41 protein-coding genes and 2 pseudogenes (2 of these 43 only partly in view) are annotated in these 57,671 nt (G+C 72.7%); 23 read left to right on the top strand and 20 right to left on the bottom strand.

The features are described 5' to 3' along the window. A protein-coding gene (locus E4N62_RS24385) for an amidohydrolase (RefSeq protein WP_230217718.1) crosses the window boundary here: on the bottom strand, positions 1 to 29 show its beginning. The gene continues 1,564 nt to the left of window position 1, outside the view; the window shows 29 of its 1,593 coding nt (coding positions 1–29); its start codon is at positions 27 to 29; its stop codon lies off the left edge, out of view. Positions 30 to 268: 239 nt separating this feature from the next. Here E4N62_RS24385 and E4N62_RS24380 point away from each other — a divergent pair, with 239 nt between their 5' ends. The 3 genes from E4N62_RS24380 to E4N62_RS24370 are packed head-to-tail and all read left to right on the top strand — an operon-like array spanning position 269 to position 5,186. Further along, positions 269 to 2,002, top strand: coding sequence for an ABC transporter ATP-binding protein (locus tag E4N62_RS24380; RefSeq protein ID WP_230217716.1), 1,734 nt, complete (start codon positions 269 to 271; stop codon positions 2,000 to 2,002). After that, complete coding sequence (locus tag E4N62_RS24375) at positions 1,999 to 4,119, top strand: ABC transporter ATP-binding protein (protein ID WP_230217714.1); 2,121 nt, start codon at positions 1,999 to 2,001, stop codon at positions 4,117 to 4,119. Before E4N62_RS24380 ends, E4N62_RS24375 begins: the two co-directional genes overlap by 4 nt. Beyond that, on the top strand, positions 4,119 to 5,186 hold the full coding sequence (locus E4N62_RS24370; RefSeq protein ID WP_230217712.1) for an iron-siderophore ABC transporter substrate-binding protein: 1,068 nt from the start codon (positions 4,119 to 4,121) through the stop codon (positions 5,184 to 5,186). The genes E4N62_RS24375 and E4N62_RS24370 overlap by 1 nt, the downstream gene beginning before the upstream one ends. 69 nt (positions 5,187 to 5,255) lie before the next feature. Here E4N62_RS24370 and E4N62_RS24365 read toward each other — a convergent pair whose 3' ends face one another. Continuing rightward, complete coding sequence (locus E4N62_RS24365) at positions 5,256 to 5,465, bottom strand: MbtH family protein (RefSeq protein WP_033526179.1); 210 nt, start codon at positions 5,463 to 5,465, stop codon at positions 5,256 to 5,258. A gap of 14 nt (positions 5,466 to 5,479) precedes the next feature. Continuing rightward, positions 5,480 to 24,448, bottom strand: a pseudogene (locus tag E4N62_RS24360) (amino acid adenylation domain-containing protein). A gap of 199 nt (positions 24,449 to 24,647) precedes the next feature. Between E4N62_RS24360 and E4N62_RS24355 the strand changes: the two are divergent. The 3 genes from E4N62_RS24355 to E4N62_RS24345 all read left to right on the top strand — a co-directional run bounded on the left by E4N62_RS24355 (position 24,648) and on the right by E4N62_RS24345 (position 27,811). Next, positions 24,648 to 25,688: an iron ABC transporter permease gene (locus tag E4N62_RS24355; RefSeq protein ID WP_230217710.1), complete on the top strand. Its 1,041-nt coding sequence runs from the start codon at positions 24,648 to 24,650 to the stop codon at positions 25,686 to 25,688. Between the two features lie 64 nt (positions 25,689 to 25,752). After that, positions 25,753 to 26,862, top strand: a complete 1,110-nt coding sequence (locus tag E4N62_RS24350; protein WP_230217708.1) for an iron chelate uptake ABC transporter family permease subunit — start codon at positions 25,753 to 25,755, stop codon at positions 26,860 to 26,862. A gap of 142 nt (positions 26,863 to 27,004) precedes the next feature. Next, positions 27,005 to 27,811: an ABC transporter ATP-binding protein gene (locus E4N62_RS24345; protein WP_230217843.1), complete on the top strand. Its 807-nt coding sequence runs from the start codon at positions 27,005 to 27,007 to the stop codon at positions 27,809 to 27,811. A 54-nt stretch (positions 27,812 to 27,865) separates the two neighbouring features. Here E4N62_RS24345 and E4N62_RS24340 read toward each other — a convergent pair whose 3' ends face one another. Further along, complete coding sequence (locus tag E4N62_RS24340) at positions 27,866 to 28,813, bottom strand: methionyl-tRNA formyltransferase (protein ID WP_230217705.1); 948 nt, start codon at positions 28,811 to 28,813, stop codon at positions 27,866 to 27,868. Positions 28,814 to 28,934: 121 nt separating this feature from the next. Between E4N62_RS24340 and E4N62_RS24335 the strand changes: the two genes are divergently transcribed. From E4N62_RS24335 to E4N62_RS24315, 5 genes are all read left to right on the top strand, one after another. After that, positions 28,935 to 30,269, top strand: coding sequence for a lysine N(6)-hydroxylase/L-ornithine N(5)-oxygenase family protein (locus tag E4N62_RS24335; protein WP_230217703.1), 1,335 nt, complete (start codon positions 28,935 to 28,937; stop codon positions 30,267 to 30,269). A 163-nt stretch (positions 30,270 to 30,432) separates the two neighbouring features. Further along, positions 30,433 to 30,900: a hypothetical protein gene (locus tag E4N62_RS24330; protein ID WP_230217701.1), complete on the top strand. Its 468-nt coding sequence runs from the start codon at positions 30,433 to 30,435 to the stop codon at positions 30,898 to 30,900. A 119-nt stretch (positions 30,901 to 31,019) separates the two neighbouring features. Next, the gene (locus E4N62_RS24325; protein ID WP_230217699.1) at positions 31,020 to 31,523 is read left to right on the top strand and encodes a hypothetical protein; all 504 of its coding nucleotides are present in this window, start codon (positions 31,020 to 31,022) and stop codon (positions 31,521 to 31,523) included. A 50-nt stretch (positions 31,524 to 31,573) separates the two neighbouring features. Continuing rightward, entirely contained in the window at positions 31,574 to 32,764 is a 1,191-nt protein-coding gene (locus E4N62_RS24320; RefSeq protein WP_230217697.1) for a PLP-dependent cysteine synthase family protein, read from the top strand. After that, positions 32,761 to 34,062, top strand: a complete 1,302-nt coding sequence (locus E4N62_RS24315; RefSeq protein ID WP_230217695.1) for an MFS transporter — start codon at positions 32,761 to 32,763, stop codon at positions 34,060 to 34,062. Before E4N62_RS24320 ends, E4N62_RS24315 begins: the two co-directional genes overlap by 4 nt. Positions 34,063 to 34,378: 316 nt before the next feature. Here E4N62_RS24315 and E4N62_RS24310 read toward each other — a convergent pair whose 3' ends face one another. Continuing rightward, positions 34,379 to 35,665: a streptophobe family protein gene (locus tag E4N62_RS24310; RefSeq protein ID WP_230217693.1), complete on the bottom strand. Its 1,287-nt coding sequence runs from the start codon at positions 35,663 to 35,665 to the stop codon at positions 34,379 to 34,381. 489 nt (positions 35,666 to 36,154) lie between these two features. On the opposite strand from E4N62_RS24310, the gene E4N62_RS24305 reads away from it, so the two are divergent. The 3 genes from E4N62_RS24305 (at position 36,155) to E4N62_RS24295 (ending at position 38,354) form a co-directional block, all read left to right on the top strand. Continuing rightward, a complete protein-coding gene (locus E4N62_RS24305) occupies positions 36,155 to 37,117 on the top strand; it encodes a DUF6777 domain-containing protein (RefSeq protein WP_230217691.1) in 963 nt (320 codons plus the stop codon). Between the two features lie 218 nt (positions 37,118 to 37,335). Further along, positions 37,336 to 37,926: a DinB family protein gene (locus E4N62_RS24300; protein WP_230217689.1), complete on the top strand. Its 591-nt coding sequence runs from the start codon at positions 37,336 to 37,338 to the stop codon at positions 37,924 to 37,926. Positions 37,927 to 38,006: 80 nt separating this feature from the next. Beyond that, complete coding sequence (locus E4N62_RS24295) at positions 38,007 to 38,354, top strand: helix-turn-helix transcriptional regulator (RefSeq protein ID WP_308185538.1); 348 nt, start codon at positions 38,007 to 38,009, stop codon at positions 38,352 to 38,354. Between the two features lie 43 nt (positions 38,355 to 38,397). Here E4N62_RS24295 and E4N62_RS24290 read toward each other — a convergent pair whose 3' ends face one another. After that, a complete protein-coding gene (locus E4N62_RS24290) occupies positions 38,398 to 39,000 on the bottom strand; it encodes a ClpP family protease (protein WP_230217687.1) in 603 nt (200 codons plus the stop codon). Continuing rightward, positions 39,000 to 39,656 carry an ATP-dependent Clp protease proteolytic subunit gene (locus tag E4N62_RS24285; protein WP_308185536.1) on the bottom strand — a complete coding sequence of 219 codons (657 nt, stop codon included), beginning with the start codon at positions 39,654 to 39,656 and terminating at the stop codon, positions 39,000 to 39,002. Before E4N62_RS24285 ends, E4N62_RS24290 begins: the two co-directional genes overlap by 1 nt. Positions 39,657 to 39,877: 221 nt before the next feature. Here E4N62_RS24285 and E4N62_RS24280 point away from each other — a divergent pair, with 221 nt between their 5' ends. Continuing rightward, positions 39,878 to 40,357: a VOC family protein gene (locus tag E4N62_RS24280; RefSeq protein WP_230217685.1), complete on the top strand. Its 480-nt coding sequence runs from the start codon at positions 39,878 to 39,880 to the stop codon at positions 40,355 to 40,357. Positions 40,358 to 40,413: 56 nt separating this feature from the next. Here E4N62_RS24280 and E4N62_RS24275 read toward each other — a convergent pair whose 3' ends face one another. The 3 genes from E4N62_RS24275 to E4N62_RS24265 all read right to left on the bottom strand — a co-directional run bounded on the left by E4N62_RS24275 (position 40,414) and on the right by E4N62_RS24265 (position 42,651). Next, positions 40,414 to 41,376, bottom strand: coding sequence for an SGNH/GDSL hydrolase family protein (locus E4N62_RS24275; RefSeq protein ID WP_230217683.1), 963 nt, complete (start codon positions 41,374 to 41,376; stop codon positions 40,414 to 40,416). A gap of 121 nt (positions 41,377 to 41,497) precedes the next feature. Continuing rightward, entirely contained in the window at positions 41,498 to 42,175 is a 678-nt protein-coding gene (locus tag E4N62_RS24270; RefSeq protein WP_230217680.1) for a DUF3105 domain-containing protein, read from the bottom strand. Between the two features lie 95 nt (positions 42,176 to 42,270). Further along, positions 42,271 to 42,651, bottom strand: coding sequence for a hypothetical protein (locus E4N62_RS24265; protein WP_230217678.1), 381 nt, complete (start codon positions 42,649 to 42,651; stop codon positions 42,271 to 42,273). 207 nt (positions 42,652 to 42,858) lie between these two features. Here E4N62_RS24265 and E4N62_RS24260 point away from each other — a divergent pair, with 207 nt between their 5' ends. Together E4N62_RS24260 and E4N62_RS24255 are read left to right on the top strand one after the other, a co-directional pair. Continuing rightward, positions 42,859 to 43,668, top strand: coding sequence for a VOC family protein (locus E4N62_RS24260; RefSeq protein WP_230217676.1), 810 nt, complete (start codon positions 42,859 to 42,861; stop codon positions 43,666 to 43,668). Between the two features lie 36 nt (positions 43,669 to 43,704). Continuing rightward, the gene (locus E4N62_RS24255) at positions 43,705 to 44,433 is read left to right on the top strand and encodes a ribonuclease H (RefSeq protein WP_230217674.1); all 729 of its coding nucleotides are present in this window, start codon (positions 43,705 to 43,707) and stop codon (positions 44,431 to 44,433) included. Positions 44,434 to 44,468: 35 nt separating this feature from the next. On the opposite strand, the gene E4N62_RS24250 is transcribed toward E4N62_RS24255, so the two are convergent. The 3 genes from E4N62_RS24250 to E4N62_RS24240 all read right to left on the bottom strand — a co-directional run bounded on the left by E4N62_RS24250 (position 44,469) and on the right by E4N62_RS24240 (position 46,300). After that, on the bottom strand, positions 44,469 to 44,921 hold the full coding sequence (locus E4N62_RS24250; protein ID WP_230217672.1) for an SRPBCC family protein: 453 nt from the start codon (positions 44,919 to 44,921) through the stop codon (positions 44,469 to 44,471). Between the two features lie 99 nt (positions 44,922 to 45,020). Further along, a complete protein-coding gene (locus tag E4N62_RS24245) occupies positions 45,021 to 45,845 on the bottom strand; it encodes a tyrosinase family protein (protein WP_230217669.1) in 825 nt (274 codons plus the stop codon). 53 nt (positions 45,846 to 45,898) lie between these two features. Continuing rightward, the gene (locus E4N62_RS24240) at positions 45,899 to 46,300 is read right to left on the bottom strand and encodes a tyrosinase cofactor (protein ID WP_230217667.1); all 402 of its coding nucleotides are present in this window, start codon (positions 46,298 to 46,300) and stop codon (positions 45,899 to 45,901) included. A 338-nt stretch (positions 46,301 to 46,638) separates the two neighbouring features. Here E4N62_RS24240 and E4N62_RS24235 point away from each other — a divergent pair, with 338 nt between their 5' ends. Then, on the top strand, positions 46,639 to 47,850 hold the full coding sequence (locus E4N62_RS24235) for an FAD-dependent monooxygenase (protein ID WP_230217665.1): 1,212 nt from the start codon (positions 46,639 to 46,641) through the stop codon (positions 47,848 to 47,850). Positions 47,851 to 47,939: 89 nt separating this feature from the next. Here E4N62_RS24235 and E4N62_RS24230 read toward each other — a convergent pair whose 3' ends face one another. Both E4N62_RS24230 and E4N62_RS24225 read right to left on the bottom strand, forming a co-directional pair. Next, the gene (locus E4N62_RS24230; protein ID WP_230217663.1) at positions 47,940 to 48,569 is read right to left on the bottom strand and encodes an alpha-ketoglutarate-dependent dioxygenase AlkB; all 630 of its coding nucleotides are present in this window, start codon (positions 48,567 to 48,569) and stop codon (positions 47,940 to 47,942) included. A gap of 61 nt (positions 48,570 to 48,630) precedes the next feature. Beyond that, the gene (locus tag E4N62_RS24225) at positions 48,631 to 49,305 is read right to left on the bottom strand and encodes an AIM24 family protein (protein WP_230217661.1); all 675 of its coding nucleotides are present in this window, start codon (positions 49,303 to 49,305) and stop codon (positions 48,631 to 48,633) included. A gap of 103 nt (positions 49,306 to 49,408) precedes the next feature. Between E4N62_RS24225 and E4N62_RS24220 the strand changes: the two genes are divergently transcribed. After that, a complete protein-coding gene (locus tag E4N62_RS24220; protein ID WP_230217659.1) occupies positions 49,409 to 50,092 on the top strand; it encodes an NUDIX domain-containing protein in 684 nt (227 codons plus the stop codon). A gap of 19 nt (positions 50,093 to 50,111) precedes the next feature. Here E4N62_RS24220 and E4N62_RS24215 read toward each other — a convergent pair whose 3' ends face one another. Then, positions 50,112 to 51,020 (bottom strand): LysR family transcriptional regulator ArgP, encoded by a 909-nt coding sequence (locus tag E4N62_RS24215; protein ID WP_230217657.1) that lies wholly within the window; start codon positions 51,018 to 51,020, stop codon positions 50,112 to 50,114. A 78-nt stretch (positions 51,021 to 51,098) separates the two neighbouring features. Between E4N62_RS24215 and E4N62_RS24210 the strand changes: the two genes are divergently transcribed. The 3 genes from E4N62_RS24210 to E4N62_RS24200 all read left to right on the top strand — a co-directional run bounded on the left by E4N62_RS24210 (position 51,099) and on the right by E4N62_RS24200 (position 54,180). Next, positions 51,099 to 51,704 carry a LysE/ArgO family amino acid transporter gene (locus E4N62_RS24210; RefSeq protein ID WP_268269784.1) on the top strand — a complete coding sequence of 202 codons (606 nt, stop codon included), beginning with the start codon at positions 51,099 to 51,101 and terminating at the stop codon, positions 51,702 to 51,704. 110 nt (positions 51,705 to 51,814) lie between these two features. Next, entirely contained in the window at positions 51,815 to 53,134 is a 1,320-nt protein-coding gene (locus E4N62_RS24205; RefSeq protein WP_230217653.1) for an MFS transporter, read from the top strand. 77 nt (positions 53,135 to 53,211) lie between these two features. Continuing rightward, positions 53,212 to 54,180, top strand: a complete 969-nt coding sequence (locus tag E4N62_RS24200) for an aldo/keto reductase (RefSeq protein WP_230217651.1) — start codon at positions 53,212 to 53,214, stop codon at positions 54,178 to 54,180. A 13-nt stretch (positions 54,181 to 54,193) separates the two neighbouring features. Here the strand turns inward: E4N62_RS24200 and E4N62_RS24195 are convergent, their stop codons facing one another. Beyond that, a complete protein-coding gene (locus tag E4N62_RS24195) occupies positions 54,194 to 54,694 on the bottom strand; it encodes a hypothetical protein (RefSeq protein WP_215452347.1) in 501 nt (166 codons plus the stop codon). A 403-nt stretch (positions 54,695 to 55,097) separates the two neighbouring features. Here E4N62_RS24195 and mraY point away from each other — a divergent pair, with 403 nt between their 5' ends. After that, the gene (gene mraY / locus E4N62_RS24190) at positions 55,098 to 56,165 is read left to right on the top strand and encodes a phospho-N-acetylmuramoyl-pentapeptide-transferase (protein WP_230217649.1); all 1,068 of its coding nucleotides are present in this window, start codon (positions 55,098 to 55,100) and stop codon (positions 56,163 to 56,165) included. A 31-nt stretch (positions 56,166 to 56,196) separates the two neighbouring features. Here the strand turns inward: mraY and E4N62_RS24185 are convergent. From E4N62_RS24185 to E4N62_RS24175, 3 genes and pseudogenes are all read right to left on the bottom strand, one after another. Next, a pseudogene (locus E4N62_RS24185) lies at positions 56,197 to 56,732 on the bottom strand (GNAT family N-acetyltransferase). Between the two features lie 86 nt (positions 56,733 to 56,818). Next, the gene (locus tag E4N62_RS24180) at positions 56,819 to 57,370 is read right to left on the bottom strand and encodes a DUF6624 domain-containing protein (protein WP_230217647.1); all 552 of its coding nucleotides are present in this window, start codon (positions 57,368 to 57,370) and stop codon (positions 56,819 to 56,821) included. A 14-nt stretch (positions 57,371 to 57,384) separates the two neighbouring features. Then, positions 57,385 to 57,671, bottom strand: the 3' portion of a protein-coding gene (locus E4N62_RS24175) for an ATP-binding protein (RefSeq protein WP_230217645.1). The gene runs 100 nt beyond the window's last position; only the last 287 of its 387 coding nucleotides appear in the window; its start codon lies off the right edge, out of view; it ends in the stop codon at positions 57,385 to 57,387.

The raw sequence follows: 57,671 nt of genomic DNA, 5'->3' as shown, positions 1-57,671 counted from the left end.
CGGGCGTTGGTGATCCTGGTGCTGAGCATGGACGGGTCCTTCCGGTCGGGGCGGTGCGCCCGGTGTGTCTCGTATGAGTGAAGTGGCTGTGAAGTGGCCTGCCGCGTCTGCGAGTTGACGGTCGCTTCGGCTGATGTCCTTGGCCTTCGAGGAGGCCGCTCAGGTCTCGAAGACGTCTCGGGGCTGGCCCAGGAAGGCAAATGTAGTTAGCCTTACCTAAGTTTCCTTGTGCGTCTCCTGTGTTGGCGAAACCGGTCCGGAGTGTTGCGTGAGAAAAGCGGACCCACCGGGACGGAACGTCCTGTGGCGCGCGGTCGGCGGACAGCGTCGGGACGTCCTGCTCGGCTCGGTCCTGGGGATGGGACACCAGACGGGCGAGGCCCTGGTGCCGGTGCTCATCGGACTGGCCATCGAACGCGGGGCCGTGGACGGCGACATCCCCGGACTGCTGCTGTGGCTGCTCGTCCTGGCCGCCGTGTACGTCGGGCTCTCCTTCAGCTTCCGGTTCAGCGCGCGGGCCGGTGAACGTGCCGCCGTCACCGCCGCGCACCACCTCCGGACCGCGCTCGTCGGCCGAGTCCTCGCACCCGAGGGCGGCGCCGAACAGGGAAGACTGCCCGGCGAGTTGACGAACATCGCCACCGAGGACGCCAAGCGGGTCGGGGCCGTGGCCATGGCCCTCATCGTCGCCTGCGCGGCCACCGCCGGGCTCGTGGTCAGCGCGGTCGCCCTGCTGCGCGTCTCGCTCGTCCTCGGCCTGCTCGTCCTCCTGGGCACCCCCCTGCTGCTGTGGCTGGGACACCTGTTGAGCAAGCCCCTGGAACGGCGCAGCGAGACCGAACAGGACCGCGCCGCACAGGCCTCCGGAGTCGCCGCCGACCTGGTGGCCGGACTGCGCGTCCTCAAGGGCATCGGTGCCGAGCAGGCGGCCGTCGCCCGTTACCGGCGCGTCAGCCAGGACTCCCTCGCCGCGACCCTGCGCGCCGCCCGCGCCGAGGCCTGGCAGAACGGTGTCGTCACCATCCTCACCGGTGCCTTCATCGCCCTGGTCGCCCTCGTCGGCGGACGGCTCGCCGCACGCGGTGACATCGGCCTCGGCGAACTCGTCTCCTCCGTGGGGCTCGCCCTGTTCATCGTCGGCCCGCTCTCCGAGTTCGCGTGGATCAACACCGAACTCGCGCAGGGCCGCGCCTCCGCCGCCCGTATCGCCGAGGTGCTGGACGCCCCCGGGGCCGTACCCGCGCAGGGGCCCGCCGAGGCTCTCCCGGCGGTCGGCGTCGAGGGACGGCTGACCCTGCGCGGCCTCACCCACGGCCCCCTGCGCGGGGTCGACCTCGACATCGCCCCCGGCGAGACCGTCGGCGTCGCCACCACCGACCCCGCCGACGCGACGGCGCTGCTGCGCTGCCTCGGCCGCCACACCGACCCCGACGACGGGTCCGTGGAACTGGACGGCACCCCGCTGACCGCTCTCGGACCGGACGACGTCCGCGCCGCGATGCTCGTCGCCGAGCACGACGCCGACCTGTTCGAGGGAACGGTCCTGGACAACGTGACGGCGGCGATCGGCACCACCGTGCCGACACGAGCGACGAACTCCGCGACGGCGGCCGTCACCGCCGCGATGGCCGCCTCCGGTACCGACGAGGTCGCCCGCGCGCTGCCCGACGGCGTGCACACCGCCGTCACCGCGCGCGGCCGTTCACTCTCCGGCGGCCAACGCCAGCGCGTGGCCCTGGCGCGCGCCCTGGCCGCCGACGCGCCGGTCCTCGTCGTGCACGAACCGGCGACCGCCGTCGACGCCGTCACCGAGAGCCGCATCGCCGCCGGCGTCCGGGACGTCCGCGGCGGACGCACCACGCTCCTGGTGACCAACAGCCCCGCCCTGCTCGCCGTCACCGACCGTGTCGTCCTCCTCCACGAAGGCCGGGTCACCGCGACCGGCGACCACGAACGCCTCGCCCACGAGTGCGCCGACTACCGGACGGCGGTCCTCACATGACCGATCACGCCGCATCCGCGGGGACCGACGAGGCCGCGGAGGCCCCTCGACACGCCGAGACCGCGCGAGCCGGGGGAGCCGGGGGCGCCGGGGGAGTCCTCCGAGGCCGGGACGCGGCAGCGCTCGCCGAAGCCGGCCCGCCCGCCGAGGGCGCGGACGCAGGGAAAGACGTCCGGTCGGTCGTGGCCGCGGACGACGCCGGAACCGTCCGGCCCGACGAGGCCGTGGGCGTCGCCGAAGCCGGGGAAGTCGGCCACGGCGTCGGAGCCGTCGAGGCCCACTCCCGGGGCAGTGACCAAGCCGGACCCGTGCTGCTGCCCGTCGCCACGCACGCCCGTACGCGTGCCGCGGTCGCCGAACTTCTGCGGCCGCAGCGGCGGTTGGCGGTGGCCGCGTTCGCCGTCATGGTCGGGTCCACCGCCCTCGGCCTGCTCGTGCAGCCCCTGCTCGGCCGGATCGTCGACCTGGCCGCCGACCGGGGGTCCGCCGACGCCATCACCGCCACCGCGGCGCTCCTCGTGGCCGTCGCCGTCGCGCAGGGCGTCACCGCCGGGTTCGGGCTGTCGCAGATTGCCCGGCTCGGCGAGACCACCCTGGCCCGGCTGCGCGAACGCTTCGTCGAGCGCGCCCTGGCCCTCCCTCTGGACCGCGTGGAGAAGGCCGGCGCCGGCGATCTGACCGCCCGGGTCACTGCCGACGTCTCCCTCATCGCCGACGCCGTCCGCAACGCGCTGCCCGCGCTCGGCCGCTCGGTGCTCACCATCGTCCTCACCTTCGGCGCCCTCGCCCTGCTCGACTGGCGGTTCCTGCTGGCCGCGCTCCTCGCGGTCCCCGTGCAGGCGGCCACAGCCCGCTGGTACGTCGCCCGCGCCATCCCGCTCTACGCCGAGCAGCGGGTGGCCGCCGGCGCCCAGCAGCAGCAGATGCTCGACACCATCGGCGGCAGCTCCACCGTGCGGGCGTTCCGTCTGGGCCGCGAGCACACCGAGCGGGTGACCGAACGGTCGTGGTCCGTGGTGGCGCTGACCATGCGGGGCCTGCGGCTCGTCCTCGGCTTCTACAGCAGGCTGCACATCGCCGAGTACATCGGGCTCGCCGCCGTCCTCGTCACCGGCTACTGGCTGGTCCGCGACGGCTCCGCCAGCATCGGCACGGCGACCGCCGCCGCCCTGTACTTCCACAGCCTGTTCGGCCCCGTCAACGCGGCCCTCGCCCTCCTCGACGACGCCCAGTCGGCCACGGCGGGCCTCGCCCGGCTCGTCGGCGTCACCGACGAACCCGTGGCCCCGCCCCCGACACGCACCGTCGCGGCCGGCGGTGTCGACGTCACCGTCCGGGGGCTCGGCCACGCCTACCGGCCGGGCCACGCCGTCCTGCACGACATCGACCTGACGATCCGCCACGGCGAACGCGTGGCCCTCGTCGGCGCCAGCGGAGCCGGCAAGACCACCCTGGCGCGACTCGTCGCGGGCATTCAGCCACCCACCACCGGCGCCGTCCTGGTGGGCGGGGTCCCGCCCACCGAACTCGGCTCCGCCGTCTCCCGCACGATCGCCCTGATCACCCAGGAGACCCATGTCTTCGCGGGCCCCCTCGCCGACGACCTGCGGCTCGCCAGGCCCGACGCCACCGACGACGAACTGCGCGCCGCGCTCGACCGGGTCGACGCCCTGGCCTGGGCCGAGGCCCTGCCCGACGGCCTCGCCACGGTCGTCGGCGACGGCGGTCACCAGCTCAGCGGCGAACGGACCCAGGCCCTCGCCCTGGCCCGGCTGATCCTCGCCGACCCGCCCCTGGTGATCCTCGACGAGGCCACCGCGGAGGCGGGCAGCGCCGGAGCCCGCACGCTGGAGAAGGCCGTCGCCCGCGCCGTCGACGGCCGGACCGCGCTGATCGTCGCCCACCGCCTCAGCCAGGCGGCGACCGCCGACCGCGTCGTCGTCATGGAGGACGGCCGCGTGGTCGAGAGCGGCACCCACGACGAACTCCACGCCGCGCGAGGCCCCTACGCCGCCCTCTGGGCGGCCTGGTCGGACGCCCGCGACACCGGCCCACGGCCGGCCCCCGAGACCCCCACACGCACCGCTCCGCAGAAACCCGAACCGAAGGACCGCTGATGTTCCGCTCCCGCAGAGCGCCACGGCTCGCCGTCGTGCTCGCCTCCGCCACCCTGCTCCTCGCCACCGCGTGCGCCGGCGGCTCCGACTCCGACGACGCGTCGGGCGCCGGCGCGGAGGCGAGCACCTCCTCCGGTGACTCCGCCTTCCCGGTCTCCCTCGACCACAAGTACGGCAGCACCACGATCAAGGCCGAACCCAAGCGGATCGTCACCGTCGGCCTCACCGACCAGGACGCGGTCCTCGCCCTCGGCAAGGTCCCGGTCGGCACCACCGAATGGCTCGGCGGCTACCAGGGCGCCATCGGCCCCTGGGCCGAGGACAAGCTCGGCTCCGCCGAGGCGCCGACCGTCCTGAAGGACACCGGCACCGGCCCGCAGGTGGAGAAGATCGCCGCCCTCAAGCCCGACCTGATCCTCGCGGTGTACGGCGGACTGACCAAGGAACAGTACGAGTCGCTGTCGAAGTTCGCGCCCGTGGTCGCCCAGCCGAAGGCGTACAACGACTACGGCGTCCCGTGGCAGGAGCAGACCGAGACCATCGGCAAGGCGCTCGGCAAGCCCGAGGAGGCCGCGAAGGCGGTCGCCGACACCGAGGTGAAGATCAAGGCCGCCGCCGACGACAACCCCGGCTTCAAGGGCGCCTCGGCGGTCATGGCGACCCCGTACGAGGGCATGTTCGTCTTCGGCAGCCAGGACGCCCGGTCCCGTCTGCTGACCGGCCTCGGCTTCGCCCTGCCGACGGACCTGGACAAGGCGATCGGCGACAAGTTCGGCGCGAACATCAGCAAGGAGCGCACCGACCTGCTCGACCAGGACGCCGTCGTGTGGATCGTCGGCGACCCCGCGAAGGACGCCGCGAAGCTGCACAAGGACGCCTCTTACAAGGACCTGAAGGTCGTGAAGGAGGGCCGCGAGGTCTTCGTGAACGAGAGCAGCGACTACGGCAACGCCACGTCCTTCGTCTCGGTCCTCAGCCTGCCGTACGTGGTGGAGCGGCTGGCCCCGCAGCTGGCGGCGGCCGTCGACGGCAAGGCGGACACCGAGGTGGAGCAGCCCGCCTCCTGACGCGGCGGCGACAGCGCGGCACGACGAAGGGGGCCGGTCACCGACCGGCCCCCTCTCGTGCACCTGGTGTCAGCCGTCCATCGACTCCGCCAGACTGCGCGGCCGCATGTCCGTCCAGTGGGTCTCGACGTGATCCAGGCAGGACTGCCGCGAGTCGGGTCCGTGGACCACCCGCCAGCCGGCCGGCACGTCCACGAAGTCCGGCCACAGGCTGTGCTGGTTCTCGTCGTTGACCAGCACCAGATAGGTGCCCTCGGGGTCCTCGAACGGGTTGCTCATGCCACTCCTCTTTCTCACTTCGGGTTCCGCTCGGCCCACGCGACGAGCCCCCGTAGGGCCCGGAACCAGGTCTCGGCGAGATCCTGGACCGTGTCGCGCGGCAGCAGTCCTTCCAGATACGACCAGTGCGCGGCCAGCACCGGCCCGTCCGCCCGGTCCTCGGCCACCACGTTGATCTCCAGCGCGTGGCCCTCCCGCATCGCGTCCTCCGACCCGATGTCCGCCGCGTCCTCCTCCGGCGCGTACGACCAGTCCGTCTTCTCCGGGATGCCGAACCGGCCCAGGTAGTTGAACTCGACGCGCGGCGCCTCGTAGGCCGCCAGCACCTCGCGGGTACGGGGGTTGAGGTGCCGCAGCATCCCGTAGCCGACCCCGTTCGCGGGCAGTGCCGCCAGATGCTCCCGCACCCGGCGCACGGCCTCAGCCGCCGCCGGGCCCCCGGCGAAGGCCTCGACGGGGTCGGCCGGTCCCGAGTCCAGCCGGACCGGGTAGACGCTGGTGAACCAGCCGACCGTACGCGACAGATCGATCCCGTCACCGCCCAACCCCTCCTCCCTACCGTGCCCTTCGAGGTCGACGAGGACCGAACCGTCCCCGCTGCCGTCCCGGCGCCGCCGGTCCGCGAAGGCGAGCGCGAGCCCGGCCAGCAGGACGTCGTTGACGGCGGCACCGAACGCGGCCGGCACCGCCGACAGCAGCGGGCCGGTGTGCTCGGCGGGCAGCCGGAGGACCACCTCGCGCCGGGTGGCGCTGGTGTCGCGGTCGGGGTCGCGGTCCCGGGACAGCGGCAGGGAGGCCGCGCCGTCGGCGAGAACCGCCTCCCACACGGGGAGTTCGGCCTCCCGCTCGGGACGCTGGGCCAGCTCCGTGAGCAGCCTCGACCAGCGGGCGAAGGAGGTCTCGACGGGCAGCAGCCCGACGGGCCGTCCGGCCGACACGTCCTGCCAGGCCGCCGCGAGGTCCGGCAGCAGCACCCGCCAGGACACACCGTCCACGACGAGGTGGTGGCCCATCAGCAGCAGCCGCCCCGGGGCGTCGCCGGCGTCGAACCACACGGCCCTGACCATGATTCCGGCATCGGGGTCGAGCAACGCCCGTGCCGCGACGGTGTGTTCGCGTACGGCCTCGCCGAGCGCGGTCGCGTCCAGCCCGCGGACGTCGACCCGTTCGATCCAGTCGGCCGGGTCGACCGTTCCGACGCTCGGCACGTGCAGCGACCACTGTTCGGTGTCCTCGGCGGAGGGCCGGACCAGGGTGGCCCGCAGCAGGTCGTGCCGGTCGGCGAGCGCCCGCAGCACGGCGGTCAGACCCGTCAGGTCCAGGTCCGTCGGAGTGCGGACCAGGGCCGCCTGGTGGTAGGAGGCGAAGGGGCCGCCGAGTTCGCGCAGCCAGTGCATGACCGGGGTGAGCGGCACCGTGCCGGTGCCGTCGTCCGCCGGACGCGGCGCCGACACGTCGGCCGCCTCGGCGACCGTGCCCAGCGCGGCCGGGGTGCGGTGCCGGAAGACCAGCCTCGGGCTGATCCTCAGTCCCGCCGCGCGGGCCCGGCCCACGAGCTGCATGGCGACGATGCTGTCACCGCCGAGGGCGAAGAAGTCGTCGTCCGCACCGACCCGTTCGAGCCCCAGCACCTCCGCGAAGACCGTGCACAGCACCTCCTCCATCGGCGTCGAGGGTGCCCGTCCCGAGGACAGCGCGGAGAAGTCCGGCGCGGGCAGGGCGGACCGGTCCAGCTTGCCGTTGGCCAGCTGCGGGAACCGCGCCAGGGCGACCACGGCCGCCGGGACCATGTGGTCGGGCAGCCGTCCGGCGACATGGGCGCGCAGCGCCGCCGGGGCGGGCTCCCGGCCCGGGGCCGGCACCACATGGGCCACGAGCAGCTTGCGCGCCCCGTCCTGATGGACCGTCACCAGGGCCTGGGCGACCTCCGGATGGGCGGTCAGCGCGGCCTCGATCTCGGCGGGCTCGATCCGGAAACCGCGGATCTTGACCTGGTCGTCGGCGCGGCCGAGGTAGTCGATCCGTCCGTCACCGGTCCAGCGGGCCAGGTCGCCGGTGCGGTACAGCCGTGATCCGGCCGGACCGAACGGGTCGGCCACGAACCGCTCGGCCGTCAGACCCGGGCTGCCCAGATAGCCCCGGGCGAGACCGCCGCCCGCCAGATACAGCTCACCGGGGACGCCGGGCGGCACCGGCCGCAGCCGGTCGTCGAGGACGTACGCCCGGGTGCCGGCCACCGGCCGCCCCACCAGCGGCCGTTCGCTGTCGCGGACGCGTCCCACGAGGGCGTCCACGGTCGACTCGGTCGGCCCGTACAGGTTGAACGCCTCGGTGCCGGGCAGTTCGGACAGCCGCTTCCACAGGGCGACGGGCACCGCCTCGCCGCCCACGCCGACGACCACGAGCGGGCAGTCGCCGCCCTCCAGCAGCCCGCTGTCGGCCATCTGCGCGAAGAACGAGGGCGTGACCTCCAGGAAGTCGAAGCGGTGCCGGAGCACGGTCTCGGTGACCAGTTCCGGGTCGCGCCGGACCTCCTCCGACAGCACCTGCACGCAGTGCCCGTCCAGCAGCCACAGCTGCGGCTGCCAGGACGCGTCGAAGAAGAACGACCAGGCGTGACCGACCCGCAGATGGCGCCGCCCGGCCGCCTCGATCGCGGGCGCGTACAGCGTCTCGCGGTGGCTGTGGAAGAGGTTGCCGAGCGTCTCGTGGGTGATCACGACACCCTTGGGGCGGCCGGTGGAGCCCGAGGTGTAGATGACGTACGCCGGGTGACGGGGCGTCAGCGGGGCTCGGCGGTCGGCGTCGGTGAGGTCGGCCGGGTCCTGTGCCGCGAGCTGTTCCCGGGTGCCGGGATCGTCCAGCCGCAGCGCGGCGATGCCGGGCGGCAGTCCGGCGCCGGACTCGCGGGTCGTCAGGGTGAGGACCGGACCGGCGTCGGCGAGGACGTCGGCCGTACGCTCGGGCGGGGCGTCCGGGTCGAGCGGCAGATACGCCCCTCCCGCCTTGTGCACCGCGAGGACGGCGGTGAGGAAGTGCGCGGTGCGCGGTAGCGCGAGCGCGACGAACCGCTCCGGTCCCGCGCCCGCCTCGACGAGCAGCCGGGCCAACCGGTTGGCGTCCGCGTTCAGTTCGGCGAAGGTCAGCTCCACGCCGTCGGAGGCCGCGGCGGGCAGGCCGCCGTGGAGACGCGCCCGCTCCTCGAAGAGCGCGGGCACCGTGGTGGGCCCACCGGCGACCGGCGTGCTGTGCCAGCCGCCGAGCAGCCGGGCCCGCTCGTCCGGGGCGAGGATGTCGATGCCGCCGAGCGGGGTGTCCGGATCGTCGGTCACGGCGCGCAGGACGTGCCGCAGCCGGTCCGCGAACGACTGGGCGGTGGCCGGGTCGAACAGATCGGCGCTGTACTCCAGGACGCCGTCCACGCCGGTGCCGTCGCCGCGCTCGACGAAGTCGAAGGACAGGTCGAACTTGGCGGTCGTCCGCGCCACGTCGTCCTGGCGGGCGGCCAGACCGGCCAAGCCGGACAGCCCCGTCTCGTCGCGGGACGCGAGATATACGACCATCACCTGGAACAGCGGGTGACGGGCGAGCGAGCGGGCCGGGTCGAGCACCTCCACCAGCCGCTCGAAGGGCAGGTCCTGGTGGTCGAAGGCCGCCAGGTCGGCCTCCCGGACGCGGCCGAGCAGCTCCCGGAACGTCGGGTCACCGGAGGTGTCGGTGCGCAGCACCAGCGTGTTGAGGAAGAACCCGACCAGGTCGTCCAGCCCTGAGTCGGTGCGCCCGGAGATCGGGCTGCCGACGGGGATGTCGTCGCCCGCGCCGAGCCGGGACAGGAGCGTGGCCACGGCCGCCTGGAGCACCATGAACACACTGACCCCGTTCTCCCGGGCCAACCCGTCCAGCGCGGAGGCGAGCGCGGCGTCCAGCGACAGGTCGGCGGAGCCGCCCCGGTAGGTGGACTCCAGCGGACGCGGCCGGTCCACGGGCAGCGCCAGCTCCTCGGGCAGCCCGGCCAGCGCCCGCTTCCAGTACGCGACCTGCCGTGCCGCGAGGCTGCCCTCGTCCTTCTCGTCGCCGAGGACGTCGCGCTGCCACAGCGTGTAGTCGGCGTACTGGACGGGCAGCGGCTCCCACTCGGGCGCGCGTCCGGCCCTGCGGGCGGCGTAGGCGAGCCCGAGGTCCCGGTGCAGCGGGCCCTCGGACCACTCGTCCCCCGCGATATGGTGCAGGAGCAGCAGGACGGTCCACTCCTCCTCGCCGGTGCGGAACACATGGACCCGCAGCGGGAGTTCACGCTCCAGCGCGAAGCCGTACGCGCCGGCCTCCGCCAGCAGCTCGGGCAGCAGCTCGTCGTCCGTGTCGACGACCTCGAACGGCACCCGGACGTCCCCGGGCGCCAGGACCAGCTGGTGGGCCCGGCCCTCGTCGTCGGGGAAGACCGTGCGCAGCGTCTCGTGCCGGACGACCAGATCGTGCACGGCCGCCCGCAGCGCCTCGACGTCCAGCGCGCCCGTCAGTCGCCAGGCCGAGGGGATGTTGTACGTCGCGCTGGGGCCCTCCACCTGGTACAGCACCCACAGCCGTTGCTGGGCGGAGGACAGCGGCAGCCGCTCGGGGCGCTCCCGGACCGTCAGCGCCGGGCGGGCGGTCCCCGCCGTGTCCGCCGTGTCGGCCAGCCGCCGCGCGAGCCGGGCCACCGTCGGCGCGTCGAACACCGTGCGCAGCGACACCTCGGACCCGAACGCGGCCCGGACGCCGGCGACCAGCCGCATGGCCAGCAGCGAATGGCCGCCCAGGGCGAAGAAGTCGTCGTCGACGCCGACCCGGTCCACGCCCAGCACCTGCGCGAACAGACCGCGGAGGATCTCCTCCCGCGGACTCCCCGCCCGGCCGGCGCCGGCGCCGCCCGCCGTGAAGTCGGGCGCGGGCAGCGCGCGCCGGTCCAGCTTGCCGTTGGACGTCAACGGCAGCGCGTCGAGGACGACGACCGCCGCGGGCACCATGTGCTCGGGCAGCGCGGCGGCGGTGTGGGCCCGCAGGACCGCCGGGTCGGCGGCTTCTCCCACGGCGGGGACGACGTACGCGACGAGCCGCTGGTCGTGGGGGACGACGACCGCGTGGGCGACGGACGCGTGCCGCGCGAGCACGGCCTCGACCTCCCCGGGCTCGATGCGCACACCACGGATCTTGACCTGGTGGTCGGTCCGGCCGAGGAAGTCGAGTGTGCCGTCGGGCAGCCAACGGGCCAGGTCGCCCGTCCGGTACATCCGCGCGCCCGGTCCGCCGTACGGGTCCGCGACGAACCGCTCCGCCGTGAGCCCGGGACGGTCGAGGTAGCCCCGGGCGAGCTGGACGCCCGACAGATAGAGCTCTCCCGCCACACCGGGCGGCACCGGCCGCAGCGCCGCGTCGAGGACGTAGGTCCGGGTGTTCCACACGGGACGCCCGATCACCACCCGGTCGGACCCCGGCGGCACCCGGCCGGCCGTGACGTCGACCGAGGCCTCCGTCGGCCCGTACAGGTTGTGCAGCTCCGCCGGGAGCACCTCGTGGAAGCGCTCGGCCACCGTCGGCGGCAGCGCCTCGCCACTGCACATCACCCGGCGCAGACCCGTGCAGCGCGCGGCGGTCGGCTCCTCCAGGAACACCTGGAGCATCGACGGCACGAAGTGCGTGGTGGTCACGCCCTGCTCGCGGATCACGCGGGCCAGATACGCCGGGTCCCGGTGGCCGTCCGGCCGGGCGACCACCAGCGCGGCGCCGGTGATCAGCGGCCAGAAGAACTCCCACACCGACACGTCGAAGCCGGCCGGGGTCTTCTGCAACACCCGGTCGTCGGGGGCGAGTCCGTAGGCGTCCTGCATTCACAGCAGCCGGTTGACGATGCCCTCGTGCGGGACGACCACTCCCTTGGGGCGGCCCGTCGACCCGGAGGTGTAGATGACATAGGCCGGGCTCGCCGGGTCGTACCCGGTGGGGAGTTCACCCTCGGGACCCTGCGGCAGCGCGTCCTCGACGACGCACACCGGCCGGGCCTCCTCCAGCATGAGCGCCCGCCGTTCCCGCGGCTGGTCCGCCTCCAGGGGCAGATAGGCGCCACCGGCCCGGTGCACCGCCAGCAGGGCGACCACCAGGTCCACCGAACGCGGCAGCGCCACCGCCACCGTGCGCTCCGGACCCACGCCCATCCCGGCCAGCACCCGCGCGGTCCGCTCGACCCGTGCGTCCAACTCCGCGTACGTCAGGCGCTGTTCGTCGTGGACGAGGGCGAGCGCGTCCGGGGTCCGCGCCACCTGGGCGCGGAACAGCTCCGGCAGGGTGGTCGCGGGCACCTCCCGTCCGGTGTCGTTCCACCGGACCAGCACCGACTCCCGCTCGGCCTCCGCCAGCACCTCCAGCTCCCGCACGGGCGTGTCCGGTGCGTCGGCGACCTGCTCCAGCAGCCGTGCCAGCCGCCCGGCCGTACGCCGGGCCGTCTCGTCGTCGTAGAGGTCGAGCGCGTACTCCAGCAGCAGGGTGAGACGGTCCTGTCCCACCTCGTCGACGAAGGTGAAGTGCAGGTCGAACCTGGCCATGCCGGTGTCCATGTCGAACCACTCGGTCGGCATGCCCAGCACGTCCGGGTCGCCGTCGGGCCGGTAGTGGTAGCCGAGCATGACCTGGAAGAGCGGGTTGCGGCCGGCCACCCGGGGCGGGTTCACGGCCTCCACCACGTGGTCGAACGGCAGGTCCTGGTGCTCGAACGCCTGGAGCGCCGACTCCCGCACCCGGCCAAGAAGCTGAGTGAACGTCAGGTCGGAGGGGCCGTCCTCGGCGCCCGACAGATCGGTGCGCAGCACCAGCGTGTTGACGAAGAAGCCGACCAGGTCGTCGAGTGCGTCGTCCGTACGTCCGGCGATGGGTGCCCCGAGCGGAATGTCGTCCCCGGCGCCCAGCCGGTGCAGCAGCGCCGCAGTGGCCGCCTGGAACAGCATGAACATACTGGTGTTCGTGGCGGCGGACAGCTCGCGCAGCGCCCGTCCGGTGGCGGGGGACAGCTCCAGACGCACCTTGCCGCCCCGCCCGGTGGGCGCGTCAGGGCGGGGCCGGTCCAGGGGCAGCGACAGCTCCTCGGGCAGCTCCCGCAACGCGTCGGTCCAGTGGGTGAGTTGGGCCGCACCGACCTGCCCGAGCAGTTTGTCCTGCCAGACGGTGTAGTCGGCGTACTGCACCGGCAGCGGCGGCCACCCCGGCGCGTGGCCCTCGGCCCGGGCCCGGTACGCGGTGGTGAGATCGGCGAGGAAGGGCCGGTCCGACCACTCGTCGGTCGCGATGTGGTGCAGGACCAGCGCCACCACGTGCTCGGCGAGGCCTAGCCGCAACACCTCCGCGCGAACCGGCAGTTCGGTGCTCAGGTCGAACGGCCGCCGCTGTGCCGCCTCGATCCGGCTCGCCAGGTCCTCCTCGCTGACCTCGGCGACCTGGAAGGCGGGTTCGGCCGCACCCGGCGCCACGATCCACTGGTAGGGCTCGCCGTCCTCCTCCAGGAAACGGGTCCGCAGAGTCTCATGACGGTCCGTCACATCGACCAGGGCCGCCCGCAGCGCGTCGAGGTCCAGCTCGCCGCGCAGCCGGAAGACGAGGGGGAAGTTGTAGGCCACCCCGCCGCCGGTGAGCCGCTCCACCAGCCACAGCCGCCGCTGTGCCGCCGACAGCGGGATGCGCGCGGGCCGCTCGGCGACCGTCCGCAGGGCGGGCCGCGCGGGACGTCCGGTGCCCGCCCGTAGCGCCAGTGCCTCCGGGGTGGGCGCCTCGAACAGATCACGGATGGCCAGCTCGGCGCCCAGTTCGGTGCGGGCGCGGCTGATCAGCCGGGTCGCGAGCAGCGAGTGGCCGCCCAGGTCGAAGAAGTTGTCCTCGGCACCGGTGCGGGGCAGCCCCAGCACCTCGGCGAAGAGCCGGCACAGCACCTCCTCGACGGGGGTGCGCGGGCCGCGCCCGGCCGACAGGGCGACCGCCGGCTCGGCGTCCGGCAGGGCGCGCACGTCCAGCTTGCCGTTGTCGTTCATGGGCAGGCCGGGCAGTACCACGAACGCGGCGGGCACCATGTAGCCGGGCAGTCGCTGTCCGAGGTCGTCGCGGAGCCGCCGGACGAGCGCGGTGTGGCCGCGTCCGGCCGCCGGCGTGTTGGCGTACGGAGCGGTGGTGTCGCGGTCGGCGCGCGGCCGGTACAGGCCGGCGGTGCGGGCGGTGTCGGTGCCGGGCACGAACACGGCCTCGTAGGCGCCGGGTTCGGCGGACCAGGTGGTGAGCAGCCGGTAGCCGCGTGCCTCGGCGGTCTCCCGCAGGTCCTCCGGTTCCACGCCCGTCGCGGCGACGGGCGACGGGCGGCCGGTGTCCAGGGCCCGCAGCCCGGCGAGGTCGCCGGCCGTGCGGGCGTCCGGGACGCCCCGCACCCGCAGCGGTCCGCCGTCGTCGAGCCGGGCGAGGAGCGCCTCCCGGCCGGTCCAGTCGACGGCCGGGACACCGTCCAGCGAGAGGCCGGCGTCCCCTTCGTAGAGCACCACGTCGTACCGGTAGCGCGTCAGCTCGTTGTGGTGGCGGCCCGCCTTGGTGCGCAGGTCGACGCCGACACCGAGGGTGGTGAACCAGTCCGGGTCGACGAGGAGTTCCTTCTCCAGCGCCAGACCCCGCTCCACGGCCCGGCGCAGGACCTCGGGGTCGGTGTCCGCCTCGGCGCGGGCGGCCTGGATACCGGACTGGAACGCCCGGGCCTGGCGCAGGTCGCGGACGTCTCCGAGGAACAGGGCGCCGCCGGGCGCGAGCAGGCCGAGGGCGCCGCGGATCACCTGGTGGAGGTGGTCCAGGCTCGGGAAGTACTGGACGACGGAGTTGATGACGATCGTGTCGAAGAACCCGGTGGGCAGGCCGTCGGTCACCTCGGCCGCCTGGCAGCGGAGTTCGACCTTGCCGGCCAGCGCAGGGTCGCTGCGCACGCCTTCGGTGAGCTTGCGGATCACGGGCGCGGCGAAGTCGGTCGCCCAGTACGTCTCCGCGTCCGGGGCGAGCTTCGACAGCAGCAGACCCGAGCCGACACCGATCTCCAGGATGCGGCGCGGCCCCAGTTCGCGGATGCGTTCCACGGTGGCCTCGCGCCACTGCCGCATGTGCTCCACGGGGATCGGCGTGCCGTCGTAGGAGCTGTCCCAGCCCGCGAAGTCCTCGGTGAACAGGGCGGTGCCGATCTCGGTGTACTCGGCGGAGTAGATCTCCTGCCACTCACCGATCTGCTCCCGTTCGGCCGAGTCCCGCGCTTCCCTGTCGAGTTCGGCGGGAACGACGTAGCCCACGAGCCGCTTCGTACCCGGTGCCGTGGTGTCGTCGCGGGCGAGCACGGCCGCCTGGGACACCTCGGGGTGCTGGGCGAGGGCGGTCTCGATCTCGCCCAGCTCGACCCGGTAGCCCCGGATCTTGACCTGGTCGTCGGTACGGCCGAGGAAGTCCAGGTTGCCGTCGGCGCGCCGGCGTACCAGGTCGCCGGTGCGGTACATGCGCTCACCCGGCAGCCCGTAAGGGTCGGCCACGAAGCGCTCGGCGGTCAGTCCCGGCCGGTCGAGATAGCCGCGCGCCAGGCCGACCCCCGCGATGTACAGCTCGCCCGCCACCCCGTCCGGCACCGGACGCAGCCAGGTGTCGAGGATGCGCGCGCGGGTGGCGCGGATCGGCCGGCCCACGGTCGGGGTCGCGCTGTCCTCCGTGCCGCCGCCGAGGGTGTTGATCGTGTACTCGGTCGGGCCGTACAGGTTGTAGCCGTACGTGCCCTCGGTGTCCCGCAGGGTGTTCCACACCGTCTCGGTGACGGCCTCGCCGCCGAGCAGCACCAACGGCGGCCGGTGCCCCTCCAACAGGCCCTCCTCGATGAGGAGATGGGCGTAGGTGGGGGTCACGTTGACGACGTCGACCCGGTGTTCCTCGCAGTACGCCACCAGCGCGGTCGCGTCCCGCCGCAGCTCCTCGTCGCAGATGTGCACCTCATGCCCCTCGACGAGCCACAGCAGCTCCTCCCAGGACATGTCGAACGCGAACGACACGGTGTGCGCGATCCGCAGCCGCCGCCCGCCCGCCGACGCGATCGCCGGCGCGAAGATCTCCTTCTGGTGGTTGAGCTGCATGTTCGTCAGGCCGATGTACGGCGTGACGACACCCTTGGGGCGGCCCGTGGAGCCCGAGGTGTAGATGACGTACGCCGGGTGGTCCAGGCTGAAGGACACCGACACCGGGCCCGCCGGGTAGGCCGCCAGCTCGGCCGCCACCGCCGGGTCGTCGAGCAGGACGCGCGGCGTGTCGCCCGTCAGCGTCCGGGACACGGCCTCGGTGGACAGCAGGAGCAGCGGGCGGGCGTCCGCCAGCATCAGCGACAGCCGGTCGGCGGGGTGGTCCAGCTCCAGCGGCAGGTACGCCGACCCTGTGCGCAGCACCGCGAACAGCGCGACCACCATGTCGATCGAGCGCGGCAGCCCGAGCGCGATCACCCGCTCCGGTCCGGCGCCCCGCGCGAGCAGCAGCCGGGCCATCCGGTCGCAGCGCGCGTCGAGTTCGGCGTACGTGAGGGTCCGCGCGCCGAAGACCAGGGCGGTCGCGTCCGGGGTGCGGGCGGCCTGCGCGGCCAGCATGTCCGCGACCGTCTCGTGCGGCACGGGCTGCCGCTGCTCGGCCTCCTCGCGGGCCAGCGCGGCGGCCTCGGCCGGCAGCAGGGCGTCCAGCGAACCGACGGGGGCGGTCGGGTCCGCCACCAGCCGGCCGACCAGCAGCACGAAGCGGTCCAACAGGCCCTGGGCGTACGTGTCTTCCAGCAGGTCGGGGCGGTAGGCCAGCGTCACCCGGACCCGTTCGCCGGGGGTCACCACCAGGTTCGCCGGATAGTGCGTGGCGTCGACATTGGCCACGGCCGTCGCGCCGTGCCGCGCGCGCAGCTCGGCGAGCCGCTCGTCCGTGTCGGCGTTGCGCAGCACGAACAACGTGTCGAACAGCCGCCGGTGGCCCGTCTCGGCCTGGAGCACACCCAGGCCCAGGTACTCGTACGGCATGACCTCCAGCCGCTCGCCCTGGACCCGGCGCAACAGGTCCAGGACCGGCTCGCGCGGATCGAAGGCGATACGCGCGGGCACGGTGTTGAGGAACATGCCGATGACGTTCTCGACGTCCGGCACCTCGCTGGGCCGCCCGGCCACCGTCGTACCGAACGCGATGTCGCCGCGGCCGGTCGCGCCCGCCAGGACCAGACCCCAGGCGGCGTTGAGCACGGTGTTGAGGGTCAGACCGTGGGCGCGCGCGGTGTCGCGCAGCCGCCGCGCGACCGCCGCCTCCAGCACGGCGTCCAGCTGCCGCGGGATCACCGGCTCCCGGCCCCGGTCGGAGGAGGCCGGCACCAGCAGCGTCGGCTCCTCGAAGCCGGACAGGGCCGCCCGCCAGGCGCGGGTCGCCTCGGTGTCGTCCTGCCGCTCCAGCCAGGTCAGGTAGTCGCGGTAGGAGCCGGGGCGGTCCAGGCCCACCGGGTCGCCCCCGCTCTCGTACAGCGCGAACAGCTGGCCCAGGAAGAGCCAGGCCGACCAGCCGTCCCACAGGATCAGATGACGTCCGACGACCAGCCGGTCGCCACGCTCCGCACCGAGCCGCACCAGCAGCATCCGGAAGAGCAGCGGACGGGTGAGGTCGAACCGCTGCGCCCTCGACTCCTCCAGCAACTCCCCCATCCGCAGGTCCTGTTCGGCCGCCGGGAGCCCCGAGAGATCCACTTCCCTCAGCGGGACCTCGGCGTCGCGCACGATGAACTGCACCGGCCGGCGCAGCCCTTCACTGGTGAACCCGGCGCGCAGGCTGGGGTTGCGGCCCAGCAGCGTGCGCACGGCGGCCGACAGCCGCTCGGTGTCGACGCGTTCGGCGAAGTCGAAGGACTCGTGGACGGTGTAGACGTCCAGGGAGCTGTCGTCGAAGTTCGAGTGGAAGAACAGGCCCTCCTGGAGCGGGGCGAGGGGCCACACGTCCTCGATCCGGCCCGGCGCGAGCCGGTCGATTCGTTCCCGCTCCTCCTCGGTCAGCGTGAACGCGGACTCGGCGGGACTCTCCCCGGCGGCCGACTTGTCGAGGGCCGCGGCCGCCGCGAGCGCCGCGGGCGTGCGGTGCTCGAGCACCTCGCGCGGGCCGATCACCAGACCCGCGCGGCGGGCCCGGCTGGAGACGGCGATCGAGCTGATGCTGTCACCGCCGAGGTGGAAGAAGTCGTCGTCGACCCCGACCTCGGGGAGCTTCAGCACGGCCGCGAAGATCTCGACGAGCACCTGCTCCCGGGGGTTGCCCGGCGCCCGGGTGACGGTGCCGCGCGAGCCCTGCGGCGCGGGCAGCGCGGCCCGGTCCAGCTTGCCGCTCGGGGTGAGCGGCAGCGCGTCCAGGACGACCCAGGCGCTCGGGACCATGGGGGAGGGGAGGGCGCCGGCCAGGGCCTCGCGCAGGTGGCTCGGCTCGGTGGCGTCTCCGGTGGGCACGACGTACGCGACCAGGGTGTCGTCGCGTACCGTCACGGCGGCCTGCGCCACCTCCGGCAGCCGCACCAGCGCGGCCTCGATCTCGCCGAGCTCGATGCGGTTGCCGCGCAGCTTGACCTGCCGGTCGGTCCGGCCCAGGTACTCGATCACCCCGTCCGCGCGCCGCCGGACCAGGTCACCGGTGCGGTACATCCGGGTGCCGGGCGGCCCGTAGGGGTCGGCGGTGAACCGCTCGGCGGTCAGCGCAGGCCGGGCGTGGTAGCCGCGGGCCAGCTGGACGCCGGTCAGGTACAGCTCGCCCGGGACACCGTCGGGGACGGGCCGCAGACAGGTGTCCAGGACCCGGAGCCCGGTGTTCCACACGGGCCGTCCGATGGGCACGGACGCGCCGGTCGGCTCCTCGTCGGAGGCGTACGGGTGGTAGGTGACATCGACGGCCGCCTCGGTCGGGCCGTACAGGTTGTGCAGCGGCACACCCGTCAGCGCGTGCCAGCGGCTCGCCGCGGTGACCGGGAGCGCCTCGCCGCTGCTCAGCACGCGGCGCAGCGACGCCGACCAGGTGGGGTCGCCGGTGACCTCGTCGTGCTGCAGGAAGGCCTCCAGCATCGACGGCACGAAGTGCATGGTCGTGATGGACCGCGCCCGTACGAGTTCGGCCAGATAGGCGGGGTCGCGGTGGCCGTCCGGGCGGGCGAGCACCACGGTCGCGCCTTCGAGGAGCGGCCAGAAGAACTCCCAGACGGACACGTCGAAGCTGGACGGCGTCTTCTGCAGCACCCGGTCGTCGGGGCCGAGGCCGTACTCGCCCTGGGTCCACGCCAGTCGGTTCACGACGGCCCGGTGGGTGACGACGACGCCCTTGGGCAGACCGGTCGAGCCGGAGGTGTAGATCAGGTAGGCGGGATCGTCGGGGCACGCGGGGGCGAGGGTGGTGGTGGGGGCGAGGCCGGCTGGCTGGGGCGGGGAGTCCCCGGTCGGCCCGGTGTCGGTGGCGTCGAGCAGCAGGACGGAAGGAACGTTCCCTCCGGCGGACCGGCTCGCTCCGGGCAGTCGGGCGGCCGTCGCGGCGAGTGTGACCACCGTCGTGGCGCCCGAGTCGGCGAGCATGTGCGCCACCCGGTCGGCCGGGTAGTCGAGGTCCACCGGCAGATAGGCGGCGCCCGACTTCAGGACGCCGAGCAGGGCCACCATCAGCTCCGCCGAGCGCGGCACGGCGACCGCCACGAACGCCCCCGGGCCCGCGCCCCGGTCGCGCAGCCGTACGGCCAACGCCGCGGCGCGCGCGTCCAGTTCGGCATAGCTCAGCCGCTCGTCCTCGAAGACGACGGCCGTCGCGTCCGGTGTCCGGGCGACCTGCGCGGCGAAGCCCTCCGCCAGGGTGGACTCCGGGGCGACGCGCTCTTCCCCGGCAGGGTGGGCCCGCAGGGCCTCGTCGGGGGAGAGCAGTTCAACGGAGGCGGCGGCACGGTCCGGTGCCTCGGCGATGGCCTCCAGGACGCGGGCCAGCCGGTCGCCGAGAGCACGGACGGTGTCGCCGTCGAGGCGCTCGGCGTGGTGCTTCAGCCGCAGGTCGAGCCGTCGACCGGGCTTGACGACGAGGGCGAGCGGATAGTGCACCGTGTCGTGGAAGGCGTCCCCGGTGATGCGTACGGTGCCCGAGGCGTCCCCGAGGTCCGACTCGGCGGGATAGTTCTCGAACACGACGAGGGTGTCGAAGAGTTCGCCGGAGCCCGTGTGCCCGGTGAGCCGCTGGATCTCGGCGAGACCCAGGTGCTGGTGGTCGAGCAGCCGGGCCTGTTCCTCCTGGAGGCGCGCGAGCAGGGTCCCAAGTGACTCGCGGGGTGTCCAACGGAAGCGTGTCGGAAGGGTGTTGATGAACAGGCCCACCATGGAGGCGATGCCGTCCACCTCGCCGTCGCGCCCGGAGACCGTGGTGCCGAACACCACGTCGTCCCGGCCGGTCAGCCGGCCCAGCAGCAGACCCCAGGCACCCTGCACCACCGTGCCGAGGGTGACACCGTGCTCACGGGCCCGTTCGGCGAGCCGCGAGGTGGTTCGCTCGGACAGTTCCACCCGGACGTGCTCCGGTCGTACGGGTGCCCCGTCGGCCGGGGCGCCGACCAGCCGCGTGGGCTCCTCCAGCCCGGCGAGCGCGTCGCGCCAGACCTCGCGCGCCGCCGCACGGTCCTGCTCGGCGAGGCGGCGCAGGAAGCCGCGGTAGGGGGCGACCTCGGGCAGCGCGGGCGCGTCGGTGCCGTAGAACGCCATCAGTTCCCGGTGCAGCACCGGCAACGACCAGCCGTCCGCGATGATGTGATGGAACGTCAGCACCAGGCGGCTGCGCTCCTCGCCGAGCCGGACCAGGGCGCAGCGCAGCAGCGGCGGCGCGGCCAGGTCGAAGCCCCGGGCCCGCTCGTCGGCGGACACCGCGTCGCCCAACGTCTCGCGGACCTCCCCGTCCTGGGACGAGAGGTCGACCTCCCGCCAGGGCAGCTCTGCGTCCCGCGTGATGATCTGCACCGGGGTGCCGTCCGGGCGCTGGCGGAACGCGGCCCGCAGCGGCGCGTGCCGGTCCAGCAGGCGCTGCGCGGCCCGGCGCAGCACGTCGGCGTCGACCGGTCCGGAGAGGTCCAGGACCTGCTGGACGACATAGGTGTCCCCGTCGGCGCCGCCGGTGAGGGCGTGGAAGAAGAAGCCCTGCTGGAGCGGGGTGAGAGGCAGCAGTTCGGCGACGGGCAGCGGATGTGTGCCCTGGATCTCGGCCAGTTCGGCCGGGCCGACCTCGATCAGGGGCTCGTCGGCGGTGTGTTCGGCGACCCGTTCGACGGCGGCCTCGGCCAGCGCCTCGACCGTGCGGTGCCGGAAGACGTCACGAGTGGTGAGCCTGAGACCCGACTCCCTGGCGCGGATGAGGAGTCGGATGGCGCTGATGCTGTCGCCGCCGAGCGCGAGAAAGTCGTCCTCGGCGGTCACCGTGTCCAGGCCGAGCACCTCGGCGTACAGCGAGCACAGCAGCCGCTCACGGGGGGTGCGCGGCGCGCGGCCGGAGCTCATCGTGGCGTAGTCCGGCGCCGGCAGCGCTCGCGCGTCGATCTTGCCGCTGGGGGTGACCGGCAGGGCGTGCAGCGGGACGAACGCCGAGGGGACCATGTAGTCGGGCAGCCACTCGGCGGCGTGCCCGCGCAGGGTCCGCATCAGCGCGCCCACGTCACGGAAGGGCGCGGGCCGGTTGGCGCGCGGATGGACACCGGCCGTCCGGTACAGCGGGCCGAAGGGGCCGTCGAGGACGAACACGGCGTCGAACGCGCCGTCGTCGGCGTTCCCGTTCCAAGTGAGCGCCACCCGGTAGCCGTGCTCGGCTGCCAGGGCGTGCAGGTCCTCGGGGTCGGTTCCGCCCGCCGCCTGCCTGCTGCTGCCCTCCAGGCGGCGCAGGTCCGCCAGGTCGTCCGCGAGGCGCGCGTTGGGCACACCGGTGACGCGGAGTCCGTCCGGTCGCCCGGCGAGCAGCCCCGCCAGTCGGCCGAGGCCGCCGACCTGCGACCAGTCGGCCTCCGGCAGCTCCCGGGCCGCCGTCGGAGTCCCCGGGCGCAGCACGACGTCGTACCGATAGCGGCTCAGCTCGTTGTGGTGCGCGGCCCGCTTGAGACGGATGTCCGCGTCGAAACCGTCGAGGGCGGCGAAGAAGTCCGGGTCGAGCAGGAGTTCGCCCTCCCAGCGCACCGACCGCTCGACGGCCGCCCGCAGCGCGCTCTTGTCGTCCTCGTCACCGCCGGTCGCCCGGCGGGTCTCCACAGCGGCGCGCAGCGTGCGCAGCAGACGCAGGTTGCGCACGTCGCCGACGAAGATCCGGCCATCGGGGGCGAGCAGCTCCGACACCTGACGCAGGACGTCGGCGAGGTACTTCCCGCCGGGGAAGTACTGGGCGACGGAGTTGATGACGACGGTGTCGAAGTACCCCTCGGGCAGGCCCTCGGTGTCATGGGCGGGCGTGGTCCGCAGCTCGACCTTCGCGGCCAGCTCCGGATCGGTGGCGACCTGCGCGCGCAGGGCCGCGACGGCCTCCGCCGAGAGGTCGGTGCCCCAGTAGGCCTCGCAGTCGGGCGCGATCCGGGACAGGATCAGTCCGCTGCCGACGCCGATCTCCAGCACCCGCCGGGCCGGACCGAGTTCACGGATCCGGTCGACGGTCGCCGCGCGCCATTCGCGCATCTCCTCGACGGGGATCGGCGTGCCGTCGTACATGCTGTTCCAGCCCGCGAAGTTCTCGCGGAGGCCGGATCCCCCGGACCCCCCTCCCTCAGAACCCCTGGATCCCGCGGAACCCTCGGCGCCCTCGATGCCCGAGTCCTCGGAACCGGCCGCCCCGTAGAGGAGTTCGTGCAGCTCCTTCCACTCCTCGACCCGTGCATCCGGGTCCGCGTCACGCGGTGCGTCGAGGGTCGGGACGACGTAGGCGGCGAGACGGCGGTCGCCCGGGCGGTCCTCACGGACGACGACCGTGACCTGGTCGACGGCCGGATGGCCGCGCAGCACCGACTCGATCTCGCCCGGCTCGATACGGAAGCCGCGGATCTTGACCTGGGCGTCGGCGCGCCCCAGGAACTCCAGCCGTCCGTCCGCCCGCCAGCGCACCAGGTCACCGGTGCGGTAGAGCCGCTCGCCGGGCTCCCCGAACGGGTCGGCGACGAACCGCTCGGCGGTCAGGTCCGGTCGCCCGAGATAGCCCCGCGCCAGGCCCGCGCCGCCCAGGTACAGCTCGCCGGTGACCCCGGCGGGCACCGGCCGCAGGAACGCGTCCAGGACATACGCCCGGGTCCCCGGGTCGGGCACACCGATCGGGACGATCGCCCCGGCGGGGATGTCCGGATCGCACAGCCCGAGCGTGGAGTTTGTGGTGGCCTCGGTCGGGCCGTAGGCGTTGAACATCATCCGCCCGCGCGCGTACCGGCCCACCAGCTCGGGGGAGACCCGCTCGGTTCCCGCCAACAGGGTGGCCGTGGGCGGCAGTTCGATGTCGTCGGGCATGGCGTCGAGCAGTGCGGGCGGCAGGATCATGAAGGTGATGCCGTGCGCGTTCGCGTAGTCGGCGAGCGGCGCTCCGGGCACCCGGCGCTCCGCCGGGACGACGACCAGCCGGCCGCCGGACAGCAGTCCGAGGCACAGGTCCCAGAAGGCGACGTCGAAGCTGGGCGAGGCGAACTGCAGCACTCGGCTGTGCGGTCCGATGCCGAACCGCTCGCTCTGCGTGGCCACCAGCTTCGCCACGCCGCCGTGTGCGAGGACGACGCCCTTGGGGCGGCCGGTCGAGCCGGAGGTGTAGATCACATAGGCGGCGTTGAGGACCGTGAGGGGCGCCCCGCGGTCCGCCTCGGTCGGGTCGTGGGCCGGGCGATCCGCCAACTCGGCCGCCGTGGCGGGGGAGTCCAGCTCCAGGAGGGTCATCCCCCGCACCGGGTCGGGGAGGTCGCGCGCGGTCTCGGCGGTGGTCACCATGCAGACGGGCCGTGCGTCGCCCAGCATGTACGCGATGCGGTCCGCCGGGTAGTCGTGGTCGATCGGCAGATAGGCGGCGCCCGACTTGAGGACGGCCACCTCGGCCACGATCAGCTCGGCGGACCGCGGCAGCGACAGGGCGACGATCCGCTCGGGACCGGCACCCCGCGCGATCAGCGCGTGCGCCAGGCGGCCCGCGCGTTCGTCCAGCTCGGCGTAGGTGAGTTCCTCGTCCTCGAAGACCAGCGCCACGGCCTCGGGGCGTCGGCGCACCTGCTCGGCGAACATGGCTGGCCAGGTGTCCGCCGGCACCGAGTGCGCGGTCGCGTTCCAGCCGAGGACGACCTGCCCGTACTCCTCCCGGGACATCAGATCCAGCCGGGCCACCGGCGTCCCGGGCCGGGCCACGGCGTCGGCGAGCAGGGTGCGGTAGTGGCCCAGCAGCCGCTCGATCGTCGTGCCGTCGAAGAGAGCGGGGGAGTACGACGCGCGCGCCGAGTCCCCGTCCACCTCCAGCAACACGTCGACCGGCGCGGGGAGTTCACCGGCCGGGCGGTCGGCCGTGCCGAACGCCGTGTTGCAGAACAGCCCGCCGCCCCGGGTCGGCCGGGGGCGCAGCTCCTCCACCAGCAGGCCGACGGGCACCCGGTGAGTCGCCGCGTCCTCCCACGCCTCGGTCACCCGTCGCACCAACTCGGCGAACGTCGGCTCGTGCGCGACGGACACCCGCAGCGGGAGCCCGCCATGACAGACCGTCAGATCCGTGGCCCCGGTGTAGCGGTGCAACAGCGCGACGAACGCCGCGAGTCGGACGGTGTCGGGGGCGTCCGGGAGGTCCGTCACCGCCCGCGTGTCCCGTCCGGGCAGCGGATGTGGCGGATGCGGCCGGTCGGCGGGCAGCGCGATCTCGAGCGGGAGCGGTGTCAGCAACCGCCGCCAATGGGACAGAACTTCCTCGGAACCGCACACAGCCGCGAGCCTCCCCAGCGGGTCGGGGTCCCGGACCAGGGGCCGGGGTCGCGGACATACTAAGGTAAGGGTTACCTAATTCACAGGGTCCGCGAAGAGAGGTACCCGCCGGGGCGGGGCGGCATTCGAGGGAAGACCTACAGTTCACCGCGTGCTCGCCCTACAGTTAAGGCAAGCCTCATCAAAGAAAGTTGAAGACGTGGGGACCTCGACGGTCCGGGCGGCGAAAGGCCCCCGCGCGGTACTGCTGCTGACGCTCTCCGGCGTCCTCCTGCTCACGCTGTGCGCCCTGTCGATGGCGTTCGGCGCCCTGGGCGTCCCCCTCGACCAGGTGTGGCACACCCTGGTCGGCGACGCCCCCAGCACCCGGATCGACAACGTCATCTGGTCCGTACGCCTGCCACGCACCGCCCTCGGCCTCGCCACCGGCGCCGCCCTCGGCCTGTCGGGCTCGCTGATGCAGGCGCTGACCCGCAATCCGCTGGCCGACCCCGGCATCCTCGGGGTGAGCGCGGGCGCGGCCTTCGCCGTGGTCCTGTCGGTCGGGGTGCTGGGCATCGGATCGGTGTACGGCTACATCTGGTTCGCCTTCGGCGGCGCGTTCGCCGCCAGCGTCCTCGTGTACCTCCTCGGCGGGCTGGGCCGGTCCGGCTCTACACCGGTCAAACTCGCGCTGGCCGGTGTGGCGGTGACCTCCCTGCTGTTCTCGCTGACCAGCGCCATCGCCCTGACCGACCCGGACGCGCTCAACCGCTACCGATTCTGGAGCGCCGGCTCCCTCGCCAACCAGGACGAGGCCGTCCTGCTGCGCGTGCTGCCCTTCCTGGCCGTCGGCGCGATCCTCGCCCTCGCCTGCGCCCCCGCCCTCAACAGCCTCGCGCTCGGCGACGACGTCGCGAAGTCGCTCGGCCTCAAGCTGGGCCTGGTCCGCGTCCAGGGCGTCGTCGCCGTCACCCTGCTCACCGGGGGAGCGGTCGCCGTCATCGGGCCCGTGGTCTTCGTCGGCCTGGTGGTCCCGCACATCGCCCGGGTCCTCGCCCAACTGGCCGGGATCGGCCCGGACCACCGCTGGCTGCTCCCGCTGTCGGCCCTCCTCGCCCCCTGCCTCCTGCTGGCCGCCGACATCGCGGGCCGCCTGCTCGCCCGCCCGACCGAGATCCAGGCCGGTGTCCTCGTCGCCTTCGTCGGCGGCCCCTTCTTCATCGCGCTGGTCCGCCGCCGACGTCTCGCGGAGCTGTGAACCATGACCTCACGACCGGGCGTACGCGGGCGCGTGAGAACCGAATCCGTGGAGCTGTGAGCAGATGACGACCGAACTCGCCCCCGTGCCGCCCCCGAAGGGCGCCGGGGACCCCACGCCGAAGCGGCGTACGGCCGACCGCGTCGCCTTCCGGCTGCCCGCCCCGCCCGTCTCCGGCGTCGTACGGCCCCGGTTGCTGGCGGTCGGTCTGCTGCTCGCGGCGGCCGCGTTCCTGGCGTTCTCGGTGGAGACCTCCGTCGGTGACATCGCCCTGCCGCTCGGCGACGTGATGAAGGCCCTGGTGGGCACGGGCGATCCCGGTACCGAGCTGATCGTCCACGAACTGCGGCTGCCGCGTGCCCTGGCCGGGCTGCTCGTCGGCATCGCCTTCGGCATCTCCGGCGCCCTCCTGCAGACGGTGACGCTCAACCCGCTGGCCAGCCCCGACATGATCGGCATCACCCAGGGCGCCGGGACCGCCGTCGTCGCCGGGATAGTCCTCGGCTGGGACGCGGGCCTGGGCACCCAGGCCCTGGGCCTGCTCGGCGCCGCGGTCACCGGCCTGCTGGTCTACGCGCTCGCCTGGAAGCGTGGCACCACCGGGTATCGCATCGTCCTCGTCGGCATCGGCGTGGCCTGGATCTGCACCAGCCTCACCGACTACCTCATGGCCCGCGGCCAGCGCTTCCAGGCCCAGGCCGCCCTCGGCTGGCTCGTGGGCAACCTCAACGGCCGTACCTGGGACCAGATCGGCCCGCTCGCCGTCACCCTGGCCGTGCTCGTGCCGCCCGCGATCCTGCTCGGCCGCCAGATCCGTGTCATGCAACTCGGGGACGACGTCGCGAAGGGCCTCGGCACCCGGGTGCAGCTCGTCCGGGTGGCCGTCCTGCTCATCGCCGTCGGTCTCGTGGCCTTCGGCACGGCCACCGCCGGACCCATCGCCTTCGTGGCGCTCGCCGCGCCCCAGGTCGCCCAGCGCCTGGCCGGCACTCCGTTCCCACCGCCCGTCGCCGCGGGGCTCACCGGTGCGGTGATGGTCCTCGTGTCGGACCTCGCCGCCCGCAAGCTCGTCCCGGACACGGAGCTTCCGGTCGGGATCGTCACCGGGGTGCTCGGCGCCCCCGTACTGCTGTGGCTGCTCATCCGCGCCAACCGCGCCGGTTCAGGAGGCTGAAGACGTGTCATCGAAGGACGAGCCGACCACGAAGCGCGACGCCCGCGCCCTCGGCGATTCCCGTGCCGGTTCCCACGCCGATTCCGGTGCCGATTCCCGTTCGGGCGGTCCCGTCGACGGTCCCGAACTCCGTGCCGAGGGTCTGCGCCTCGCCTACGACGACCGGATCGTCGTAGAGGACCTCGACCTGGTGATCCCGACGGGCCGGGTCACCGCCATCGTCGGCGCCAACGCCTGCGGCAAGTCGACCCTGTTGCGTGCGCTGGCCCGACTGCTGACCCCCAAGGCGGGCACCGTCCACCTCGACGGCCGCTCGGTGCACTCCCTCCCCACCCGGGTCCTCGCCCAGCGGCTCGGCATCCTCCCGCAGACGCCCGTGGCACCCGAGGGCCTGACCGTCATCGACCTGGTGGGGCGCGGACGTTCCCCGCACCAGACCTGGTGGCGGCAGTGGTCCCGGAGCGACGAGGAGGCCGTGCACGAGGCGCTCAGGGCCACCGCCATGAGCGACCTCGCCCACCGTCCCGTCGACGAACTCTCCGGCGGACAACGCCAACGCGCCTGGATCGCCATGGCCGTCGCCCAGGGCACCCCGGTGATGCTGCTCGACGAGCCGACGACCTACCTGGACCTCGCCCACCAGATCGACGTCCTCGACCTGGTCACCGATCTCAACCGGCACCAGGGCCGCACCGTCGTCATGGTCCTGCACGATCTCAACCAGGCCTGCCGGTACGCCGACCACATCGTCGCGATGAAGGGCGGCCGGATAGCGGGCCAGGGAGCCCCCGCCGACGTCATCACCGCGAGGACGGTCGAGGACGCCTTCGGACTGCGCTGCGTGGTAGGGGAGGACCCCGTCAGCCACACGCCCATGGTGATCCCGATGGGCCGTCACCACGAGGGCATGGAGGCGGACGCGGTACCCGTCGCGGGCACCGCAGGCTGACCCGGGACACCCCGCGGGCACCGTCGGCCGATGAGGCCGGCGGTGCCCCCGAGTTCACGGACGGGCCGTCAGATAGCCGCCCATCGTGCGGAAGTAGTCCGTCGCCGCGAGTTCCGTGCCGTCCTCCGTCCGCACCCGCTTGACCACCAGCCCCGGCAGCCGCCCGGAGCGCGCCTCGGCGCCGGCGACGACCACGACACCGTCGCCCTCCCGGATGAAGATCCGCCCCGGCGTGCCGCCGTATCGGCCCTCGGACACCGCGGCCGAGACGATCCGGACGCGCTGACCCCGATGGTGGGTGAAGGCGTTCGGATACGGGTCGGACTGGGCCCGTACGAACCGCTCCAGCTCCTCGGCGGGCCAGGTCCAGTCGATCCGGCTGTCCTCCAGGGACCGCTTGTGGAAGAAGCTCGACCGCGAGCGGTCCTGGGGCGTCCACACGGCCTCGCCGGAGGCGATGAGAGCGAGCGACTCGGTGACGAGCGGGCCGATCAGATCGACCGTGCGGTGGAACAGGTCCGTCGCCGTGTCCTGCGGCCCGACCGCCACCGACCGCTGCAACAGCACATCTCCCATGTCGAGTTCGGCGTCCATCCGGTGGGCCGTGACACCGACCTCGGGCTCGCCGTTGATGAGCGCCCAGATGAGCGGGGAGAAGCCAGCGTAGGCGGGGAGCAGCGAGTCATGGATGTTGAGCGTGCCGTGCGGCGGCAGACCGAAGATCTCCGGCGGCAGCCAGGTGCGCCAGTTGTTCGCCACGATGAGATCCGGCTCGGCCTCCTTGAGCAAGCGCAGCAGCTCGTCGTCGTCCGGCCGGTTGCGCAACAGCACCGGTACGTCGTGCTGTTCGGCGAGATCGGCCACCGAGTCGTTCCAGATCTTCTCGTACGCGTGGTCGCTCTTCGGATGGGTGACGGCCAGCACCACCTCGTGTTCGGAATTCAGCAGTGCCTGCAGCGTCCGGTGTCCCCAGGTCTGGTACCCGAACATGACGACCCGCATATGAGCCCTCCTCAGCCGTTGCTAGGTAAGGCTTACCTTATCTAACATGGCTGTGCTTGGGGGAGGCTGTGTTCCGGCTTGGGAGACTCTGTGACCCCTTCTATGAAAGGCGGATGACGCGGTGACGACGCTGCACACCGGGGCGGATTCCATCTACGACGTACTGGGGATCGGGTTCGGCCCATCCAATCTCGCACTCGCCATCGCACTGCACGAACACTCCGTGGCCTCCGGCACGCAGGACGCACTGCGCGTCGGATTCCTGGAGAGACAACCCCGGTTCGGATGGCACCGGGGCATGCTCATCGACGACGCCACCATGCAAGTGTCCTTCCTCAAGGACCTGGTGACGATGCGTGACCCCACCAGCGACTTCAGCTTCCTGTGCTACCTGCGCGACCGCGGCCGTCTCGTCGACTTTCTCAACCTGAAGACGCTCTTCCCGCTGCGCATCGAGTTCCACGACTACTTCGAGTGGGCGGCAGCCCGCGTCGCGCACCTCGTCGAATACTCCTCGGAGGTCGTCTCCGTACGTCCGGTCACCCGGGACGGCGAGATCCGCTACTTCGACGTCACCAGCCGCGTCCCCGGCGACCCCGACAGCCTCACCGTCCGCAGGACCCGCAGCATCTGCGTGGCCACCGGCCTGGAGCCGCATCTCCCGCCCGGCGCCGCCCTGTCCGAACGGGTCTGGCACAACAGCGAGTTGCTGACCCGCGTCGACCAAGTCGTGCGCTCCGGAAGGCCCGTGCGCCGCGCGATCGTCCTCGGCGCGGGCCAGAGCGCGGCGGAGGCCGTGGACTACCTCCACCGCAACTTCCCCGAGGCCGAGATCTGCTCGGTCTTCGCCAAGTACGGCTACACGCCCGCCGACGACAGCCCCTTCGCCAACAAGATCTTCGACCCCGAGGCCGTCGACCTCTACTACGGCGCGCCCCGCGAGGTGAAGCAGTCGCTGTTCGACTACCACCGCAGCACCAACTACTCCGTCGTGGACATGGACCTGATCGAGTCCCTGTCCCGGTCGATGTACCAGGAGAAGGTCCAGGGCCGGGAGCGACTGAGGATGATGAACGTCTCCCGGCTGCGCGAGGTGGAGGACGGCCCCGAGGACGTCAAGGTGACCGTGGAGTTCCTGCCGACGGGGGAGCGTGAGGTCCTCTCCTGCGACCTCCTCGTCTACGCCACCGGCTACCGGCCCCGGGGCGTCGGCGACGACCTGGGCGAGATCGGCAAACTCTGTCTGCGCGACGACGAGGACGCCCTCATGGTCGGCCGCGACCACCGGGTCACCACCAACCCCCATGTCACCGCCGACATCTATCTGCAGGGCGGCACCGAACACACCCACGGCCTCACCTCCACCCTCCTGTCCACCACCGCCGTACGCGCCGGGGAGATCTGCGCCTCCCTCCTCGCCCGTCGTGCGGCGGTCCCGGCGGCAGCGGCGGGGTGAGGACCCGCCGCGACGCGCCCCCCCCGATGCAGGGGGCGGCCGCTCGCCGCAGCAAATCGGTCATTTGCTTGGCGCGTTGGCGCCGCGCACCCGCAGATCCGGACGAGTGACCTCCGGGGCGCGTTAGCATCACGGTGTGATGACGGTTCGGCCACTTCGACGCATGGCTCGGGCCCGCGCTCTCGCGGGCCCGCTGCTGCGCCTGCTCGGCCTCGCCGTAGTGTTGTTCGCCGTCGCCCTGACACATGGGGCGACCCCGGAGAGCGCCGGTGGACACGGGGTGACCAGCGCCGTGACCTCGGCGACCGTTGCGACCGAACTCCCGCCCCACGGTGGGGACGTGCCGTCCACGATCTCCCCGGCCGCGGCCGTCGAGGCCCTTGTCGGGCCTTCCGCCGACCTGCACGACCGGCCCGGAGGGCACGGCGACCACGGCGTCGACGGCCCGGCCGAACACTGTGCCTCCGCGCAACCGCAGCAGGGGCCGTCCCTGGGGCAGCCCCGGTTCGCGGTGTCGGTGAGCGAAGTCGTCGCACCGGGCTGCGCCCCATCCGCGCGGGACGCCGGCGAGGCGCACCCGTCCGACCGGTCGTCAGCCGCCCTGAGAGCACTGGTCGTCCAGCAGGTCTAGGCCCCCGGGCTCCTCCCTCCCGACCTGTTGTCTCCCCGTTCCCCATCCGCGCGCCCTCGTCGGCTCCCGGCCACCCGCCGCCGAGCCGGGCCTGCCGTGCGCGCGCCCGGAGGATCCCCGTGCCGCTCCACTTCCGCGTGCCCGCATCCCGTCGGCGGGCACCGGCCCTCTCACGCCGGCCGAAACCGCTCGCCGCCCTCGTGCACGGCTTCCTGCTGGTCGCGTTCGTCCTGTGCGCCCTCGCGCACGGGCCGTCCGACGATTCACACCACTCGTCCGCGGCGCCCGCCCCCGTGTCCACCGCGACCCCGACGGCCGGGGGCACGGTCGGAGCGACCCGGGCAATCTCGCCGACCTGGGCAACCCCGGCGGCACCCGAAGCCCCGCACGGACCCCATGGTCACCACTCGGCCGAGGAGTGCCTGTCGGGCGGCGTCCCCCGGACACCGACCGCCCAGACCTCGCACCACCCACCGCCCGCCACCGATCCCGCGTTCCTGCTCGCCGGAATCACCGCCGCGGCACCGGGCCCACCGCGGCCGGCGCGCCGCAGCCCGCTCCGGCGCCGGTGCTCCCGCACGGGCCGGACCGTGTTGGTGCGCACCTCGCGGTGGCGGATCTAGACCTCTCGCCCGCGGCCTCCCCCGACGGCGGCCGCCATGTGCACGCGACCATGTCAACGTCCAGCGAGAGCGACACCATGCGATCCATCAACGCCACCTCCCACGCCCTCCCCGAGGCGGTCCCCCTCACCTCGTCCACCTCGACCGCACTCACCGACCGCATTGCCGCGAACGGCCGTTCGGCCCTCCCGGCGCTGGTCGGCAACACCCCCCTCCTGCGCGTGTCCGAGCCGCTGACCCCGGCCGGACACGGCTTCTGGGCCAAGCTGGAGGGCTTCAACCCCGGCGGCATCAAGGACCGCCCCGGCCTGTACATGGTCGAACGGGCCCGCGCTCGGGGCGAGTTGCGGCCCGGCGCGCGGATCATCGAGTCCACCAGCGGCACCCTCGGCCTCGGCCTCGCGCTGGCGGGCATGGTGTACGGCCACCCCGTCACCCTGGTCACCGACCCCGGCCTCGAACCGTCCATGACCCGGCTGCTCGGCGTCTACGGCGCCGTCGTCGACATCGTCACCGACCCGCATCCCACGGGCGGTTGGCAGCAGGCCAGGCGCGACCGCGTCACCGAACTCCTCGGCCGCCACGACGGCTCCTGGTGCCCGGACCAGTACAACAACCCCGACAACACCACCGCGTACACCCCGCTCGCCCTCGAACTCGCCTCCGCGCTGGGCCACATCGACACCCTCGTGTGCAGCGTCGGCACCGGCGGACACTCGGCGGGCGTCGGCCGGGTCCTGCGCCAGCTCTATCCGGACATCCGGATCGTCGGTGTCGACACCGTCGGCTCGACCATCTTCGGCCAGCCCGCCCGCACCCGTCTGATGCGCGGCCTGGGCTCCAGCATCCACCCGCGCAACGTCGCCTACGACACCTTCGACGAGGTCCACTGGGTCGCCCCGGACGAGGCCGTACGCACCTGTCGTCTCCTGGCCGCGTCCCACTACGCCACCGGCGGGTGGAGCGTCGGCGCGGTCGCCCTCGTCGCTGGGTGGGTGGCCCGCACCGAGTCCCCGGACACCCGTATCGCGGCGATCTTCCCGGACGGCCCTCAGCGCTACCTCGACACCGTGTACGACGACGAGTACTGCGCCCGGCACGGGCTGCTCGCCGGACCACCAGCCGTCGAACCCGACGTGATCGGCCGCGCGGACGAGAAGGAAGTCACCCGCTGGACCCGCTGCACCGACGTCGTCGACCCCCTCGCCCTGCCCGCCGCCCGCGAGGAGGACGGCGCGTGAGGGGGACGCTCTCCCAGGTGCGGTCCTACGACCCCGCCGTCCAGCTGTTGATGGTCAACCAGTTCACCATCAACCTCGGCTTCTACATGCTGATGCCCTACCTGGCCGCCCACCTCTCCGGCACCCTCGGGCTGGCCGGCTGGATCGTCGGACTCGTCCTGGGCGTACGGAACTTCAGCCAGCAGGGCATGTTCGTGGTCGGCGGCGCACTCGCCGACCGCTTCGGCCACAAGCCGCTGATAGTCGCCGGCTGCGTCCTGCGCACCGTCGGCTTCGCGGCCCTCGGCTTCGTCGACTCCCTGCCCGCCCTGCTGGCGGCCTCGGCCGCCACCGGCCTCGCGGGCGCCCTGTTCAACCCGGCCGTGCGGGCCTACCTGGCGGCCGGGGCGGGGGAGCGCAGGGTCGAGGCGTTCGCCCTGTTCAACGTCTTCTACCAGGCGGGCATACTCCTCGGCCCGCTGGTCGGCATGGTGCTCACCGGTGTCGACTTCCGCGTCACCTGCCTCACCGCCGCAGGCATCTTCGCCGTGCTGTCGGTGGTGCAGATCCGCGCGCTGCCCTCCCGGGACCGCGAGGACGACGGGGCCCGGCGGGACGAGAGCCGAGGGAGCCTGCTCGCCCAGTGGCGCGGCATCCTCGCCAACCGCCCCTTCCTGCTCTTCGCCGCCGCGATGACCGGCTCGTACGTCCTCACCTTCCAGGTCTATCTGTCCCTGCCGCTGGAGGTGCGACGCCTGGGTGGGGACGGGGAGTTCGGCACGGCGGCCGTGGCGGTGCTGTTCGCGGTGTCCGGGCTGAGCACCGTCCTCGGCCAGACCCGGGTGACGGCCTGGTGCAAGGCCCGCTACGAGCCGGGCCAGGCACTGGTGCGGGGACTGGCGGTCATGGGCGCCGCCTTCGTGCCCCTGCTCGTGCCCGCGTTGCTGCCCGTGCCCGACGCCGGGCCGGGGCGGTGGCTGTCGGCGGCCCTCCCGCCGACACTGGCCGCGCTGCTGCTGGCCGTCGGCACGATGATCGCGTACCCCTTCGAGATGGACACCATCGTCCGCCTCAGCGGAGACCGGCTCGTCGCCACGCACTACGGGCTGTACAACACCGTCTGCGGTATCGGCATCACCGTGGGGAACCTGCTCACGGGCGCCGCGCTGGACGCCGCCCGGGAGGCCGGGCTGCCCGCGCTGCCGTGGCTCGCGCTGACCGCGCTCGGCCTCGGCTGCGCCGCGTCCGTGCACGGCCTGCACCGCGGGGGCCGACTGGCGGCACCCGCGCCGGAGCCGTTGACCGTCAGGCCGGCCTGACCGTCGGACGACGCTGACCGTCCGACCGGCCCGACCGCTCGACGGACCTGAGGCACCGCAAGGGGCGGACGCCGTACGGCGTCCGCCCCACCTGGCGGCTGGTCGGCGGTGCCCGCCGCCACCGGGCCTGGGCCGGGGAGACACCTCGGCCCCTCGCGGATGCCCGGCAGTGCGGTGTCGGTGGCGGGCGACGGCGACGGCCCGTCCCGCCTCGGGGCGGAGTTGCCTCCGGGGCCCGCGCCCGTGGCGGGCGGCGCACGCTCGCCACGGGCGCGGGTCGCCGCCGCGGGAGCGGGCCAGGGCGCCGCCGCCCCGCCTACCGGCGGTCGCCGGCCGTGTCGACCTCGCCCCGCCGTCGTACGCCCTTCGCCAACACCCCGCCCAGGAACCCGGTCACGAGGCCCCACAGCACGGCGAGTCCGAGCGCGGACCACAGATGGGGCCGCAGGTACAACTCCCCGCCCAGGTCGCCGCCGAGGTCGCCGATGCCGATGACCGACAGCCCGTAGTGCGCGGAGATCCGGGCCACGAGGCAGATCATCAGCACGGTGAGGGCGAGCGCGGCAGCCATGTGCACACCGTGCTGCCACAGCCGCACCCGGGCCGGGGAGCGGGCCGCCATCACGAACGCGGCGGAGGTCAGCAGTACGGCGTTCACGACCACCAGCCACCAGACCCGGCCGTCGTACTCGGCGAGGGAGCCCAGGTTCAGCGTCGACACATCGGGTCCGCGCACGACCTCGTCCAGGATCTTGGGCATCGGCAGCCCGAAGGGCCCCTCGACCTGGCTGTCCCAGGTGACGCCCAGGCCGATCGTGAGCACCAGCCACATCACGTTGGGCAGCCCCAGCAGGATCACCGCGGCCGTCTCGGCGGCGTGCCCTCGGGTCAGCGCCACCACCACGGCGATCACCAGCCCGATGCCGACGTACGCCAGCAGCAGGCCCACCATCGCGTACGCGGCGGGCCGCACGGACTCCTGGAACCGCAGCAGCCGCGCCGGGAGCGGCGCCCCGCGCGACACCAGCAGCGCCAGGACGAGGACGCCGGCGAGCCACAGCAGCCCGAAGAACAGGGTCGGCGTCACAGCGGTCTCGAACCCCACTCGGGCGGAGGCGCCGAAGAAGTCGCCCACGTCGCCGAGCGGGAGGTCGAAGCTCTGGCGGGCCGCGACCGCGAGGCCGATCAGCGCCACGAGCCACAGGACGGCGATCCGGGCGGCCCAGCCCGCGAGTTCGCCCGCTCCGGCGACCGCCCGGTGCCGCAGGGGCCGCAGGAATCCGGCGGCGATCACCAGCGCGCCGACGAAGGTCACCGACAGCGGGACCACGGTCAGGCCCGCCCGCGTCTCGGCGAGGGGCCCGGCGTCACCGGAGAGTTCGACGGTGCCGCCGACCGCCGTCACCACGGTGGCCGCGACCACCCGGGGGAACGCGCCGTCGGGGAGGTCCGCGGCGCCCGCCGCCCAGAGTCCGAGGGACGCCGTCACGATCATCGCGATCAGCCCGGCCAGCACGGTCGCGAGGGCGTGGAGCCAGCCGTGGCGGGCGACCGCCCGCCCGGATGACGCCGTTCGCCGCGGACGCAGGGTCTGGGGACTCACCCTTGCCACGCTAAGCACGGCCGGGGCACTCCGCGCGGCGAGCCGGCGGGGCCCGTCACCGACACCCGTCGGCTTGCGGGGTGCACGGGACCAGAGCACACAATGGGCCTGTTGTGGAACAGAACGCCATCATCGGCGTGAATCGCCGCAGATCCCTACGGCGGGAGAAGCCCCGTGAGCGCCGACCAACCGTCCTCCGGCCGCCCGACCGGCCCGCCGTCCGGCCCTCTGTCCGGCCCTCTGTCCGGACCGTCGCAGCCCGGCCCCACCCACCCGAGCCGTCCCGTCCGAGTGGTGGGGACCACCGAACCCCGAGCGGACCCTCGGGCGCGGGCGGAACAGGCGACTCCGGCGGGGACCCGGCGGGCCCGGTGGCCCTGAGGGGCCGGGCGGGCCCGGCGGCTCCGGGCAGGACCCACGGGCCCCGGCCGCCCGTGGTGGCGGTCCGCGCCCCGCATCGCCCTCCTGGTCGCCGCGGCCGTCGTCGCCGTGGTCCTGGTCGTCGTCCTCACCCGTTCCGACGACTCGGGCGGCTCGGCGGACGGCGAGGTCTTCCTCCAGGCCGCCGGCAAGTCCGGCCCCGACCCGTTCACCGAGTCGACGGCGACGGACAGCTCCACCCCGCCCGAGACCCCCACCACCACACCGACCCGGTCCGAACCGGCCAACGTGACCCGCGCCGTGGACGGTGCGGCCGCCGGCCTCTACGGCGGCACCCGCAACGTCGCCAGCTGCGACGTCGAGAAGCAGGTCGAGGTGCTCGGGGCGAACCCCGCCAAGACCGACGCGTTCGCCGCCGTGGCCGGCGTCGAGTCCGCCGACGTACCCGCCTATCTGCGTTCGCTCACCCCGGTGCAGCTGCGCATGGACACCCGCGTCACCAACCACGGCTACCGCGACGGCGCCGCCACCAGCTACCAGGCCGTCCTCCAGGCGGGCACCGCCGTCCTCGTCGACGACCGGGGCGTGCCCCGGGTGCGCTGCGCCTGCGGCAACCCGTTGAAGCCGCCGGTCGCGCTGAAGACCACACCGGAGCCGAAGGGCGACGCCTGGTCGTCGTACCGGGCCCAGAACGTGGTGGTCGTCGAGCCCTCGACGGTGATCATCAACGTCTTCGTCCTCTACGACCCCGACCACGACGACTGGTTCACCCGCCCCGCCGGCGACACCGGTGGCAAGGACAAGAAGACCAGCCCACCGGTCGACCAGCCCTCCCCGTCGGCTTCCACGTCGTTCTCCGAGGAACCGCCCACCGAGTCGCCCGAACCGTGTGACTCGACCGGCGGCCCGTGCCCCTCCTCGTCCGCCGTGACACCGTCCACCTCCGCGCCCGAGCCGGAGCCGGAGAAGCCGGAGAGTCCCGAGACCGACGACTCGGCGCCGGACGACACCACGACGACGGGTACGGCGGCCCTCCGCGACGCCCCGGAGCCGGCCGCACCGAACATGTGACCGGCCCGCCGAACGGCCGCCCTGCGACCCGCCGGCCCTCGCGGCCAGGCACTCCCCGGGCGGCCTCCGAGGGGATTCGCGGCTGTTCGACAGCCGATCAGGGGCGAAGGTTGCACGGGAGTCCACAGCGACGTCAGTCGGCTCCCGGGGCCGGGGACGAGCCGTCCCGACGGAAAACGGGTGGCGGACCGCCGCACGGACGGCCGATGCTCCTGCGCATGACCGACCATCGTGGGACACGGAACGACGAACAACCGCTGCCGGAGCGGGTGACCGGGTGGGGCGACCGTTTCGTCGGCCCCGACCAGGATCCGCGTGGCGACGGCGGGTTCGACGGGGAACGGGCCACGCTCGTCGGGTACTTGCGCAACCAACGGCTCACCCTGGAGCTGAAGTGCGCCGGCCTGGACGCCGAGGCGCTGGCCCGGCGCGCGGTGCCGCCGTCGAACATGTCGCTGCTCGGGCTCGTGCGCCATCTGGCCGGCGTGGAACAGTACTGGTTCCGCGAGGCGTTGGCGGGCCGGCCGGAGCCTCGCCACTACCGCGCCGGCGAGAACCCCGACGCGGACTTCGACGGCGCCGTGGCCGACCCCGAGGCCGTCGCCGACGCCTGGCGGACCTGGCGCGCCGAGGTCGACTTCGCCGAGCGCTTCGTGGCCGCCGCCCCCGACCTGGCCGTCACCGGACAGCACGACGGCGAGCCCATCGCCCTGCGCGAGGTGCTGGTCCACCTGATCGAGGAGTACGCCCGCCACAACGGCCACGCCGACCTCCTGCGCGAACGCATAGACGGCCGCATCGGCCAGTGAGCCCCGGCGCGGAACCGGATTCCCCTCTGGGCGGAACGCCGCCCCCTTGCCCTCCCGCCCGCCGTTCCTAGGCTGGAGAAGTGAGCCAACACGCGTCGAACGAAGCCCGAGTCATTCCCCTGCGCCCGGTCCCGCCGGCCGGCCCGCCCGCCAAGGAACCCCTGTGGCGCGACCTGGTCGGCGACGTGCTCCGCCGGGAGCGTCTGGCCCAGGAACGCACTCTGAAGGACGTCGCCGACGCGGCCCGCATCTCGATGCCGTACCTCTCCGAGGTGGAACGCGGCCGCAAGGAGGCCTCGTCGGAGGTCCTGGCGGCCGCCGCCCAGGCTCTCGGCCTGGGCCTGGGAGACCTGCTCTCGCTGGCCCAGCGGGAACTGACCCGCGGTGCGCCCAAGGCATCCTTCAACGGCCTGTGCCTCGCGGCCTGACGGGTCTCGACGGACTCCCCGCGCCCCTGAGGGGGCGCGGGCCTCAGACCTCCACCGACCGTCGGCTCAGCACCTCGTCCGCCAGCCCGTAGCCCACCGCCTCCTCCGCCGTGAACACCTTGTCCCGGTCCATGTCGGCCCGTAGTTCCGCGACCTCACGCCCTGTGTGCCGCGCGAGCACCCGCTCGACCTGCGCCCGGATCCGCACCATCTCCTTGGCCTGCAGGGCGAGGTCGGAGACGGTGCCCTGACGGCCTCCGCTGGCCGGCTGCCCCAGCAGCACCCGCGCGTGCTCCAGCACGAACCGCCGCCCGGGGTCGCCGCCCGCCAGCAGCACCGCCGCCGTCGAGGCCGCCTGTCCCACACAGAGGGTCGAGATCGGGGCCCGTACGTACGACATCGTGTCGTAGATCGCCATCAGTGAAGTGAAGGAGCCCCCGGGCGAGTTGATGTAGACGGAGATCTCGCGGTCCGGCATCGCCGCCTCCAGATGCAGGAGTTGGGCGATGACGACGTTCGCCACCCCGTCGTCGATCTCCGTGCCGAGGAAGACGATCCGCTCGGACAGCAGCCGGCTGAAGACGTCGTAGGACCGCTCGCCCTGCGCGGTCCGCTCGACCACGTTCGGAATCGTGTACGTCCCCATCACTGCAGTCCCATCCGTCGACGCGAAGAGGCCGGACGCACGTCGTCGAGCGACTCGACGACCCGGTCGACCATCCCGTACTCCCGGGCCTGTTCGGCCGTGAACCAGCGGTCGCGGTCGCCGTCCCGGGAGACCGTCTCCTCGGACTGCCCGGTGTGCTCCGCGGTGATCCGCTCGATGGCCCGCTTGGTGAACTCCAGGTTCTCCGCCTGGATCTCGATGTCCGCGGTGGTGCCGCCGATGCCCGCCGACGGCTGGTGCATCATGATCCGCGCGTTGGGCAGCGCGAACCGCTTGCCGCGCGCGCCGACGCTCAGCAGGAACTGCCCCATGCTCGCGGCGAAGCCCATCGCCAGCGTGGACACGTCGTTCGGGATCAGCCGCATCGTGTCGTAGATGGCGAGACCCGCCGTCACCGACCCCCCGGGGCTGTTGATGTACAGGCTGATGTCGGTGCGCGGGTCCTCCGCCGACAGCACCAGCAGCTGGGCGCAGACCCGGTTCGCGGAGACCTCGTCGACCTGGGTGCCGAGGAAGACGATCCGCTGGGCGAGGAGCTGTGCGGCGAGATGGTCGTCGAAGCGCGAGGGCGGTGTGTCACCCTCCTCCGCGCGCGGGGCGAGCAGCGGGGCCCGGCCTGTGATCAATGGAGCCACGGTTCCTCCCTGTGGGTGAACGCGGCCGTGGTGGCCGCTGACTCCACCCTCCCCGTGAACCACCCCTCACCTGGCCTTTCTCTGCCCACGGCAGATTCGCCGACAGCAGAGCACCCCCGGCGCGCCCTCGCCCGGCGCATCTCGTGTCCGCGCCACCGATGAGTTTCCGGACCAGGATCGGTCGACACAGGGGACGACACACCCCGCCGGAGGAGGCGCACATGTCCAGCGAAGGATTCACCACCTGCCTGTGGTTCGACGGCCAGGCCGAGGAGGCGGCCGCCCACTACGTCTCGGTCTTCAAGAACTCCCGGCTCGGCCGGGTCACGCACTACGGCGAGGGCGCGCCCCGGCCGGCCGGCTCCGTGCTGACCGTGGAGTTCACGGCCAACGGCCAGCAGTTCGTGGCGTTGAACGGCGGCCCGGAGTTCAAGTTCACCGAGGCCATCTCCTTCCAGATCCTCTGTGCCGACCAGGACGAGATCGACTACTACTGGAACAGCCTCACCGAGGGTGGCGAGCCCGGCCCCTGCGGTTGGCTCAAGGACCGGTTCGGCGTCTCCTGGCAGGTCGTGCCGGCCGAACTCATCGACATGATCAGCGACTCCGATCCACAGAAGGTGGCCCGGGCGACCGCGGCGTTCATGGCGATGGGGAAGTTCGACCTCGCCGCCCTGCGCAAGGCGTACGCGGGCGAGTAGCGGGAGGCGGGCGACGAGGAGCCCACGTCCCAGCGGCTCTGAGAGGGCGGTCCGGCCTACGGCCTGTCGGTACGTGCGTCGGCGATGGCCCGGGTGATCTCCCGGGCCATCCGCGTGACCCCCGGGGACCGGACCGGGCACGGCCTCGGCTTGGACGTCGTCGGGGCCAGACAGAAGTGCAGGTAGTCCTCGTCGTGGTGGAGCGCCGTGCGACCCCGGCCGGGCTGGGTGCAGTAGCCGTCGTGCTCACGTTCGTAGGCGGTGCACGGCAGGTACTGGGCCCAGGTGTAGCGGTCGGCGGCCGGGCTGACGGCCTTGCCGGCGTCCGCGACCAGGTCACCGGAGGCCCTGGCCTGCTTCGTGTACAGGGCGTTCACCCGGCGCACCCGGTCCGGGGTCATCGGGTCCGGGCCCTGGAGCACCCACACGATCGTCGGCCGGTGTTCGCCGCCCGCGTTCGCGATCTGGTCGGTGAGCTGCTCGGCGGCGGCCGTGTACCGCCGGAAGTACTCGGCGCGGGCCTTGCCGTAGGTGACGCCGTCCATGCACGGCGTGTAGTCCCAGGCGTTGCCCCAGAACTGCAGAACCACATAGTCCGGGCGCAGCCGCCGCACCAGCGCGGCCGCCTTGTCCCGCGGCGGGACGAGCGACCGGTCGGCGGTGCCCTCCAGATAGTCGCACAGGGTGGTGCCCGAGTAGGGGGCGCTGGTGTAGCGGGCGTCGAGGTCGTCCTTCAGCAGGTCACCGAGGACGGTCTGGTTCTCCGTGGCGAGGGAGTCCCCGAGGTAGAGCACCCCGGGCGCGGGCTTCGTCGTGCCGGTGCCGGTGCCGGTGCCGCCCGTGCCGCCGTCGTCGCCGGGCGACCCCGTGGCGGCGCGCTGACGGGTGGTCGACGACGGCTCCGGTGCCGCGGCCGACGGCGGCGCCTGGTCCGGTGCGGACTCCGGATCCCCGCACGCGCCGAGCAGCAGCCCGGCGAGCACCGCCCCCGTCATTCCCACGATCCACGGCTTGCGCATACGGCGACTCCCGCCCCGACCACCGAAACGGTTCCCCAGGCAAGCACAGCCCGACCCGGGGCGGAAGACCCGTGTCGGCCACGAGGGCGCCCGTTGGTGCGGACGCCCCCGCTCCGTCAGATCACGGGGTCATGCCGCCCGTGCAGGCGGCCCCCGGCTCCGGTGTCTGCTCGCCCTGCACGTACTTGTCGAGGAACTTCCGCACCCGTGGGTCGGACGCCTTGTCCACCTTCAGCTGGTGCTCCCAGGCACTCAGCACGATCGGCGACGACTGGTCCTCGTAGGGACTCATGAAGGTGTACGTCGTCTTGTTCACGAGGCCGGTCAGCGACTCGACGTCCGCCTTGGCGGCCTTGTCGTTGTACGTGATCCAGACGGCGCCGTGCTCCAGCGCGTGCACCGCGTTCTCGTTCGGCACGGCCTTGGTGTACACCTGCTTGTCGCAGTTGACCCACACCTGGTTGTGGTCGCCGCCCACGGGCGGGCTCATCTTGTAGTCGACGGTCTCGGTGACGTGATTCTGGGTGAGCTTCGACCAGCTCTTCACGCCCTCGACGGGCGCGGCCTTCGCCTCCTCCTTCTCCTGCGCCGCGTCGATCAGGTACCAGCCGCCGCCGACCAGCCCGGCGAGGATCACACCGGTCACACCGAGGGTGAGCAGCCGCATGCGCCGCTCACGGGCCTGCTCCGCCTTGCGTATCTCCTCGACGCGGGCACGCCGCGCCGCCTCTCTGGCCTTGGGGCTGTTGTTCCGGCCCTTCGGCGCGCTGTTCTTGGCCTTGGACTTTGATGAAGCCATGGGGTGTCCTTCTCCCGGCCCTGCCCGTACGGGCACGGCGGTCCTGCGAGTCGTCTGAGGTGGGGTCGTCACGGCCGGTGCCCGGCCCAGCGGGCCTAGACGCGGAGCAACTGCAGTTCGTGGAGATCGGGAGGACGGGCCAGCCCCGGTTCCCCCGCGCCGGACGGGGCGAGCGCGGCCGGAGCCGGCGCGGGCTGCCAGGGCGCGGCCGTGTGATCGGCGCCCGGCAACGGCATCTGGCCCAGCACCGCGGCCGGGTCGGAGGAGTGGCAGTCGTGCTCGCCGGGACTGTGACCGCAGGGATCGCGATCCACGAGGGAGACCGAGTGCGGGCGGCGCTCGGACGCCTCAGCCGGGGGCGAGCCCGCGCAGAACAGGAGGAACGTGGTCAGGGCCAGCGCGGCCACGAGCACCAGGTGCGCCGTCCGGCCCCGGGCGCACGGCAGCGCCGTACGTCGGAACGGTCGGCCGGACATGGCGGCACCTCACGAGTCGAGTCACGAGTCGAGGCGAACGGGAGTGCGAGCGCCGCTGAAATTATCAGACACCGCACGGCCGTGGCCCCGCCTCCCGGGACTCGTGCCGGTTTCACGCGGTCCGTCCCGTTCGGCGCGCGACCGGAACCCGTCCTGGCTAGCGTGAGAGCCGGGAGACCACCCGTCGAACCGAGGAGAGTGGCAGTCATGGCCGCACAGCCCGAGGGAACGCCCTGTTGGGTCGACGCGATGTTCGGCGACGTCGAGGGCGCCAAGAACTTCTACGGCGAGGTCCTGGGCTGGACCTTCGGAGAGTCGTCCGCCGAGTACGGCAACTACACACAGGCGTACGCGGACGGCAAGGCGGTGGCCGCGGTCGTCCCGCCGATGCCCGGCCAGGAGGGGCAGCCCGTCTGGTGCCTGTACCTCGCCACGTCCGACGTGGACGCCACCGCGGCCAGGATCCGTGACAGAGGCGGCGACGTGCTGATGGAGCCGATGCGGGTCGGCGAGTTCGGCTCCATGCTGTTGGCCCGCTCCCCGGACGGCGTCGTCTTCGGCTGCTGGCAGGCCGGCGTCCACGAGGGCTTCGAGGCGATGGGAGTGCCCGGCGCTTACACCTGGGCCGAGATCTTCACCCGGGAGCCGGAGAAGTCCGACGCGTTCTTCCCGGCCGTCTTCTCCTACCGGTCCAGGCAGATGGAGGACCCCGGCGACCCGCACATGGACTTCCGCGTCTTCGACCTGGGACAGAACCCGCTCCTCGGCCGGATGAAGATGACGGCGGAGGACTTCCCGCCCGAGGTGCCCTCGTACATCAACGTGTACTTCACCGTCCCCGACTGCGACGACGCGGTCGCCAAGGCGACGAAGCTCGGCGGTGTCCTGCGCTTCGGCCCGATGGACACCCCCTTCGGCCGCTTCGCCGCGCTCAGCGACCCGCAGGGCGCGTCGTTCTCGGTGATCGACGTCACCCACACCCAGGGTGAGATGCCGGAGCTCAAGGACGTCGACTGAGCGGGCACAGGAACCGACGGGCACGCGCGGCATGGCATGATCGAGCGCATGTCGGAACGTGTTGTGGCCGCCTGTGACGGAGCCTGCAAGGGAAATCCCGGACCGGCGGGCTGGGCCTGGGTGGTGGCCGAGGACGATGAGATCCCCGCGCGCTGGGAGGCCGGCCCACTGGGCAGGGCCACCAACAACGTCGCCGAACTCACCGCGCTGGAGCGGTTGCTGGCGGCCACCGACCCGGCGGTCCCGATCGAGATCCGGATGGACTCCCAGTACGCGATGAAGGCGGTCACCACCTGGCTGCCCGGCTGGAAGCGCAACGGCTGGCGCACGGCCGCCGGCAAGCCGGTCGCCAACCAGGAACTCGTCGTCCGCATCGACGAGTTGCTCGCCGGACGCTCGGTGGAGTTCCGCTACGTGCCCGCCCACCAGGTCGACGGCGACCGCCTCAACGACTTCGCCGACCGCGCGGCGAGCCAGGCGGCCACCGTCCAGGAACCCGCCGGCACCGAGCTGGGCTCCCCGGAGCCGCCGGCCGCGCCCGACACGGTCCCGGTCCGCCGTGCACCGGCGAAGAAGTCCGCGAGGTCCGGCAGGGCGGGCGGCCGCAGCGGCTCCTCCGCCTCCTCGTCCCGCACCATCAAGGCGAAGTTCCCCGGCCGCTGCCAGTGCGGCCGCCCGTACGCCGCGGGTGAGCCCATCGCCAAGAACGACCAGGGCTGGGGCCACCCGGAGTGCCGTACGGGGGCGACGGCCGGGGCCGAGTAGCCGGCCCGGCGGGACGCCCCGGGAGGGCGTGCGCGTCACACGACGGCGCCGCGCCACTCCCCGGTCTCCCGGCCGCGCTCCTCGATGAACTTCTTGAAGCGCGCCAGGTCGCCCTTGGTCTGCCGCTTCACGACGCCCAGCTTGTCGGCCACCTTCTCGGCGGTGCCCTCCGGCTGGAACTCCATCTGCAGCATCACCTTCGTGCGCCCCTCGGCGAGGTGGTGGAAGGTGACGACGCCGGCCTGCCGGGCCTCACCGGAGACGGTCGTCCACGCGACCCGCTCGTCCGGGGTCTGCTCGGTGATCTCCGCGTCGAACTCCCGGTGCACACCGTCCACCTTGGTCACCCAGTGCGTCAGCGTGTCCGACCGCTGTTCGATCCGCTCGACCCCGCTCATGAACTCGGGGAACGTCTCGAACTGCGTCCACTGGTTGTAGGCGGTCCGTACGGGGATCTGGACCTCGACGGACTCCTCGATCTGGGTCATCGGTCGCCTCCTCACATCGGTTGCTGCTGCCGTCGCGGCCGGGTCGCCCGGCCGCGACCCGACGCGAGTACCCAGGTCCCCGGCGGATCAACGTCCCCCTCAGGCCGCGTCGAAGGTGTAGTGCGGGGTGTGGTCCAGCAGCGTCGCCGGGGTCGTGTCGTCCCACGGCTTCATCGTCTCGTTCAGGTCGACCACGTTCGGCGTCCCGGCGGCCGGCAGGTACGCCGAGTTCGGGTGCAGCCGCTGCCAGTCGGCCCACAGCTTGTCGATGAACGCGTGGTGCAGCCAGAACACCGGGTCGTTGGGGGAGACCCCGGTGCCCATCTGGCCGCCCACCCAGACGTGCACCCGGTTGTGGAGGTTGACGCCCCGCCACCCCTCCAGGTGATTGCGGAACCCGTCCGAGGCACTGTTCCAGGGCGCCATGTCGTACGTGGACATGGCGAGCACGGAGTCCACCTCGGCCCGGGTCGGCAGCTGCCGCACCGCGCTCCCGAGGGCGCGGCGCAGATAGGTGCGGCCGTCGATGCGCACGTTGATCGGCCAGTTCCCGGTGGACGCCGCGAACGGGCCGTCCATCACCCGTCCGTCGCGGCTGCGTCCGGTGCCGCCGAGGAAGTCGGGGGCCCAGAGGGAGGAGCGGGCCGTGCGGTCGGCCGTCCAGTCCCAGTAGGGCAGGGCGACCGTGGAGTCCACGGACTGCAGGGCCCGTTCGAACTCCAGCAGGAATCTACGGTGCCAGGGCAGGAAGGACGGCGAACGGTGGCCGGTGCGTTCGCCGTTGTCCGTGTCGCCGAGGATGAACGCGTTGTGCGTCGTGACGAACTCGTCGTAGCGGCCGGACCGCTTCAGCGCGATCAGCGCGTCGACGAAGCGCCGCTTCTCGTCGGCGGTCAGGGTCGCCTGGTTCTTGCGGGTGGTCATGGTTCTGCGGCTCCTTGCGGTGTTTCCGGTGGTGCGCGTGCGGGCGGCGCGGGTCAGGCGAAGGGGACGAGGCGGGCGCCCTGGAGCTCGTCGACCGCCGCGCGGGCGGCCGCGCGCGGGGTCGGCACGGGGGAGTAGTGGCTGACGACGCTGATCCAGCTGCCGTCGGCGTTCCGCATCACGTGCAGCTCCGCCCCGTCGACGAACACCGCGTATCCGGTGCCGTGGTGGTGACCGCCACCCTCGGTGGCGTGGCCCTGTATCCGGCGGCCCCGGTAGACCTCGTCGAAGGGCTGGAGCGGCTGATGGCCGTCATGGTCGCCGTGGCCGCCATGCCCGCCGTGGTCCTCGTGGCCCGTGCGGTCGTCCGCGGCCGCCGCGGTGAGCGGGGCTCCCACGGTCACGGCGAGGGCCGCCGCGGCCCCGAGAGCGTGGCGCCGGGTGATGTCGGGCATGCGAAAACCTCCTGGGAAAGGGGGGATTGGTGACCCGTCATACCTATCGACCCGCTGTGGGGCGGGAGAAATCCCAGGAATCCGGTTGGCTGCGATCAGGACAATCATGCATATGTCGTGCAAGGTTGAACAAAGATGATCTTGCTGTGTCGGCCTCGCGAGGGAGGGTGGAGGGGGATATTCCGCCCGGCGGCCGCATCGGCGCCGATGATCTTGCGGTGCGGGTGCGGAGCGCGTGGTCGGCGTCACGCGGGCAAAGTGGCGTGAATCCAGACCGCACGCGCACTGCTACTCTTCGTGGTCAATTGATCGCTTTGCGCAGCGAAATGGGAGTGTGCGTGAAGATCGCGTGCGTCGGCGGCGGACCCGCAAGCCTGTACTTCTCGATCCTGATGAAGCGGCAGGACCCGTCCCACGACATCACCGTCCATGAACGGAACCCGGCCGGGTCCACCTACGGCTGGGGCGTCACCTACTGGTCCGAACTGCTGGACAAGCTCCGCGAGAAGGACCCCGAGACGGCCCTCGCCATCAGCGAGAACTCCGTCACCTGGAACAGCGGGGTGGCGCACGTCCGCGACCGCAGCACCGTCCAGCCCGGCGACGACGGCTTCGGCATCGGCAGGCGGCGCCTGCTCGAACTGCTGGCGGACCGAGCCCGCGCCCTGGGCGTCCGGGTGGAGTACGAGGACGAGATCACGGCCGTCGCCCTGCCGGAGGCCGACCTCGTCGTCGCGGGGGACGGAGTCAACAGCACGGTGCGCGAGAGGTACGCGGACCGCTTCGGCAGCGACATCACGCTCGGCCGCAACGCCTACATCTGGCTGGGCACGAGCAGGGTCCACGACGCCTTCACGTTCTCCTTCCAGGAGACCGACCACGGCTGGATCTGGGCCTACGCCTATCCGTTCAGTGACGAGCAGAGCACCTGTGTCATCGAGTGCTCCCCCGAGACGCTGAGCGGCCTCGGCCTGGACCGTCTGGGCGAGGCCGACGGCCTGGCCCTGCTGGAGAAGCTCTTCGCCGGCATCCTGGACGGCCATCCGCTGCTGGGCCGGGACCAGGGCGACGGCACCGCCCGGTGGCTCACCTTCCGCACCCTGACCAACCGCGTCTGGCACCACGGCAACCTGGTCCTGCTCGGCGACGCCGCCCACACCACGCACTACTCCATCGGCGCCGGCACCACCCTCGCCCTGGAGGACGCCATCTGCCTGGCCGAGTCCCTCGGCGCCCATCCGGACACGGGCAGCGCGCTCACCGCGTACGAGGGACGGCGCAAGGCCGACCTCCTGCGGCTGCAGAGCGCCGCCCGGTACAGCGCGCAGTGGTACGAGAACATCCAGCGGTACATCGAGCTGCCGCCGGAGCAGATGTTCGCGCTCCTCGGGCAACGGCACTCCCCGCTGCTGCCGTACGTGCCGCCGCAGCTCTACTACCGCCTCGACCGCGCGGCCGGCCGCCTGGAGGCCCTGCGCCGGCTCAAGCGCTGGCTCGGACCGAAGCTGGCCCGGTCCTCGCAGTCGCGGGCCCTCGCCGGACGGAAATAGCCGGGAGCGAGCCGCGCCGCCCCCACCACGGCTCGCCCGCCGTGCCGTCCCGCACCACGGCTCGCCCGCGGCCCCGCCCGGCAGGCGGACTAACCGACGCCGCGCGGCCGGAACTGGATGCTGACGCGCGGCCCCACCGCCCGCGTCGACTTGGGCACCGCGTGGTCCCAGGTGCGCTGGCAGGAGCCGCCCATCACGATCAGATCGCCATGCCCCTGCGGGAAGCGCAGGGTCGGTCCACCGCCGCCGTGCGGGCGCAGGGCCAGATCGCGGGGGTCGCCCACGGACAGGATGGCCACCATCGTGTTCTCCCGGGCGCCCCGGCCGATCCGGTCGCCGTGCCAGGCCACACTGTCCCGGCCGTCGCGGTAGAAGCAGAGCCCCGCCGTGGTGAACGGCTCGCCGAGCTCGGAGCCGTAGTGCGCGGACAGCGCCTCCCGCGCCTCGTCCAGGACGGGGTGCGGCAGGGCGTCCTCGGGGCCGTAGTGGGCGAGCAGGCGGGGTACGTCCACCACCTGCTCGTACATCTGCCGTCGCTCCGCCTTCCACGGCACCTCCTCGGCGAGCCGCTCGAACAGCGCGTCGGCGCCGGTCAGCCACCCGGGCAGTACGTCGACCCAGGCCCCGGCGCCCAGCTCCCGCCGACGCAGCCCGTCGAGGGGGCCGAGGCGGACGTCGTCGGACTGGTCGAAGAGGGAGCCCTGGAGGTGCGCGGCCATACCTGCAGCGTACTCCCAGATTCGAAAACCTGTTCGCCCGGGCTCCCCGTCGTCCGTCGGCTCAGTGCTGCTGGGCCTGCGGAGTCACCTCGCTCGGCCGTACCACCACGAAGCCCTCGCCCTCCAGCTTCAGCTGCACGGCCTCCCCGGAACCGCCGCGGATCATCGAACCGAAGGACTGGGAGCGGTGCAGCGAGGTGGTGAGGTGAGCCGTCCAGCCCACCACCGCGTCCGTGTCGACGAACACGGGCAGCTGCGGCGAGACCGGGATGACCAGCGGATTGCCGTCACAGATGAGACCCAGCTTCCCCTGTCCCGTGAAGACGCTGTTGAACAGGCCGCCACCGGTCATGCCGGCGCCCTTCACCGTCTTGATCTCGTACGACAGGGACGCGTCGAAACAGAGCACGTTGCGGCCGTTGACGGTGAACACGTCGCCGGGCTCGATGTCGACGATGAAACAGTTCTGCGCCTCGTGCGCGAACCAGGCCTCGCCCTGACCGCGCACCGTCATCAGCGCCAGCCCCTCGCCGGTGACCGCGCGCTTGAGCATGCCACCCACGCCCTGGCCCTTGCGTTCGAACTGCAGATTCCCCCGGAAGGCGATCATCGCGCCCTGCCGGGCGAGCATCTCGCCGTTCACCGCGTACTTGATCGACTTGGCGTTCTGGACGCTCATCCCCGGCGCGTAGGCCGGCTGCACCATGTTCTCGTTGGAGAAAAGATCGCTCTTCATACGGGCATGCTGTCCCGGACCGCCCGATTCCGCCAAGCGACGCGCGCGGCAAGCGAATTGAGGTGCCTGACAACATCTCGACCGGAATGGTAGAAGCGGACGCATGACCAACAAGACCGTCGGAGTCGACGTCCCTGACCGCCGGGGCCGTACCGGGCTCGACCGCACCGGCCGGGACCTGACCGGCAACCCGCGCGTCAAGGTGCGGGACGTCCGCCTGCTGTCCAGCCACTGGTACGTGGAGCGCACGACCACCTTCGACTTCCAGCACACCGACGGCACCTGGAGCACCCAGGAGCGCGAGACGCACGACCGGGGCAATGGCGCCACCGTCCTGCTCTACGACACCCAACGCGAAACCGTGCTGCTCACCCGGCAGTTCCGCTACCCGGTGTACGTCAACGGCCACCCCGACGGGATGCTCGTCGAGACCCCGGGCGGTCTGCTCGACGAGGAGGACGAGCACCCCGAGGTCGCCGTGCGGCGCGAGGTCGTCGAGGAGACCGGTCACACCATCGGGGAGATCCGGCACGTCTTCGACATCTACATGAGCCCCGGGTCCGTCACCGAACGCGTCAGCTTCTACGCCGCCCCCTACGGCCCGTCGACCCGTACCCACGAGGGCGGCGGCCTCGGCGAGGAGGGCGAGGACATCGAACTCGTCGAACTGCCCTTCCGCCGGGCGCTGGAGATGATCCGCAACGGGGAGATCGCCGACGCCAAGACCATCATGCTGCTCCAGTGGGCGGCGCTGGACGGTCCGTTCGGTACCGGCCGCGACGCCTGAGGGAGCCGCAGGGCCCCGTTCAGGGATCGAGCGTCTCGGCGGCCTCCGCTGCGACCGCCTCCGCCACCGCCGTCAGCGCGGGGGAGTCGAGCTTCCACTGCTGCCAGAACAGCGGGGCGTCCACGGTCCGTTCCGGAGCCAGGTCGACCAGCCGGCCCTTGTCGAGGAGTCGCTCGGCCTGGGCGGCGGGCACCATGCCCCAGCCCATGCCGGCGGCCACGGCGTCCACGAACCCCTCCGAGGTCGGTACGTAGTGCCGACGGGGACTGGCCGGGCGGCCCCGCGTCAGCCGCCGCACGAAGGAGTCCTGGAACTCGTCGCGCCGGTCGAAGAACACCACCGGCGCGTCGGCGATCAGCTCCTTCAGCGGTGTGCCCGATCCGAGGCCCAGCCACCGCTGCGCGAAGGCGGGCGCGGCGCAGGGCCGGTAGTGCATCCGGCCGAGTGGCCGGACCGAGCAGCCTGCCACGGCGTCCGGTGCCGAGGTGACCGCGGCCATCACAAGCCCCTCGCGCAGCAGCCGGGCCGTGTGCTGCTCGTCCTCCCGGAGCAGTTCGTAGCAGGGGCGCAGCTCCTCGGGCACCCGGGTCAGGGCGGGCAGGAACCAGGTGGCCAGCGAGTCGGCGTTCACCGCGATCGACACCCGCGTGGTCTCCCCGGCGCCCGTCATCCCGAGCGCGGTGTGCGCGTCGTGTTCGAGACGGGCCAGCTGGCGCGCGAAACGGACGATCACCTCGCCGGACTCCGTCGGCCGCACCGGCTTCTCCCGGATCAGCAGGACCCGGCCGACCCGCTGCTCCAGCGCCTTGACCCGCTGGCTGACCGCCGACGGTGTCACGTGCAGGGCACCGGCCGCCGCGTCGAAGGTGCCCTCGTCCACCACGGCCAGCAGGGTGCGCACCAGGTCGAGGGGCAGCTGAGACATCACGATTGCTAATGATACGTAAGAATCTTTAGCTGTACGCATGGCGGTGCGTTTCCTAGCGTCGTGGCTGTGTTCAGTGAAATGACAGCTCTCGCGGCCGGATTCGGCACCGGCCTTTCCCTCATCGTCGCCATCGGAGCCCAGAACGCCTTCGTCCTCCGCCAGGGCCTGCACCGCGACGCCGTGCTTCCGGTCGTGGCCATCTGCGCCCTCTCCGACGCGCTGCTGATCGCCCTCGGCGTCGCCGGGGTCGGCGCGGTGGTCGTCGCCTGGCCCGGCGCGCTGACGGCGGTCGCCCTGATCGGCGGCGCGTTTCTCCTGGTCTACGGAGCTCTGGCCGCCCGCCGCGCCCTGCGACCCGGCGACGACGCGCTGCGCGCGGGGAGCGGGTCGGCGGGCTCCCGGCGCCGGGCCGTCCTCACCTGTCTGGCGCTGACCTGGCTCAACCCGCACGTCTACCTGGACACCGTGTTCCTGCTCGGCTCCATCGCCTCCGACCAGGGCCCCCTGCGCTGGACGTTCGGCCTCGGCGCCGGCCTCGCCAGCCTGTGCTGGTTCGCCGCCCTGGGCTTCGGCGCCCGGCTGCTCAGCCGGTACCTGGCCCGCCCGTCCGCCTGGCGGGTCCTCGACGGCCTGGTCGCGGTCACGATGCTCGTCCTCGGCGGGATGCTGATCGCCGGAGCCTGAGTCACGGGGAGACAGCATGTGAGACGGCGGCGAGATCGCCTGTCCCGGCGGTGGTGATCTCCGCGATAGTGGTGCCCGTATCGAAAGATGTATCGAGCATCAGGATGCCCGTGGACACCACCCAGAGCAGCGCCGGCGACGACACCGCACCGGAGGACGACACCGCCGCGGAGGGCGACCCGGCGGCGCCGCCCCGCGAGGGCTGGCGCCGCTGGGCGATGGACACCCGGCCGCTGCGCCGCCCCGCCTACCGGCGTCTGTGGTCCTCGACCATCGTCACCGCCGTCGGCAGCCAACTGACCGCAGTCGCCGTCCCCAAACAGATCTACGACATCACCGGCTCCTCCGCCTGGGTCGGCTACGCCAGCCTCGCCGGCCTGCTGCCGCTGGTGGTCTTCGCGCTCTGGGGCGGCGCGGTCGCCGACAGCGTCGACCGCCGCACGTTGCTGCTCGTCACCAACACCGGTATCGCCGTCACCTCGGTGCTGTTCTGGGTGCAGGCCGTCACCGGTCTCGAATCCGTCTGGGCGCTGATGACCCTGCTCGCCCTCCAACAGGCGTTCTTCGGCCTCAACTCACCCGCCCGCAACGCCTCCGTGGCCCGGCTGGTCCCGGCCGAGGAACTGCCGGCGGCCGCCGCGCTCGGCTCGACCGTGATGCAACTCGGCCTGGTGGCCGGACCGTTGCTCGCGGGCGCCCTCATCCCGGTGATCGGCCTCGCCGAGCTGTACCTCATCGACGCGCTCGCCCTCTGCGTCACTCTCTGGGCCGTGTACCGGCTGCCCTCCCTGCCGCCCCTGGACAACGCCACGGCCAAGCGGGCCGGCCTGCGGGAGGTGGTCGCGGGCTTCCGTTACATCGCCCTGCACAAGGTGCTCCTGCTGTCCTTCCTCGCCGACATCATCGCCATGGTCCTGGGCATGCCCCGCGCCCTCTTCCCGCAGTTGGCCGCCACCACGTACGCGCCCTACGGCGAGGGATTCGCCCTCGGCCTGCTGTTCGCCGCGATCCCCATCGGGGCCGTCGTCGGTGGCCTGATGTCGGGCACCTTCTCCCGCTCCCACCGGCACGGACTCATGGTCCTCGCGGCCGTCATGGCCTGGGGAGCGGCCATCACGGGCTTCGGGCTGAGCACCAGTCTGTGGCTCGCGGTGGCGTTCCTCGTGGCGGCAGGAGTCGCCGACATGGTCTCGATGGTCTTCCGCGGCGCCATCCTGCTCTCCGCCGCGACCGACGAGATGCGCGGCCGGATGCAGGGCGTGTTCACCGTGGTCGTGGCCGGCGGCCCCCGTCTCGCCGACGTCCTGCACGGCACGGCGGGCGCCGCCTTCGGCACCCGTACGGCTGTGGCCGGGGGAGGCCTCCTGGTCATGATCGCCGTGCTGCTCCTCGCGACGGCCACACCGGCACTGCGGCGGTACCGGATCTGACCGATCGGCACACCGCTCGGCACACCGCCTCTTTCGTACGCTTGTCAGCCCACCCCTCACAGGCAGGAGTTGCCACGATGCAGTACGTGAAGCTCGGTTCGACGGGTCTGGACGTGTCCCGGATCTGTGTGGGATGCATGAGTTTCGGCCTGCCCGACCGAGGCACGCACGAATGGACCCTGGACGAGGAGGCGTCACGCCCGCTGATCCGGCAGGCGCTGGACGCGGGGATCAACTTCTTCGACACCGCGAACGTCTACTCCGACGGCACCAGCGAGGAGATCGTCGGCCGCGCGCTCGGCGAGTACGCGCGGCGCGAGGAGGTCGTCGTCGCGACCAAGGTCAACGGCGCCATGCACCAGGGCCCCAACGCCTGGGGCCTGTCCCGCAAGGCGATCATGACGGAGATCGACAACAGCCTGCGGCGCCTCGGCACCGACTACGTGGACCTCTACCAGATCCACCGCTTCGACCCCCACACCCCGGTCGAGGAGACGATGGAGGCCCTGCACGACGTGGTGAAGGCCGGCAAGGCCCGTTACCTCGGGGCCAGTTCGATGTACGCCTGGCAGTTCGCGAAGATGCAGCACACCGCCCGGCTGCACGGCTGGACCCGGTTCGTGTCCATGCAGAACCACTACAACCTCCTCTACCGCGAGGAGGAGCGCGAGATGCTCCCGCTGTGCGAGGACCAGAGCGTCGCCACGCTGCCCTGGAGCCCGCTCGCCCGCGGCCGCCTCACCCGGGACTGGGGTTCCGTGACCGCACGCACCGAGACCGACAACTTCGGCAGGACGCTCTACCAGGAGGGCGACCGGGAGATCGTCGACGCCGTCACCCGGATCGCCGGTGAGCGCGGGGTGCCCCGCGCGCAGGTCGCCCTGGCCTGGCTGATGAGCCGGCCCACGGTCACCGCCCCCATCGTCGGCGCCACCAAGCCCCACCACCTCGCCGACGCCGTGGCCTCCCTCGACGTCACCCTGACGGAGAAGGAGACCGAGGAACTGGAACGGCCCTACACACCCCGCGCGATCAGCGGTCACTGAGCGGCCGCGGGCCTCACAGGCGGGAGTACTCCAGACGCACGGTCGTGGCGAGACGGGCCAGGGCCTCCTCGGCGCCCTCGCGGTCCGTCTTGTCGAGGAGCGCCAGGGCGTCCGCCGCGGCCAGGCGCACCCGCTGGGGCACCTCGTCGAGGGCGGCCATGCGGTAGGCGATGGTGCGGCGGGCCTCGCGCTCCTCGGCGCTGACGCCGCTCGGCCCGGTGCGGGGGAAGACGGCGGCCTCGTAGGCGGTCACGTGGATGAGCACACCGTGCGCGATGCCCTCGGCGTAACCCCGCTGTCCGGCCTGCCGCTGGGCCATGGCGAAGTGCGCCATGGCCCGCCGCCGCACGATGAGCGAGCCCACCATGCCGACCAGCCCGGCGCACACCGCCGCCCCCAGGGCCACGGGGCCGCCGCCGATCAGCGCGCCGATGAGGGCGCCGCCCGCCATCAGCAGACAGGTCAGCCCGGTGGTCAGCATCAGCAGGGCGCGCGCGGGAGTGAAGGAGGCCATGACGTGCAGTGTCTCAGCCTCGCCCGACTGCCGGAGCGGTGGGCCGGTGGGGGAGGGGCGACGCGGCGCGTCTCGGAGGGTCGGGCGGCGCCCGTTTCGGCGGGCTGCCCGCCCCCGAGGGACGGGCGGATCGAGCCGGGACCCGCACGCGGCGAGCACCGTTTCGAGTGACCCGCCCGCGGCCCGCGAACGGATATCGGGGACGAAGGGCCGACACTGCCGGCTGCCGTACTCGTCCTGCGGGGAAGCCCCCGTCGTGCCGTGCCCGAGCGGTTCCGGCCGGGGGCAACTACCCACCCCGGTACGAAGATCAGGTGACTGCATAGGGTGGGCCCGTGAGAAGCAGCGACACCGGTGCGGCAGTCGCGTGTCCGAACGCGACCGAGGGGGAGACCACCGTCCGATGAACCAGATCCTGTACGCCGGGGCCATCGGCCTGTTCCTGACGTTGATCGGCACACCGCTGCTGATCAAGCTGCTGGCCCGCAAGGGATACGGCCAGTTCATCCGGGACGACGGGCCGCGCGGCCACGCGGGCAAGCGCGGTACGCCCACCATGGGTGGCATCGCCTTCATCCTGGCCACCCTCGTCGCCTACCTCGCGACCAAGGTCATCACCGGCGAGAGCCCGACCTACCCCGGCTTCCTGGTGCTGTTCCTCATGGCGGGCATGGGTGTGGTCGGGTTCCTGGACGACTACATCAAGATCGTCAAGCGGCGGTCGCTGGGCCTGCGGGCCGGGGCCAAGATGGCCGGCCAGCTGATCGTCGGCATCGTGTTCGCCCTGCTCGCCATCCGGTTCGCGGACGACCGGGGCCAGACACCGGCCTCCCTGAAGCTGTCGTTCGTCACCGACTTCGGCTGGACCATCGGTCCCGTGCTGTTCGTCGTCTGGGCCCTGTTCATGATCCTGGCCATGTCGAACGGGGTGAACCTCACCGACGGTCTGGACGGCCTCGCCACCGGCGCGTCGGTCATGGTCTTCGGCGGCTACACCTTCATCGGTCTGTGGCAGTTCCAGAACTCGTGCGCCAACGCCCTCGAACTCACCGACCCCGCCTCCTGCATAGAGGTGCGCGACCCGCTCGACCTCGCCGTCGTCGCGGCCGCGCTGATGGGTGCCTGCTTCGGGTTCCTCTGGTGGAACACCTCGCCGGCCAAGATCTTCATGGGCGACACCGGTTCGCTGGCGCTCGGCGGGGCGCTCGCGGGCCTCGCCATCTGCTCCCGCACCGAACTGCTCCTGGCCGTCCTCGGCGGGCTGTTCGTCCTGATCACCATGTCGGTGGTCATCCAGGTCGGCTCGTTCAAACTGACCGGCAAACGTGTCTTCCGGATGGCACCGCTCCAGCACCACTTCGAACTCAAGGGCTGGTCCGAGGTCCTGGTCGTGGTCCGCTTCTGGACCATCCAGGGCATCTGCGTGATCGCCGGCCTCGGCCTGTTCTACGCGGGGTGGGCCGCGAGCTGACCGCCGGCGCGCGACGCCCGACACACGGTCCTCAGGCGGCGTCGGGCGTCAGCCGGAACACCACGCCGCGGCGCAGCGGTCCCTCCGGCATCGAGGGGTCGTCGAAGTCGTCGCTCGGGTTCCGGGTCATGCCGAGGCGGCGCATCACGGCCTGGGAGCGGAGGTTGGCGGCGGTGGTCACCGCGAGGATCTCCGGGAGCCGGAGCTGCTCGAAGCCGAAGTCCAGGACCGCCCGCGCGGCCTCGGTGGCGTAGCCGTGGCCCCACGCCGCACGCGCGAGTCGCCAGCCGGCCTCCACCCCGGAGAACGGTATGTCCTCGTCCACCGGATCCAGTCCGGTGAAACCGATGAACCGCCCCGTGGCCCGTACCTCCACGGCCCACCACCCCAGCCCCGCTTACCGAGGTCGTCCTGGAAGCGGGCGGCGGACGCCTCGCTCTGCTCCTTCGTGAGGACGCCCGGAAAGTACGCGCGCACCTCCGGGTCGGCGTTCATGGCCGCCCAGGGGGCCAGGTCGGACTCCCGCCAGTGGCGCAGGAGGAGGCGTTCGGTTCGCAGGTCGGGCATCGGGCGACAGTAGCGCGATCACGGGGCGGGGCGGTCGCAATTTCCGGGCCACGATCGCCGTCTGCCTCCGGTGGACACACGGTTGTTCACAGCCCTCCGCTTGCCCCCAGGTCGACGCGTACCGCCCGTAGATGGTCGGTCAGGGGGCCGAGGCCCACGTCCTGGCGGCGTTCGTCGACGGACTCGGGGTGGCGGATGGGGTACGGGAACAGGGTGCCGGGGTCGATGCGGGTGCCGTAGAACTGGGGCTGGTTCAGGGCGACGGCGCAGTGGTCGGCGATGTACGCGTGGTGCACCGCGGGACAGCGGCCGTCCGCGACCGCCTCGGCGATCAGGTCGCGGCACGTGAGCTGGAAGCCGAGGTCGGGGGAGTGCAGCAGGAGCATGAGGGCCGCCGTCGAGGCGGGTTCGCCGACCGACTCGGCGGTGGGCCACCCGTGACGGGCGACGAGCGCGCGCAGGGCCTCGCCGTTGTCGGTGTGGCACGCGGCGATGCGGTCCCGGGCCCGAGCGGTGGGCACGGACCGGGCCTCCCGGGCCAGCCGCCGCTCGTCCTCGGCCCGGCGGATCAACTCGGCGGCGAGCACCCGCTCGCGGGGCGGACCGGCGCCGGTCGCCGGTCGCGACGTGGGTTCCATGGCCGGGGCGCCCTTCACACCGGCTCCCGCACCGCGAGCGAGAACCACACCCTCTTGCCCGCGTCCCCCGGCTCCGGCGGCTCGGTGCCCCAGTCGTCGGCCAGCGCGGACACGATGGACAGCCCCCGCCCGGCCTCGGCGGACGCGGGTGCCGTGCGAGGCCGGGGCGGCATGGGCGAGGGGTCGGCGAGGGTGACGCGCAGTTCGCGCCCGGAGCACTCGAGGACCACGGCGATGGTGTCGCCGGGATCGGCGCTCCCGTGCCGGACCGCGTTGGCGAAGAGTTCTCCGGTGGCGAGGA

Origin of the sequence: Streptomyces sp. MNU76 (genome assembly GCF_020982545.1) — a bacterium.
Classification (GTDB): Bacteria; Actinomycetota; Actinomycetes; order Streptomycetales; family Streptomycetaceae; genus Streptomyces.
Note: the sequence above shows the minus strand (reverse complement) of the source record. Positions and strands in the feature narration are given on the sequence as shown.

Excerpts from the sequence above, each read along its gene's own strand:
- E4N62_RS24290 (WP_230217687.1), bottom strand. The coding sequence starts at position 39,000 with ATGGGGACGTACACGATTCCGAACGTGGTCGAGCGGACCGCGCAGGGC.
- E4N62_RS24230 (WP_230217663.1), bottom strand. The coding sequence starts at position 48,569 with ATGGCCGCGCACCTCCAGGGCTCCCTCTTCGACCAGTCCGACGACGTC.
- E4N62_RS24365 (WP_033526179.1), bottom strand. The coding sequence starts at position 5,465 with ATGAGCAACCCGTTCGAGGACCCCGAGGGCACCTATCTGGTGCTGGTC.
- E4N62_RS24340 (WP_230217705.1), bottom strand. The coding sequence starts at position 28,813 with ATGCGGGTCGTCATGTTCGGGTACCAGACCTGGGGACACCGGACGCTG.
- E4N62_RS24250 (WP_230217672.1), bottom strand. The coding sequence starts at position 44,921 with ATGACCCAGATCGAGGAGTCCGTCGAGGTCCAGATCCCCGTACGGACC.
- E4N62_RS24260 (WP_230217676.1), top strand. The coding sequence starts at position 42,859 with ATGGCCGCACAGCCCGAGGGAACGCCCTGTTGGGTCGACGCGATGTTC.
- mraY (WP_230217649.1), top strand. The coding sequence starts at position 55,098 with ATGAACCAGATCCTGTACGCCGGGGCCATCGGCCTGTTCCTGACGTTG.
- E4N62_RS24320 (WP_230217697.1), top strand. The coding sequence starts at position 31,574 with ATGTCAACGTCCAGCGAGAGCGACACCATGCGATCCATCAACGCCACC.
- E4N62_RS24180 (WP_230217647.1), bottom strand. The coding sequence starts at position 57,370 with ATGGAACCCACGTCGCGACCGGCGACCGGCGCCGGTCCGCCCCGCGAG.
- E4N62_RS24350 (WP_230217708.1), top strand. The coding sequence starts at position 25,753 with ATGACGACCGAACTCGCCCCCGTGCCGCCCCCGAAGGGCGCCGGGGAC.
- E4N62_RS24200 (WP_230217651.1), top strand. The coding sequence starts at position 53,212 with ATGCAGTACGTGAAGCTCGGTTCGACGGGTCTGGACGTGTCCCGGATC.
- E4N62_RS24265 (WP_230217678.1), bottom strand. The coding sequence starts at position 42,651 with ATGTCCGGCCGACCGTTCCGACGTACGGCGCTGCCGTGCGCCCGGGGC.
- E4N62_RS24370 (WP_230217712.1), top strand. The coding sequence starts at position 4,119 with ATGTTCCGCTCCCGCAGAGCGCCACGGCTCGCCGTCGTGCTCGCCTCC.
- E4N62_RS24270 (WP_230217680.1), bottom strand. The coding sequence starts at position 42,175 with ATGGCTTCATCAAAGTCCAAGGCCAAGAACAGCGCGCCGAAGGGCCGG.
- E4N62_RS24330 (WP_230217701.1), top strand. The coding sequence starts at position 30,433 with ATGGCTCGGGCCCGCGCTCTCGCGGGCCCGCTGCTGCGCCTGCTCGGC.
- E4N62_RS24195 (WP_215452347.1), bottom strand. The coding sequence starts at position 54,694 with ATGGCCTCCTTCACTCCCGCGCGCGCCCTGCTGATGCTGACCACCGGG.
- E4N62_RS24275 (WP_230217683.1), bottom strand. The coding sequence starts at position 41,376 with ATGCGCAAGCCGTGGATCGTGGGAATGACGGGGGCGGTGCTCGCCGGG.
- E4N62_RS24245 (WP_230217669.1), bottom strand. The coding sequence starts at position 45,845 with ATGACCACCCGCAAGAACCAGGCGACCCTGACCGCCGACGAGAAGCGG.
- E4N62_RS24300 (WP_230217689.1), top strand. The coding sequence starts at position 37,336 with ATGACCGACCATCGTGGGACACGGAACGACGAACAACCGCTGCCGGAG.
- E4N62_RS24280 (WP_230217685.1), top strand. The coding sequence starts at position 39,878 with ATGTCCAGCGAAGGATTCACCACCTGCCTGTGGTTCGACGGCCAGGCC.
- E4N62_RS24220 (WP_230217659.1), top strand. The coding sequence starts at position 49,409 with ATGACCAACAAGACCGTCGGAGTCGACGTCCCTGACCGCCGGGGCCGT.
- E4N62_RS24255 (WP_230217674.1), top strand. The coding sequence starts at position 43,705 with ATGATCGAGCGCATGTCGGAACGTGTTGTGGCCGCCTGTGACGGAGCC.
- E4N62_RS24240 (WP_230217667.1), bottom strand. The coding sequence starts at position 46,300 with ATGCCCGACATCACCCGGCGCCACGCTCTCGGGGCCGCGGCGGCCCTC.
- E4N62_RS24210 (WP_268269784.1), top strand. The coding sequence starts at position 51,099 with ATGACAGCTCTCGCGGCCGGATTCGGCACCGGCCTTTCCCTCATCGTC.
- E4N62_RS24225 (WP_230217661.1), bottom strand. The coding sequence starts at position 49,305 with ATGAAGAGCGATCTTTTCTCCAACGAGAACATGGTGCAGCCGGCCTAC.
- E4N62_RS24375 (WP_230217714.1), top strand. The coding sequence starts at position 1,999 with ATGACCGATCACGCCGCATCCGCGGGGACCGACGAGGCCGCGGAGGCC.